Origin of the sequence: Paraburkholderia sartisoli (genome assembly GCF_900107685.1) — a bacterium.
Lineage (GTDB): Bacteria > Pseudomonadota > Gammaproteobacteria > Burkholderiales > Burkholderiaceae > Paraburkholderia > Paraburkholderia sartisoli.
The window spans coordinates 113,654-169,952 of record NZ_FNRQ01000009.1 but is presented as its reverse complement, the minus strand read 5'-3'; the positions used below and the strand labels follow the sequence as shown (position 1 = coordinate 169,952).

Below are 56,299 nucleotides of genomic sequence, written 5' to 3'. Positions count from 1 at the left end.
GCCACTTCTGCGAGATCGTGTTCATCGTGCCGTTCTTGCGTGCCTTTGCGATCGCTTCGTCGACCTTTTGCAGCAGGCGCGGCTCGTTCTTGTTGAGGCCGACGTGATCCGGCGAGCTGAAGAGCGCGAATTTCTGCTCCGGATCGATCGCGGGGTGACGGGCGAGAATCGTCGCGCCCACGTCGTTGCCGACCACCATCAACTGTACCTGACCAGAAAGAAATGCAGAAATGGCGCCGTTCGGGTCGTCGAACCGTTTGATCGTGGCGCTCGGCGGCGCGATTTTGGTGACGCTCAGGTCTTCCAGCGTGCCACGCGCCACCGAAATCGACTTGCCGGCGAGGTCGTTCGCGTTCTTGACGGCCAGCGATTTCGGACCGAACACGGCAAGGTAGTACGGCGCGTACGGCTTCGAGAAATCGATGACCTTTTCGCGCTCCGGCGTCTGGCCGACGGAGAGCAGCATGTCGGCCTTGTGGTCGGCGAGGTACGCCATCCGGTTGTCGCCCGTCACGGCGACCAGTTCGACCTTCGCGTTGAGCGTCTTGCCGATCAGGTTGGCGACGTCGATGTCATAACCCATCGGCTTCATGTCGGGGCCGATCGAACCGAACGGCGGGTAGTCCATGAAAACGCCGACGCGCACCACGCCGGTCTTCGCGATCGTGTCGATGGCATCGGCGTGCGCGGCCGGTGCATACGCGCCGAGCGTCGCGGCGCCGGTCAGGGCAAGCGTGGCGGCCGTCGCCTTGAGCATGCGGCGCGCGCGTGCGTTAAAGGAGTGAAGGGTGGTCATGAGTCGTTCCTCTGTCGAAAACGTGGGTACGGGAAGCATCAATGCGTGGTACGGGCTGCGATCAGCTTGCACGCGTGCGCGGGCAGTTCGGCAAGCACCGGCATGCCGGTCGCGAGGCCCGGTGTTTCGCGCGGCGTGGTCGCGGCGGTGAGCGTGAAACCCGCGCAGTCGATGGTCGCCTCGAGCGTCGCGCCCACGTCGCGAATGAACGTGACGGTGCCGGCCAGATGGTTGCCGTGTCTTTCACCGGAAGCCGGTTTGACGCAGACGTCCTCGGGACGAATGAGAAGGCGTATCTCATCGCTGGCCGCGGCGGCGACGCGCGCCGGATTCGCCACGACGATCTGCTGCCCGCCTGGCAGGCTGACGCCGCCGCGGCCGTCGTGCGTAACCGGCAGGATGTTGCCAAGGCCGATGAAGTCGGCGACGAATTCGCTCACCGGATCGCGATAGATATCGAGCGGCCTGCCGACCTGCGCGATGCGGCCTTTTTCCATCACGACGATTTCGTCGGCCATGGTCATGGCTTCGCGCTGGTCGTGCGTGACCATGATCGTCGTGATGCCGAGGCGTTGTTGCAGCAGCCGGATTTCGACCTGCATCGCTTCGCGCAGCTTCGCGTCGAGCGCGGAAAGCGGTTCGTCGAGCAGCAGCAGTTTCGGCGACGAAGCGATCGCCCGCGCGATCGCGACACGTTGACGCTGGCCGCCCGAGAGCTGCGTCACCGGTCTGTTCGCCATGTGCGGCAACTGGATCAGCTCGAGCAGTTCGGCGATTCGACGCGACTGCGCGGCCTTGTCGGTCTTGCGCAGGCGCAGCGGATACGCGATGTTCTCCGCGACGCTCATATGGGGAAACAGCGCGAGCGACTGGAACACCATGCCGAAATCGCGCCGGTTCGCGGGCACATGCGTGAGGTCGTTGCCGGCGAACACGACGCTGCCCGACGTCGGCGTTTCGAGCCCGGCGATGATCCGCAACAGCGTGGTCTTGCCGCAGCCCGACGGGCCGAGAAAGCAGACGAGCTTGCCGTCGGGCACGTTGAGGTCGACGCTGTCGACAGCGGTCGAGCCGTTGAAGCGCTTCGTCACGGATTGCAAGGTCAGATGCGTCATGGTAATTCCTCGAGCCTGCGCAGGTTAGAGCGCGACGCCTTCGTCGCCGACCAGTTTTTCGAGCACCCAGATCAACGCGAAATCGATCGCGACGATGAACACCGCGAATGAAAACACGGTGGGGTCGAGCGACGACACGGTGCGGCTGTAGAGCCACACCGGCAGCGTCATCGTGTTGATGCCGTAGAGAAAAAACGTCACGGTGAATTCGTTGAACGAGATGATGAACGCGAACAGCATGCCGGCGAGAATGCCTGGCTTCATCAACGGCAGCACGACGTCGATCAGCGCGCGGCGCGGGCTCGCGCCGAGTACGCAGGCGGCCTCCTCGAATTCCAGGCCGATCGTCGCCACCGATGCCGCGCAGTTCTTCACCGTGAACGGCAGCGCCAGAATCACGTGCGCGATGATGAGCCTGAAGACGCCGAGTTCGACCGGCAGCGCGTTGAACACCAGCAGCAGCGAAAGCCCGAGCATCACGAGCGGATAGACGAGCGGCAACGCGACCAGCTGCTCGACCGCCGGCTTGCCGCGAAAGCGGTAACGTGACAGTGCGTAGGCAGCGGGCACGGACACCAGCGTCGCGATGACCATGGTCGCGATCGCGACGATCAGGCTCGTGGAGAGCGCGCTGCCCATCGAAAGCACGTCGCTTGCATCGGGCGAGACGAACGTGTGCCAGGCCGCGCGATACCACTGCAGGCTGTAGGCGTGCGGCGGAAAATCGAGCGTGTCCGACGCGCTGAACGACATGGTGATCATCGTGAGGATCGGCAGCGCGGCGAGAAACAGCACGATCGTGGCGAGCAGGCCCGACACCTTGCCGAGACGGCCGGGCATCGTCGAGGGCAGGTGGAACGCGCGCGAACGGGCGATGGTGCTCATGCTTTCAGCTCCTCTTCGAGACGTTGCGTGCGGTGTACGAGCCGCTGCGAGATCGCCATCACGGCGAGCGTCGCGACCATCAGCACGATGCCCGACGCAGAGGCCGCCGGCCAGTTCAGGAGCGGCGCGACCTCGTCGTGAACGAGCACGGCGAGCATCGGCACGCGGCGGCCGCCAAGCAGCAACGGCACGGCGAACGCGCTCGCGTTGTAGGCGAACACGAGCAGCGCGCCCGACACGAGGCCGGGCATCGCGAGCGGCAACATCACGTGACGCAGCGTTTGCATGCGTGTCGCGCCGAGCGTCGCGGCGGCTTCCTCGTACGAGCGCGACACCGCGCGCATCGCGCTCGAAAGCGGCAGCACGGCGAGCGGAAACGCGGTCTGGATCAGCCCGAGCAGCACGCCGTGTTCGCGATAGAGCCACTGCACGGGGCGATCGATGAGACCGCCCGCCATCAACGCGTGATTGAGCAGGCCAGCCGGCCCGAGGATCACGAGCCAGCCATATCCCTGCAACAACAGGTTCACGAGCAGCGGCAGCAGCACGCCCGCCAGCAGCAGGCGGCGCGCGAGCCGCGATCCGGTGCGCGCCATCGCCAGCGCGACCGGGATCGCCAGCAGCACGGCGCACACCATGCTCTGGAACGCGAGCCGCAAGGTCAGCCACAACGATTTCATGAAGTAGCTGTCGGCGAGGTCCGCGTAGTTCTGCAGCGTGAAGCCGTGCCATTCGTTGCCGGAGGTGCCGAAGCTCATCCGCAGCACGACGAGCGCCGCGGCCGCCAGCACCGCGAGAAACGCGAGGATCGGCGCGAGCAGGATCCACGGACGGACCCGCGCGAGCAGACCGTCCGACGCGCCGGCTCCCGGTTGATCCGGTGCGCCGGAGCTCGCGCGCGGCGATGAAAGCGCGGGCATCGTGGTCATGCCGCGAAGATTTCGGTGTAGCGCTTGATCCACGCCGGCTGCACGCCGGCGAGCGCCTTGTCGTCGTGCAGAACCGCTTTTTCGGCGATCTGCTGCGGGCTCGGCACGAACGCGCGGCTCTCCGCGGGAATCTGCGCCTTCGAATTCACCGGGCCGTTCAGCACGTCGGCCGCCATGCGACCTTGCACGCCGGCGTCGATCGAATGGTTGATGAACGCGTGGATCAGATCGATGTTGCCCGGGTGCGCCTTCGGAATCACCGTGAACATCAGCTGCGTCGCGAAGCCTTCCTTCATGCCGTACGTGACGCCCATCTTGTACTCGGGCTTGCGAATCTGCGCCGGGAAAAAAGCCGGCGAATAGATGCCGCCGATGTCGAGCGAACCGGTGCGGAACAGGTCGGCCACCTGGTTCGGATTTTCGCCGAGCGTCATCACGCGGTCTTTCAGCAGCGCGAGCTTTTTGAAGCCCGGCTCGATGTTCTGCTGCGAGCCGCCCGCGAGCTTCGCCGAGATGATCGCGAGATCGACCGCTTCGGCCCATTCCGGCGGCGGCAGGAAAAGGCGGCCGGCGTACTTCGGGTCCCACAGCGCTTCGTACGATGACGGCGGCGTCTTGACGGTCGCGGTGTTGTAGATCAGGCCGTCGGACCACAGCAGATAGCCGACGCCGAAGCCGTTCGCGCCGGTGCGGTACTGCTCGGGCACGTCCTTGAGATTGGGCAGCTTGTTGAGATCGGGCTTGACGAGCAGGCCCGCGTCGCCGAGACCCGAAGCGCCGACGCCTGCCAGCGTGATCACGTCATAGGTCGGACGCTCGCCCGCGGCCTTCGTTTTGGCGACCATGCCGGAGGTGCCGTCGGCGCGGTCGGCGATGACCTTCGCGCCGGTCTTTTCGGTGAACGTGGCCGCGATGTTGCGCATCGCGGCGGCGCCCGTGTCGTCGGACCAGGTCAGGAGGCGCAGCGTCTGGCCGGCGAACCTGCGTTCCTGCGCATTCACGTTGATGAACGGCATCGGCAGCGTGGAAGCCGCGACTGCCGCACCGATCGTCTTGATTACCTGTCGTCTTTTGATGTCATGCATGGCCGTCTCTCCCGTAGTGAACGTTGCAACCCGGCGCAGCCGATGGTGTGGCGCGTTGATGCACTCTAGGTTTGCCAAAATCACGCAACAAACGAAATCTCTGCATGGAAGCCATGACGTATGCTCATGCGATCCGGGCCTAAGCACGCCAGATGGCGGCCCGTGACGATCGCGCGAAGGCTTGGGGCAGCGCTGTGTGCGGGTTTACGTCCAGCGTGACCGGGTCAGTCGCGCGGACGGGCGGTATGAGGAAAGATCAGTCATGGTGCGGAAAAACACGCGCCCGGCACTAAAGCGGTGCGCGGGTCGCATCGCGAACGGCTTTCCTGCGTGACCCGATGCTGTTTTTACGAGGCGCAGCCAGTTGAGGATCGGCGCGTCCATGAGCCGAACGCATGCGTGCGCGGGCAAACGCCAGTCGTGCCGGCATTTTGAATGACGTATCCTGCAGGCGTGGCACGCATATCCGCATACCCGTGCGTCGGGCCGATACGCGGGCTGCAATGCATTTTCCTGATAGCCAGGCGCTCCCATCATGCGACGACTTCCACCTCTTAACGCGCTGCAGATTTTCGAAACGGTCGCGCGGCACCGCAGCTTCACGCGCGCCGCGGATCATCTGTGCCTCACGCAAGGCGCGGTCAGCCGCCAGATTCTCGCGCTGGAAGACTATTACGGCTTTCCTCTCTTCAAGCGCCACGCAAAGGGCCTTACGCTGACCGCCGAAGGCGAGTCGCTCTTGCCGGTCGTCAAGGAGAGCTTCGCGCGGATCGAGGAAATCTCGCTGCGCCTGACGCGTCAGCGCACGGATCTGGCGTTGAAGGTGCCGACCTGCGTGATGCGCTGGATGTTGCCGAAGATCATGCAGTTTCAGGCGGAATATCCCGACCTGCACGTGCAGGTCACCACCACGTGGCAGCACGACGTCGATTTCCAGGTCGAGCCGTTCGACGCCGCGATCATCTACGGTTCGTCGCCGGGTGCGGACGTGCAGTCGGTGGCATTGTTCGAGGAACGCCTGACGCCCGTGTGTGCGCCCGAACTCCTCGACGACAGGCCGCTTGGCAGCGTCGCCGATCTCGCGCGGCACACGTTGCTGCATCCCACGCGCGATCATCGCGACTGGAAGATGTGGCTCGATCACGTCGAGGCCCGCGACATCGACGCGAATCACGGCCCGAGCTTCGACACGCTCGATCTCGCGACGAACGCCGCGCTACAGGGTTTTGGCGTCGCGATCAGCGACCTCGCGCTGATCGACGAAGACGTCGCGGCGAAGCGGCTCGTGCGGCCGTTCGATGCCGTGCTGACCACGGGCGCACGCTATTACTTCGTGTACCCGGACAGCGTCGCGCATCAGCAGAAACTCAATCTGTTCCGCGAATGGATCGCGGAACACTGGACCGAAGCGCTCGTCTGATTTTCGTTGCACGAGGCCCTGAAACGCGGCGCGTGCGCAAGGCCCGTGTCTTCAGGGTGCGATCGACAGGAACAGCCATGCGGCGAACAGCGACAGATGCACCGCGCCTTGCAGGATCGTGGTGCGGCCGGTGCCGAGCGTCAGCGTGCCGACCACGAGCGTGAGGAACAGCAGCACCATCTCCTTGCCGTCGATCCCGAGTTGCAGCGGCTGACCGATATAGAGAAACACGACCGCGACGGTGGGAATCGTCAGGCCGATACTCGCGAGCGCCGAACCGAGCGCGAGATTGAGGCTGGTTTGCAGACGGTCCGCGCGTGCGGCGCGCACTGCGGCGACCCCTTCCGGCAGCAGCACGAGCGCCGCGATCACGATCCCGACTACCGCGTTTGGCAGCCCCGCATTGGCGACCGCCGTTTCCACCACCGGCGAGAGCACCTTCGCCAGCAGCACGACCGCGACGAGACACACCACCAGCAGACCGGCACTGACGAGGGTCACGCGCACGCTGGGCGGCGCGACATGGACGTTTTCATCGGAGACGTCGGCCAGAAAGTAATCGCGATGCCGCACGGTCTGCACGAACACGAACACGCCATACAGCACGAGCGACGACACGCCCGCGAACGCCAGTTGCGAAGGCGTGAGCACGGGCCCGGCGGCGCTGGTGAAATTCGGCATCACCAGTGTCAGCACCGAAAGCGAAGCCAGCACCGCGAGCGCGGCGCTGGCGCCGCGAATCTGGAAGTCCTGCTCACGATGGCGAATGCCGCCTGCAAGCAGGCACATCCCCACAATCCCGTTACTGACGATCATCACCGCGGCAAACACCGTGTCGCGCGCAAGACCCGCCTTCTCGGGACCCGAGCTCAGCATCACGGAGACGACCAGCGCCACTTCGATCACCGTCACGGCGACGGCGAGCACCAGCGTGCCGAATGGCTCGCCCACGCGATGCGCGACGACTTCCGCATGGTGGACGCCCGCGAAGACCGCGCCCGCGAGCGCGGCGCCGACGAGCGCGAGCAGCACGGCATTGCCCGGCAGCAGCGCGGCGGCCGCGAGCACGAGCCAGCCGGCAATCGGCACCCACAGTGTCCAGCGCGGCAGCAGTGTCGATGATGTAGTCATGCGGGGCGTCCCTGTTCGGTGGGGGTGTCGGCCGGCGGCGGCAGAAGCGGCCAGCCCGTACATTAAAATAGTGAAATTATCGAAGCACGATGAAACTGCATTCTTGAGGAGACTCCGTGATCCGCAGTCAGGAAACCTTGAACATGCTGCTCGACAGCATCAGCCGCTTTGTTCGTGAGCGCCTCGTACCCAGCGAGGAAATCGTCGCGGAAACCGACCAGATTCCGGCTGGCCTGCTGGAGGAAATGAAAGATCTCGGTCTCTTTGGCCTTTGCCTGCCCGAAGAATACGGCGGCCTCGGTCTCACGATGGAAGAGGAAGTGCTTGCCGCGATGGAGCTTGGCAAGACCTCGCCTACGTTTCGCTCGGCGATCGGCAGCAACAACGGTATCGGCTCGACTGGCATTGTGATCGACGGAACGCCTGCGCAAAAGGAAAAGTATCTGCCGCGCCTCGCGTCGGGCGAACTGATCGGCTCGTTCTGCCTCACTGAACCGGAAGCGGGCTCGGATGCCGCGTCGCTGCGGACCACCGCCGTGCGCGACGGTGGTCATTATGTGCTGAACGGCACCAAGCGCTTCATCACGAATGCACCCGAAGCCGGGCTCTTTACCGTGATGGCGCGCACGGACCCGGCGGGTAAGGGGGCGGGCGCGATCTCGGCGTTCGTTGTCGAAGCCGGTACGGCGGGGCTGTCGCTTGGCAGGATCGATCGCAAGATGGGCCAGAAGGGCGCTCACACGTGCGACGTGATCTTCGAGAACTGTCGCGTGCCGGTGGAAAACCTCATCGGCGAAAAAGAAGGCGTCGGTTTCAAGACCGCGATGAAGGTGCTCGACAAGGGGCGCCTGCATATCGCGGCCGTCGCGACAGGCGCCGCCGAACGCATGCTGGCCGACGCGCTGCGCTATGCGATGGAGCGCAGGCAGTTCGGCAAGGCGATCGTGGAGTTCGAGCTGATCCAGGCGATGCTCGCCGACAGCAAGGCGGAAATCTACGCGTCGCGCTGCATGATCGTCGACGCCGCGCGCCGGCGCGACGCGGGCGAGAAGGTAACGGCCGAATCGTCGTGCGCGAAGATGTTCGCCACGGAAATGTGCGGACGGGTGGCCGATCGCGCCGTGCAGATTTTCGGCGGCGCGGGTTATATGAGCGAATATGGTATCGAGCGGTTCTATCGCGACGTGCGCCTTTTCCGCATTTATGAAGGCACCACGCAGATTCAGCAAATCGTCATTGCCCGTGAAATGCAGCGAAGCTTTGAAAGGTAAATGACGGCTTTAATCTTTGTTCAACAGCGCGTTGTTTAACAGCGCCGCTTATAAACCGGGTCTGAAAGCGCGTGATAAAGACGCGAGGACCATGAGAAAAAAACGCCGCCTCTTTCGAGAGCGGCGTTTGACCGTAATGAACCGGCCCGCTGTATTACGTGCCTTCCGGACGAACCGACAGCGCGTTTTTCACGGACGTCACGCCCGCCACGCCCTTGGCGACTTCTGTTGCCTTGTCGCTTTGAGCCTGTTCCGGCACCGTGCCTTGCAGCGTGACGGCGCCGTCGCGTGCGCGAACGGTGATGTTGGCGACGCTTACGCCCTTGGCCTTCGACAGCGCTGCACGCACCTTTTTCTGGAGCGCGCGGTTAGCTGCCTTGGTCGCCTTGTATTGCTGCTTGGCGCCAGCTGTCGTCGACGTATCGGGAGCCGTTGCGTCGCTCGCCTGAGCATAGGCACTGATCGATGCCACGACGAGAAGCGCGCTACCTGCCAGTTTGATTGCGTGGATTGCCTTCATGCATTTTCTCCTGTTGTCACAATTTTGCGCGGGTCCCGGGCGGAACCGTTGCACTACACCACCAAGGTACTTCTGGACTGAGTCGCGATGGAACGGTGTTCGGGTATTGCGTTGTATATGGCGATAATGCGGACAGAAGCGCTAAAAGACCTGCGAGTATGTTTGTTCAGTTGTGCCGGAAGGTAAAGATACCTCAAATGGTGCCATAGTGACTGCCACGCGACCACGAAATGAGGCTTTGACGCAACGCATCACGCCGCACCCCCCGCGGATCGTGCCGCTCAGGCGCGACGAGCTGCCCGTCGACACGATAGAACTCGCGCGTTTCATGCTCGGCAAATATCTCGTTCACGATATGCCGGAAGGGCGTATCAGCGGGCGGATCGTCGAAATGGAAGCCTATCCGCTGGGCGACTCGACAAGCCATGCCTTTCAGGGGCGTCGCCCCTATAACGGGTCGATGTTTCTCGAGCGCGGCCATGCGTATGTGCGACTGACATACGGCACAGCGTACATGCTCAATATGTCGAGCGAAACCGCCGGCATCGGCGCGGGCGTTTTGCTTCGCGCCGTCGAGCCTGTCGATGGCATCGCGCTCATGGAAGCGAGGCGGCCGCGCGTGCCGCCGCGCGACCTCGCACGTGGGCCCGGGCGGCTGACGATGGCGTTCGGCATCGGCCAGTCGTTCGACGGCCGCGATCTGTGTACCGGACACGACTTGTGGATCGGCAAGGGCGAAGGCGAGGCGGACCCCATCGTCGCGGCGACAAAACGGATTGGCCTTTCACGCGAAATGCATCGGCCGTTGCGTTTTTATCTGCCCGCCAGCGTGTATGTCAGCGGCCCGCGCCGACTTCTTTTAGCGCCCTCGTCGGACGTATCCGGCGTCTGAAACCAGGATTCCCTTCAATCGTTTACGATCCCTGCGATTATTACGGCAAATAACGACTGACGAGGCTTTCAACAAGCTCACATGCCAGCATTCTTGCGAATCTCGCAAGTGTTTATGCCTGAAATAAGGGTTTCCCCTCTGTTTGATGGTGCCTACACTGAACAGACGCGCTCAACACATCGTGTGTTTTGCGCAGGCAACAAGAAAGTTCTGGAGGTGAGTCATGAAATCTCTGATCAAAGCTGTTGTCGTTGCTTCAATCCTTGCTGCTCCGGTTGTTTCGTTTGCCCAGACGAACCAGCCCGTCACCCGCGCTGAGGTGCGTCAGCAACTGATCCAGCTGGAACAGGCGGGTTACGACCCGGCGCGTAGCGATCCGCAATATCCGGCCGATATCCAGGCCGCCGAGCAGCGGGTGAATGCACAGAACATGGCGCAGGCGCCGGTCGCCGATACGAGCGGTTACGGTGCGGGCACGCACGGCTCGTCGCAAGCGGGCGCTGCGGATATGACGCCGCAACAGCGGAACGTCTACTTCGGCAATTAGGCGCTCGCTGTCAGCCGTTGCGTTAGCTGACGGCTAACGCCTGGCATGGTGCCCGTCTGCCAGGTGCCGCAAGCCGGCTTTCGCCCCGGGCGTGCAGATGCCCGTCGGTGAAAGCCGGCGCAATTTGTTTCAGGAAACCTCCGCCGCCATACAGGTGGCTTCGCCCATTCCTCGCGGTCTGGGCGCTTTTTCGTTGTCGCGCGCCGCGTGATGCGCGGCGACTGCAACGCGGATGCCGCTACGCGGGCCGCTCTCCCGTGATGTACAGCTCCAGTTGCTGGATCGTGAACTGCTGCTCCGCGATGATGTTCTTCACCAGATCGCCGATCGACACCATGCCGACGAGTTTTTCCCTGTCGATGACGGGCAGATGACGCATGCGGAAGTCGGTCATGATCGCCATGCAGTCGTCGGTGGTCTGTTCGGGCCGCACGAATCGCACCGCGCGGCTCATGATGTCGCGCACGGGCGTCGCCTTCGATGCGCGATCCATCAGCACGACCTTTCTCGCGTAGTCGCGTTCGGTGATGATGCCGGCGATGCTGTCGCCGTCCACGACGACCAGTGCGCCGATCTGTTTGTCTGCCATCAGTTTGATCGCGTCGTAGACGGAATCCCCGGTCGTGACCGTGTAGACGGTGTTGTCCGGTTTCATTTTGAGTACTTGCGCAACGCTTGTCATGGAGCGGCTCCGTATCGCAATGCAGCACGTCGGTGGGTGGCGCGCTGTCGTGTGGACAGGCGATTCCAGTATAGGCGTGCGCGGCCGTTGCGTGGCACGTGGCGGCGTGCGGTGTGCCACGTGCGGCGTGCGGTGCGTGACGCAGAGGCATGGCGTTCCGTGGGCTGAATCGGTGCATGATGCCGATTAGCGGTAAACTCCAGTCCAGTCTTGATCCGGCCTTAACGCCGGAATCGATCTCCGGGTTTTCATCCCGGCCATGCACCAGATTTGTCCGCACTCTTGTCTAACGCCATGTCCACGCCTCACGTACCGTCCACGAACTGCGCATCCGACGACAGCGAATGCGTCGTGCTCGACGCCACCGCCACGCTCCCCACCCGTTATGGCACGTTCACGTCATACGTCTTTCGCGTCGTCGAAAACGGCGCGGAACATCTCGCGCTGGTGATGGGCGACATCACGACCGGCAAGTCCGTGCTGACGCGTCTGCATTCGGAATGTCTGACGGGCGACGTGCTGGGTTCGTATCGGTGCGATTGCGGCGAGCAGCTCGATCAGGCGTTGCGCTATATCGCCGCGGAAGGCTGTGGCGTGCTGCTGTATCTGCGCGGTCACGAAGGACGCGGCATTGGCCTTAGCAACAAGATCCGCGCCTACGCGCTGCAGGAGCAGGGGCGCGACACCGTCGAAGCGAACCTCGATCTGGGCCTGCCCGACGACGCACGCGAATACGACTCGGCGGCCGCGATCCTGCGTCTGCTGAAAGTCACCTCCGTGCGCCTGATGAGCAACAACCCCAAGAAGTTCGACACGCTCACGAAGCACGGTATTCCGGTGTGCGAACGCGTGGCGCTCGCCATTCCGGTGCGCGAGGAAAACGAGCGTTATATCCGCACGAAGCAGGTCAAGTTCGGACACTACTTCGAAGAAAACGAGTGATGGAAATTCACGCGTCTCAGGGATGCTTTGGCCGCGGGTCAACACTTGACCTTTGACGGCTTTCCTGGGCTTCGCCTGAAGGCGGGCCGGACGTCGTCGTTCGTGGATCTACCGCTACAAGTCGCCTGTCGACGATCGCATGCGTCAGGTGAAGCCTGGCGAATGACCCGCCATGGGATTTCCCGTGGCCATAGCGGAGTGGGAGCTGAAGCGACCGGCGAGAGACAACGGGCCCGATCCAGCCGCCGAAAAGCGGGTGAAGCGCCAGTCCCTGGTGGTGTCGCGTGCGCTTGACGCTTATACGGTCAAGCAGATTTGCATGGGTTACATGGGCGGATATCTCGAACCCAATCGCAAACAGAAGGGTGTGCTCGAGGTGCGGCGCATGTTCAAGTCGATGTTGTGCTGATACCGGCTGGCAGCTTGCCGGCGGCTTCGATCACGCACACGCAGTCGTTTGTGTCGGCACTGAACGCGTTGGTTCGCGCTTGTCAACGACACCGTGACACCCGTTGCTGGTCCTGCGAGCGGATGCACACCAGTCGAATTCCGTCCGGCCGACAAAGTGGCCTGGGCGATGGCGGTCTAATCCTGGTCGTCCTCGTGACGATGATGTTTCCAGCCTTTATGCCAGCCGTTGTCGTGCCAGTACGGGCGCTCCCGGTATTCCCCCTCATACGGATAACCATAAACAGCAGGTGCTGGCGCGTAAATCACTGGAGGTGCCTGATATACGACGGGCGGTGGCGCTTCGATGACTGGCCCGGGAAAGCCGAAAAAAACGCCGACGTCAACGTGAGCGGACGCCCCTGTCGACACGCAGACAGTGGCCAGTCCAACGGCGCACAGCGTCATGGTTCGCTTGAACATATTTGCCTCTGATTTGCCGTCGTTCCGGACGTGCTTTCCCTGTTACCGGTTAAATGATATAGGGTGGCAAAACGAGCAGTGAAACCTCATTGTCGCTTGTGTAACAACAGGTAACGGATGAACATGTCGGCGCCCGGTGAGCCTCGCGACGGCAACGACTGACGTATCGCAAAGCCGGGTTACCCGTTTCGCAGGCCAATCACAAACTGGAAGTCGGACCGCTCAGGCATCCGTCCCGGGCGGTCCGCTACTTCGTCCACCAGCGCTTGCGCAAACTACGGTGCAGCGAATACGTCCGTCCGATTGGCGGTGTTCCCCGAGTTCGTCTGCATGAAAAATGGCAGGAACGCGGCACCTCTCGCGTCCAGCCCCGCATAGTCCCCGATGAAGAAGCCTTCCGCATTCGGCGCGGTCTTCATGTCGAAGGGGCCGGCAAGATGCAGTTCACTGCCGAAGCTTTTTGCGCCATCGACCGACGTGGTGCGCCAGTAGTTCGTCGGTAGTATTGTGGTGTCACCGGGCGCCAGGTCGCGGAAATCGTAGTAGGTGACCGCAACGGTCCCCGCGGAATTGACACGAACCGACGGATTGAACGCCGGCCTTCCCCTGGGTGTGTTGACGCGGAGCGGCGCGCTCCAGGTCTGGCCGCCGTCGGTGGATGTCGACAGCGCGATTTCATCGAACAGGCCGCCACTAAAGCGCGAATCCTGCCAGACGACGTAGAGCTGCCCGGTGGCCGGATCGATCGCGGGCTCAGGAATGATATCGCCTGTGCGCACCGGCTCCCCGGTGTTCGGATCGACGACGGAGACGGTCTCCAGCCCGGCGATGATCCGGGGTTTCGTCCAGGTTGCGCCATCGTCGGTCGACTTGATGAAGGCGACCTTGCCGGCCGCTTTACTGAACGGCGGAGTGATGAGGTTGAAGAAGTCGTAGAGCGTGCCGTTCTGCGAGTTGACCACGATCTGGTTGCCGATGGTCTGCTGCCGCGACGGTACGTTCACGATGACTGACGGCGAACTCCAGGTCAGACCGCCGTCGACTGTCTTCGCAAAGAACGTCGGTCCCCGGAAAGCGGCCGTATGCAGATTGGCGTACGGATTGCCGTTTGGCAGTTCGAGCCGGTCCCATACTGCGTAAGCGACACCGGCTTTGACAGGATTGGCCGTCACCGACTCCTTGTCATTGAAGAACTGCACGGTGGGCTCGTTGTTCGCGATGATGACGCTCAGATTGCTCCAGGTCAGGCCGCCGTCCTTCGACACAGCGGCCGCGACCGCGTTGTTGTTGTTCGACTGGTTGAACGAGATCGACACGGAGTAGGCCGTGCCGTCGGGTCCAATGGAGACCCACGGGTCGGAGGCACGTTCGTATCCGAGCCCGCCCGCGCATGCGCTGAACGGCTGGGCGACCGGTTTCGTCCACGTCAGGCCACCATCGAACGAAGATGCAGCAGCGAGACCGTGTGCGCCACCGTTTGACCAGCGGTCCTGCTGCCACACACCGATGATGTTCGACGGGTTCGCCGGGTTCACCGCGACCCACGGTTCGACCTCGGCGTTCAGGTAATTCGTGCCGGGGCCGCCGATCACGCAGGTGGCAAACGGGTTGGAACTGGACACGAGGACCGGCGCTGCCCAGGCCGGCGTGCCGGCCGCTATCGCAAAGACAAGGGGAAGTCCGATCAGACGTGCGTCAGGCTTGTTGCGTCGCATGGAAGACTCCTGATTCATATGCGGCCCACGACAGCCAGATCGATAGTTTTCTGGTAGCGACAAGGCATCGGGCGCGGCATGGCGTCTGCTCGCCCAGGGTCTCAACGATGGTATCGTCGGCGCGCCTTGTTCCCGGCATTCTTTGCTCGCCACACTCACTACCGCTTCAACTGCCACAGGCCGCGAGCGCTGGTTACCGTCAGCGCGTCGGCCACGACTTCATCACGGATGGTCAGCCTGTTCCCCGGCCATCGGCACCTGTACCGCCAACGAAACGTGACCAACGCTACTGCGCCGACGTCCATTACCAGGATGATTGCAATGGACTTTAGGTCGTCAGTAGCCGGCCTTGCATGAAATTTTTGTAACAGAAACGGGACCTGTCCAATGCGGAAAGCGGCAAGGGCCTGAGACACGGAAGAGAGGCCCGTGACGCCTGCTGCACAAAGGCGTGCTGGTGTTTGTCGTATTCCGGAGTAAGAGCATTCATATGAACTGAAGTCGTGACGTTCGTCCGGTGTGTCCGCGCACGAGCCCATCGATGTCGCTACGGATCGATATCGTGTCCGGACTGCCGCGCGAGATGCGCGCGCCGTTGGGGCCTTGCACGCGCGCACTCCTTGAAGCGTTGGGCGATCTGCGTCGGCGCGATCGGCTGCGGGCGGTAAGTCGCGCATCCCGTCGCATGACGCTGGCGAGGCGCATCGGTTGGTGTATAGCGACATCGACGATGTCTGCTGGCCGTCGTCGAGATGGCGACGGACATGGATGCTATGCAGGGGGCTGTGGAGCACTCGCCAAGAAGGCGTCAGGTTTTTGTGAAGTCAGCCTGCCTTTGGCGAATTAACCGATCCAGCGCTTTCGTAGCCAGTGGTCGACAGACCAGCTTCCGGCACCACGGCATAGCAGCACCAGCAGCATGGCAGCCCACTGGATATGGGTGGGCCAGGCCTGCGGATAGACGAATATCTCGATGACGGTTGTCATGCCCAGAAGTACGAACGCCGCAGGCCGGGTTGCGAGGCCAGATATCAGCAGGACCGGCGTTGTCAATTCGATCGACACGGCCATGTACGCTGCAAGCTCGGGCGGCAGGAGCGGCAATCTGTATTCGTCGCGGAACAGGTCAAGGGCGGTCTCCCAGTTCGCCAGTTTGGTCATCGCGGAGTTCCAGAAGATCGTGGCAACCGCAATACGTAACGGAATGGCGAGGAGCGCATACGGTACACGCTCGAGCCATCCGGCAAGACGCATGATTCGACCGCTATTGAGCGGCGACAGGGTGACGGGTTGATGAGGGCGTGTCATGTGCGGGTCCTCCGGATCTCGCCTGCAACTGCCTCGGGAACCACGTTGACTTCCGCAAGGCATCCACTGGCCAGAAGCGTGGCGAGCACGCTGTGCGCATCGTCGCATCGTGTCCCTTCCAGTGCCGCGGACAACGGCTTTCCCGAAAACAGGTCCGCTGCAAGGCGCCATTCGCACTCGCCCAGACGTATTACGTCGATACGGTTCTGCGTTCGATGAACGAGCAGCCAGACAGGGCCTTCCGCGAGATCGACCGCGGTCATGGCCCGTTCATCGCGCTCCAGTACCGCGCGCCAGATGTTGTCGGCCGGAAATTCACATCGCAGCAGGCGTACCGCAGGGTGAGGCTCGAAACGCAATTGCGCGGACCCTGCCTCGCTCAGTGCTGTCAGGCGCGCGATATCGAGCGGCTGGACGTCGGGTGCATGCAGGACAAGGTTGACATGCCATTCCAGGCGCGCCACGTCGGCGAGGTAAGGGACTGGGGCTGCCTGCGGTAACCGGCCCAGAAAGTCCGGAAATTCCGCGCCGTACTCATCCAGCCAGGCACTTCGCGGCGGAGCCTGCGCAACGAACAATCCCGCGGCCCCCTCGAAAAACTCCGGACCGACGAGGCGCTGCACGGCCGGGAAGGCCAGGCGAAGAGCCGTGACGAGCACGCTGGCGCAGGTGTTCCGGTAAATGCCGAGCCGTGCGCCGGCGTCCAGGCCGTCCGCGATCACCCAGGCAGACGCTTCGCCGTCAGTGGGTTCGAGCAGGCTGCGCTGTATCGCCTGCTGCAGTTCAAGCAGCGTTGGCGCGGATGCGTTCATGGCATTGCCTCTCCAGTTCCGTCCCGGCGAGGGCGGCCTCTTCGATCAGGGTTTCGATCGGCGGCACATCGGTGTCCCATTCGATCAATGTCGGAACCGGCCCGAAGCGCTCGAGTGCCTCGCGATAGAGCGCCCAGACTTCCGGTGCGACGCGTGAACCGTGGTCGTCGATGCGTAATGTCTTCCCGTGATCGAGTTGCCGGACGCTGTGCCCGGCGAGGTGAATTTCGCCGACCGCGGCCGGAGGCAAGGCATCGAGGTAGGTCGTCGCATTCCAGCCGTGATTGCAGGCGCTGACGTAGATGTTGTTGACGTCGCACAGGATGCCGCAACCGGTGTGTTGCGCGACCTGAGCGAGGAATTCCCACTCTGGAATCGTCGAGTGACTGAAACGCAGACAGGTCGACGGGTTCTCCACCAGGATGCGTCGCCTGAGGCAAGTCTGCACTTCATCCACGTGAAGGCAAACGACGCTCAACGCTTCTTCGGTCATCGGCAGTGGCAACAGGTCGGCCAGATACGTGCCGCCGGTGACGCTCCATGCCAGATGTTCTGAAACGAGGCCGGGTTCGAACCGTTCGACCGCACTGCGCACCCGCGCCAGATGCACGGCATCGAGCCCGTCGGCACTCCCGATGGACAGCCCCACGCCATGCAGCGACACCGGATAGTCGCGGCGAATCGTATCCAGGTATTGAGGTGCGCTACCGCCGCCCATGTAGTTCTCGGTATGCACCTCGAACCAGGCGAGCGCGGGTCGCGTGTCGAGCACAGGCTGGTGATGGCGAAAGCGAAGTCCGATGCCGGCCTTCACCGGGATCGGGCTGGACGCTTCCTGCACGTGAAGCACGGTAACGCTCATCAGCGGGTATCGGTTCAGCTTGCCTTAAGCTTGCCACCCTGGATCTTGGAGCAGTCACCCGCCGGCAGCAGCACGAACGACTTCGGATCGCGTGCCTGGGTGGCCTGGCCTGCACACGAATGGGCGCCCTCGGCACAGTCGTTCTTCGCGACCGAATTGACGCCGTAACATTTTTCCAGCTTGTTCTTCTGCATTCGCATCATGTTGTCCTGAACAACCTGCGGCATCTTGCTCATGTCCTTCATCTCCTGCGCCTGTCCCGGCAACGCCTGCATCGCAAGCGCGAGACCGATCGCGGCGGACAGGGTCGAAGCGGCCAGTAGCGGCTTACCCAGTTGCGTACTCATTTTGCATCCTCCTGAGGTTGGGGTCGCAGAATCGCAACCTGCAGGAAGATTCGTCGGACGACGGTTAAAGGTTACGCTGCGCGCAAAATTTATTTTTTACGAAAGCGTCCGCCCGACGTGCAGAATTCATACATGTCCTCCAGAACGCACCGCCGTGGCCCAACGCTGAGCGTCGTACCGGATGCTCACAATGCGGCCGGGGCCGATCACCCGCCTGAAACATCGGAGACGCGCCCCGATGGCACGCTCGACTGGTCGATCCTGATGGCTCGCGCGCAAGCGGGCGACCGGGACGCGTACCGGCGTCTGCTCGAAGCGATCACGCCGTATTTGCGGGCGCTCGCGTCCCGCCAGACTCGCAACCGGAGCGACGTCGAAGATACCGTTCAGGACATTCTGCTGACCGTCCACACGGTGCGTCAGACGTACGACCCGGCCCTTGCGTTTGGCCCGTGGCTGATCACCATCGCCAACCGGCGCATCGTCGACAGGTTGCGACGTCAGGGGCGCCTCGGCGCACACGAAGCACCGTTCGATCCGGAACATGAAACCTTTCGGGCTGCTGAAACGAATCTGCAGGAAGAGGCGGTGGATGCCCGTATGCTGCGTGACGCTATTGAGCACCTGCCGGCCAGACAACGGGACGCCATACGCATGCTGAAACTCGAAGAGATGTCGCTAAAGGAAGCCGCTGCCGCGAGCGGCATGTCTGTGGCTGCACTGAAAGTGGCCACGCATCGGGCACTGAAGAGTCTGCGCGGGTTGATCGAAAAGCGGGGTGGCCGGTCATGACATCAACGTCCGATCTGATCGATTCGCTGGTCGCAGACGCAAAGCCGGTGAGGCGCCTGCGACCGCCTGTGACGCGGGCCCTGTGCTGGCTGCTGTTTGCGGCGCTGATGCTGACGCTCGTCGCGATTGTGCATGGCGTTCGCCCCGACCTGATGCTCAAGCTGCGTCAGCCTGCCTTTGTCGTCGGCGTGGCGGCCGCCCTGATCACCGCCGTGCTCGCCTCGACGGCGTCGTTCATTGCGAGCGTGCCGGGCCGGTCGCGACGGTGGCTATGGTTACCTGCGCCCGCCGTGGTGGTGTGGATATCCACCATTGGCTATGGCTGTCTGACACACTGGGTGAGCATCGGGCCGGACGGGATGTCGCCGGGGGAAACCGCGCGCTGCTTTGCGACGCTCGCGATCACCGGTATCCCGCTGTCGCTGGTGATGCTCATCATGCTGCGGTACGTGGCGCGCCTCGCTCCAGCGCCTGTTGTGATGACGGGAAGCCTGGCCGTTGCCGCGATGACCGCGACCGCTCTGTCGCTGTTCCATCCACTCGATGCGACGATCATGATCCTGATGTGGAACTTCGGCGTGGCGACGCTGCTCATCGCCCTCAGCGGCTTGTATGGACGCCGGTTGTTCGGCTGGATGACGCCGCAGGGATGAGTCAGTCTGACAGCGACGGTCGGTGATGGTGCGCCTGTGGACGAGATACTGAACGTTCGCGCTACTACGGTATATGGAGGCGCGCGGGCAAGCTGCCTGGATGAAATGGACATGACATCGCTCACCGGAAAGGGCTCACTGATCGCCGGCGTACTGGCCGCCCCCGGTGCGTCGGTGTGCTGTGTCGCACCGCGCATGGCGCTGGCCGCCGCGCCGAAAACTATCACGCTTGACGTGAAGAACATGACATGCGAATGCTGTCCGGTCACGGTGCGGAAGTCGCCTGAAAAAGTACCCGGCGTGAGCGCCGTGAAAGTCGGTTTCGACAGGAAAACGGCGACGATCACCTGTGACCCCGGCAAGGCGCAGCCCGAGGCGCTGACCAGGGCGGCCACGAATGCGGGCTATCTCTCGACTCTACAGAAGTGAGGCCGCGATGGATGCGATCGTTCTGGAATCCGTGCTGACCTGTCCGCACTGTGGCTTTGCCCGACAGGAAACCATGCCCACGGATGCCTGCCAGTTCTTTTACGAGTGCAGCCACTGCAAGGTCCTGCTGCGAGCCAGGCCGGGCGACTGTTGCGTATTCTGCTCGTTCGGTTCCGTGAAGTGCCCGTCGATGCAACAGCAGCGCGGTTGCTGCGGGGAGGGGGAAGCCCGCTAGATGATTTTCAACCTGGAGGTATATGACGGCCCGGGGCTGGATCGTGGCGGTAGCACCTTCGAACCTGTGAACCACGAGCCGAAGACCCGGGCAACTGCGCGTTGAGTTGCAGGTGGACATCCGGATGCCCACCTGCCGGCTTCACGATCGATCAATCCCGCAATCAGTCGTCGTCCTTCATGGCCATCTTCTGCGGGTTACCCTTGATCCGCGGGTAAGGCTTGCCGCTCATCATGCCCTTCCACAGCACGCGGTTGAACTGATCCGCTGGTACTTCGTCGGCGTCGTCGAAATTGAACTTCGCCGTCACCCTGGCCCAGTACGTCGCATCGTGCTTCGGCGCGACGTCCGCGCCGGCCGCAAACTTCGTACCGGCTTCCTCTGTCATCTGGGCCAGCTGGGTCGTCTTCAGTACCGTCGAGGCGACGGCCGTGTAATTCCACGAGGCCGAACCGTGCACGTCGAACACGTCGGCCATCGGACGCTGGTAAGCGGTGTTGAGGTTCATGTGCTGCGTGCCGAGTACGTCTTCGATCGTGCGCAGCGCATTGACCTGGCTGTAACCCGTCCGGATCACCGCACCCTGCTTCACGTAGGGGCCGACGATATACGCCGGGCCACGATGCGAGTCCACATGGTCGGGACCATCCTGCACATCGTCTTCGGTCACGACGATCAGCGTGTCGTTCGCGTACGGGCTCTTCGCGACCGCTTCAACCAGGCGGCCGACGGCGAGGTCGTTGTCGGCCTGCTGCGTCTCCGGTGTGTTCACGCCCGCAAAGGCAGTGCCGAACGAACCCATGTGATCATGGGACAGGCGCACCAGTGACAGAGTCGGCAGATTGCCGCCCGCGACATACTGGTCGAATTCGCGCTTCCACTCGTTGAAACGCCACTGATCCGGATAGTTCTGGTCGAAGCCGCGGAAGTAGGTGTCAGTCAGCGACGCGAGTTTCGGATCGAGCGGTGCGACCTGGACGATGCCCGCTGCACGGGGATCCGTCACGGGACTGGCTGCGGTGCCGATGCTGCCGATATTGTTCACGAGGAATCCGTAATTGCGGACCGTGCCGCCGGCCGCGAGTACCGCGTCGAAGATGTAGCCCTGCTGGTGGCCGAACGGTGCGTCAGATGACGCATGGTTGCCCGTGCCCGTCAGCACGTTGTCCGTGCCACCCGTGACGCTGGCCGTGTTGTTGCTGTAGTTCGTGGTGCCGCTGGGACCGGCTGCCGCGTCGCGCTGCTGGACCGTCGCCCAGTTGACGGGCACGTTGCGGTTCGAGCCCTCGCTGTCATATGACAGGCCGCGATTGACCGCCGCATAGTTCATCTGCTGCGTGAGCGTCTCGGTATTGGTGACCCGGCCCTGCAGCGCCCACGACCAGCCGTCCATGCTGCCGTCGCCGGGGTTCATGAAGTTGTCGAGCGTCACGAACTGGCTCGCCAGACGATGGAAGTTCGGCGTGATGGTCCGGCCAAACTGGCTCAGTCGCGGATCGCCGTTGCCGCCGTTGCCGAGATCACCAAGGATCTGGTCGTACGTACGGTTTTCCTTGACGATGTAGATCACGTGCTTGATGTGATTGTGCAGGAAGCCCATCACCTCGTTGTCCTGGTCATTGGATTCCGGGCGATAGAAGTTGTTGCGCGCGACCTGCTGCGTGAGCCGCGGCAGGTCGTTATCTGCTGGCACGGGCGCACTGACCAGCGATGCGCGCTCGAGCTGGAACTGGTATTCGTTCGACGCACGCGCGGCGGCCGCCTGTGCCGCGGTGCCGCCCGACAGGTGGTCCGGGTTCGGACCGGTCACACTCTTGCCGTTCACGACATACATCCACGAACCGTCTGCGCTGAACGTCACGTCATGCGGTTCGAACGCAGTTGGGATCAGGCCGGTCACATGGAATGCGCGCGGGCCGCGCAGCGGAATCACCGCGATCTCGTTGGCGCCGGCATTCGTCGCGTACAGTGTGCCGCCGTCGCGCGACAGCGTCACCGAGTAGGTGCCCGCGCCAGTATGTTCCTGACGATGGTCGAGCACGCCGGCCGGCGCGCGCGCATCGATTCTGGCCACCACGGCATTCGCGCTGGTATTGATCACCGCGACCTGGTCTGCATTGTCCTGTGCGACGTACAGCAGCGACTGCGATGCGTCCAGCGTCATGCCGAGCGCGTTGCCGTCGAGCTTGATGCGCTTGACCAGGCGGCCGTGTGACGGCGACGAGATATCGATTGCGACGATTTCGCGATCGCGGTCCGACGAGACATAAGCCGTGTTGTTGCCCTTCACGACCACCGCGAACGGATAGGTGCCGCCGACACCGCCCGGCGTGCCCTCGTTGCCGGAGAAGAACGGGCGCAGATCGTGCTCGTAACGCACCGAACTGGAGGCGGTATCGATCACGCTGATCGAATCGTTGTAGTTATTGGCCACCACGAGCGTCTTGCCGTCGGCCGACAGCGCGAGACCCCCCGCGTTCGGCTGCACGCCGATCCCCACACCCTTGCCGCCATGGCCGAGCGCGATCGTGGCCGACTGCACCCATGCGCCGCCGTGCTGGGCGTAAACCTGGACGATGTCATCCTTGCCGCCCGTCGCATACAGCGTATTGCCGTCGTGCGAGAACACGAGGCCCACGAACGCGTTCGTCTGGTGGATCACCTGCCTGAGCTGCGGCCGGGTCTTGTTCGCGCCCGACACGTCGTACAGGAAGATGTACTGCGTCGAGTTGGCCGTGTCGACCGAACCGTCCGCGTTGTACAGCGAGTTCTGGCCCGCGGTGATGATCGCGAGCGTCTTGCCGTCCGGGCTCAACTGCGAACGCACGGCTTCGCCGGCCACGAAATTCGGATGGGCCGGCAGGCCCGGATTCAGATATTGCTGAACCGCGCCGCGCATGACCAGCGGCGTGATCGACTGACCGCTCGGCACGCGTGCGGTGTCGACAGCGTTGAGGTTGTCAGCGTGAGACTGCGCTGCGAGCAGCACGGCCGACATGATGACGCCGAGCCTGAGCCCAGTCACGATATTGCGGGTTTTCATTTTCATAGGATTCCTCATTGCGCAATGGGCATGCCGGACCAGCGACAGGTCAGGCATGACAGGCATGGCCCGGCGCCGCTGCACGCCGTGGAGATGTGCCGGAATGTAATTTCTGGATATGTCGAACTGGACCTGTCGAGCGAACCTCTCATCGGCCAGTGGGGCTTGGCCGACAAAGCGATATTAGGTCACCGACGAATGTCAACAGGATGACGTGTTCCAGGCGAGATTCGACGATTACAGATTGTTACAGAGACGATAGTCATATGACACACGGGTGGTCGCTCTCGGTCATTACGCAACGGGCCGCTCATGGCTATGGCGTTGTCGTGCAGCGAGGGCACCCATGTGGCTCAGTCAATCTTCGATCACGGCATCCAGCGCCTCCAGCGTCGGCATGCTTTCCAACGCCGATAAGTGCCTGACACGCTCTGGAAGGATGCAGGCCGGAAAGAATGAACAAATCCAGAGCGCCCACACTCTCCGCGAGACACTTCCCCACCATGCGTTTTCTGCATGCTCGCCTCGACAATTAATCGTTTGTGACGCCTTGCCGCGCACGGGATACTGCCCCCATCCCTCGACGTGGCGACAAATCGGCATCCCATCATGCGATCAGATTACAACTTCATTAACGGGCAGTTTCTTGAAGCGGACGCGCAGCGCATCGCCGTCTACAACCCGGCGAACGCCGAGCTGATCGGCCATGTGAGCGCCGCGAGCGCCGCCGACGTCGTCCGCGCGGTCGAGGCCGCGAAAGAGGCGCAGCGCGCCTGGCGCCGTCTGCCCGCCGCCGGGCGCGGTGCGATCCTGACCCGTTTCGCCGACGCCATCGACGCACGCTCGCCGGTCATCGGTGCGGCGCTGGCCGCCGAGTCCGGCAAGAGCATCGCGGATGCCACTTCCGAAGCCCACTACGCCGCCGAAATCCTGCGCTACCACGCGCAATGGGCGCGCCGTATCGAGGGCGAGGTGATTCAGAGCGACAGCACCAACGAAAACCTGGTCCTGATGCGCGAGCCCATTGGCGTGGCCGCGTGCCTGATTCCGTTCAATTTCCCGATCTACACGCTGCTGCGCAAGATCGCGCCGGCGCTCATCACGGGCAACACCGTGGTCGCGCGCCCGAGCAACAACACGCCGTGCTCGGCGTTCGAAGTGGCGCGCGCGGCCCAGGACGCGAACCTGCCGCCGGGCATCTTCAACGTGCTGGCCATGGACCACGACACCGCCGCCGTGCTATGCACGCATCCGGCCGTCGGCATGATCACGCTCACGGGCAGCGTCGCGGCGGGCCGCAAGGTGCTCGACTACTGCAAGGAAAACATCGCCAGGCCTTCGCTCGAGCTGGGCGGCAAGACCCCGGCGATCGTCGAGGCCGATGCCGATCTCGAAGCCGCCGCCACGGGCATCGTGCGCTCCAGGACAACGCATTGCGGGCAGCTCTGCACGGCCATCGAGCGCGTCTACGTGCAGGCGTCCGTGCATGCGCGCTTCATCGCGTTGCTGCGCGAGAAGATGAGCGCCGTGACCTTCGGCGACCGTTCGGTTGAGGCCTCGCACATGGGGCCGCTCGTCAGCGCGCAGGCGCGTGCCTCGATCCATGCGATGGTCGAGCGCGCCGTGGCCGATGGCGCCGTGATCGAAACCGGTGGCTACGTGCCGGAAGGCGCGGGCCACTTCTACCCGCCCACGCTGCTGAGCCACTGCCGTCAGGACATGGAGATCGTGCAGGAAGAGGTCTTCGGCCCGGTGCTGCCGGTGCTCCCGTACGACACGCTCGACGACGCGCTGCGAATGGCCAACGATCACCAGTTCGGTCTTTCCTCGGTGCTCTATACGGAGCACTATCGCCCGGCCATGCGCGTCGCGAACGAGATCGAGTCGGGCGAGCTCTACGTGAACCGTACGCCGGCCGACCCGTACCAGGGCTACCATGCCGGCTGGAAGCGCTCGGGCCTCGGCGGCGACGACGGCAAGCACGGCATGCTCGAATTCACGCAGACCCGCCTCGTCGTCATGCCGTTCTGATTCTTTGCTTTCCTGATTGATTGTGTTGAAGGGCGTTCACTGCAACGGGCGCTCATTTGAAGAAACGCCAGCCGCTACCTGGGAGTCCGAACGCCGGTCGACCATGCAGGCGAGCTGGCGGTATGGAGACAGTCTTGCAGAAGTCCATCGCGAAGCCCAATGCGCCGGCCGGCTCGCCGCGCGTCGATGATCCATCGCTCACGTCCGCCGCTTCAGGCACGGCGCAGCGCTACGTCCAGTTGCTGCTGCTCGTGCTGGCCGCTGGCGGAATCTATCCTCTGCTCTATCTGCGCCAGGTCTATCAGACCACGATGCTCGATGTCCTGCACATCGACAACGCGCAGCTGGGCTACCTCTATTCGGTGCTCGGCATCGTATTTTTTCTCTCGTACCTGCCGAGTGGCTGGCTCGCCGACCGCGTCGCCCCGCGCCTCCTGATCTGCTTCTCGCTGATCGGCACCGGTGCGCTGGGCCTCGGGTATTCGACCGCGCCGTCGTTCCATGCGCTGCTCGTGATCTTCTGCTGCTGGGGCCTCACCACGGGCCTCACGTTCTGGGCTTCGGTGCTCAAGCGCGTGCGCATGATTGCGGCGCCGAACGAGCAAGGCCGCTTCTTTGGGCTGCTCGACGGCGGGCGAGGGCTGGTCGAGGCGCTGCTCGCGACCGCGGCGCTCGCGCTCTTCGCGGCCGCCACCGGCTCGGGCCGTGGCGAGGCTGTGGGCCTGCGTCACGTGATCTATCTGTATTCCTTCACCTGTATCGCGCTCGGCGCGGTAATGAGTTTTTTCAGGGATCCAGCGCCGGCTCAGGACAATGTCGCCAGCAAGTCGGCCGATGCGGCCGAAGCAGGCGCGCACAGTTCCCTGTGGCGCGACCTCAGGACGCTCGCGTCCATCCCGCAGCTCTGGCTCATGGCAGCCATCGTGTTCTGCGGCTATCAGATCTTCTGGGCGACTTACAGTTTCTCCGCGTATCTCCAGCAGGGCGAGATGCATATGAGCGTAGTGGCCGCGGGTATGGTGACCACGGCAAAGCTCTGGATGCGGCCGATAGGCGGCATCGGCGGCGGCTTTCTCGGCGACCGCTTCTCGAACCTGCGCGTGCTGATCGTCGCGATGTTCCTCGCTGTCGCGGGTCTCGTCGGCCTGATCGTGCTGCCCGCGCTGCGCAATGTCGCGCTGCTCGGCGCGGTCGTGCTGTTCATCGGCCTCATGACCTACGCGATCCGCGGCCTCTACTGGACGCTGCTCGACTATTGCGCGGTCCCGACGCGCATCACGGGCCTCGCGATCGGCCTGGTCTCGCTGATCGGTTACTCGTCGGATATTTTCCTGCCGCTCGTGAATGGCTATTTCACGGAGCACTACGCCGGTATGCCCGGCTATCAGTTCTATTTCGCATACATAGCGGGCATCGGCATGCTCGGCGGCATCGCCGCGCTCGTGCTCAAGCACATGTCTCATGCCTCTCCCGTTTCCCACACTGCCTGAATCTGCCCGAACCATGAAAGTCGTCGCAATGCAAACGCACGTCGTCGCGGTGCCTCCCCCGCACCTCGGCGGTATGTACTGGATCTTCGTCACGCTGCAGACCGATAGCGGCATCGAAGGCGTGGGTGAAATCTACGCCGCCACGTTCCATCCGGACGTGATGGTGCCCGCGATCGAAGACGTCTTCACGCGCTATCTGCTCGATCACGATCCACACCATGTCGAGCGGCTGTTCCGCGAGACGTATTCGAGCGGCTTCACGCAGCGCCCCGACCTTACGATGATGGGCATCGTGAGCGGCCTGGAAATGGCCTGCTGGGACATCGTCGGCAAGGCAGCGGGCAAGCCGGTCTATGAGCTGCTCGGCGGCATGGTGAACGAGCGTCTTCGTTCGTATACCTATCTTTATCCGAAGAACGCGAAGGGCGAGTACGATTACGACGACCCCGATCTCGCCGCCGAATGCGCGGCGGAGAACGTGAAGCGCGGTTTCACCGCGGTCAAGTTCGATCCGGCGGGCCCGTATACGGCCTACTCGGGACATCAGCTCTCGCTCGAAGTGCTCGATCGTTGCGAAACGTTCTGCCGCAAGGTACGCGAAGCCGTGGGCAACAAGGCTGACCTGCTGTTCGGCACGCACGGCCAGATGGTGCCATCCTCGGCGATCCGCCTCGCGAAGCGCCTCGAGAAGTACGATCCGCTCTGGTTCGAGGAGCCCGTGCCCCCGGGGCAGGAAGAGGCCATCGCCAGTGTGGCGAGGCACACGTCGATTCCAGTCGCGACCGGCGAGCGTTTGACCACCAAGTACGAATTCCACAAGCTGCTTCAGGCGGGCGGGGCGTCGATCCTGCAGTTGAACGTCGCGCGCGTGGGTGGCCTGCTCGAGGCGAAGAAAATTGCGACCCTCGCCGAAGTGCACTACGCGCAGATCGCGCCGCATCTCTACAACGGGCCCGTTGGCGCGGCGGCGAGCATCCAGCTTGCGGCCTGCACGCCGAACTTCCTGATTCAGGAAAGCATCGGCACGTGGGACGGCTTCCATGCGGAAGTCCTCAAGCAACCGATCCAGTGGGAAGACGGCTACATCATTCCGTCGAAAGCGCCGGGTCTCGGCATCGAGCTCGACATGGACGTCGTGCGCGCGCACTCGCCCTATACCGGCAAGCGTCTGCATCTGCAGATGGCGAGCGTTCCCGCCGACGTTCGCGATACCTCGCCCGCACGCGGCTAATCCCGGGAGCTAGTACATGAACTACGATTACATCATCGTTGGCGCGGGTTCGGCGGGCTGTATTCTCGCCGCACGGCTCTCGGCCTCGGGCCGCCATTCGGTGCTGCTGCTCGAAGCAGGCGGTCCCGACGACTCGTTCTGGTTCAAAATACCCATCGGCTTCGCCAAGCTGTACTACAACAAGCAGCACAACTGGATGTACTACAGCGAGCCGGAGCCGGAACTGGGCGGGCGTCGGATCTACGCGCCGCGCGGCAAGGTGCAGGGCGGCTCGGGTTCGATCAACGCGATGATCTACGTGCGCGGCGCCCGGCGCGATTACGACGACTGGGCCGCGGCCGGCAATCCGGGCTGGTCGTACGAAGATGTGTTGCCGTATTTCCGCAAGCTCGAATCGCATCCGCTGGGCGACACGACCTGGCACGGCGCGAACGGCCCGGTGCGCATCACGCCGATGAAGGACGGTGCGCATCCGGTTTGCCGGACCTTCGTCGAAGGCTGTACGCAGCTCGGCTATGCGCTCAACGACGACTTCAACGGCGCGCGCCTCGAAGGCGTGGGCATTTACGATGTCAATACGCGCGACGGTAAGCGCGATTCGAGCAGCTTCGCGTATCTGCATCGCGCGGGGCATCGTCCGAATCTCAAGATCGAGCATCATGCCCACGCGACGCGCGTGCTGTTCGACGCCGGTGCCGGCGCGGGTCAACCGCGTGCGACCGGCGTGGAGATCGTGCAGCACGGCGTGAAGCGCACGTTCCATGCGAACCGTGAAGTGATCGTCGCGGCTGGCGCGGTCGATTCGCCGAAGGTGCTCCAGCTCTCGGGCGTGGGTCCGCGCGCGCTGCTCGAGAAGCACGGCATCGACGTGGTGCACGAGCTGCCGGCGGTGGGGCAGAACCTGCAGGACCATCTGTGCGTGAGCTTCTACTACCGCGCGCGCGTGAAGACGCTCAACGACGCGTTTAGAAGCTGGACCGGCAGGCTCAAATTTGGCCTGCAGTATCTGCTGAAGCGTAAGGGACCGTTCTCGATGAGCGTGAACCAGTCGGGCGGTTTCTTCCGCACGAACCCGGACCACGCGCACCCGGACATGCAGGTGTACTTCAATCCGCTTTCGTACCGGATTCCTGATTCGAACCGCGCGCGGCTCACGCCGGAGCCGTACTCGGGATTTCTCGTCTGCTTCAATCCGTGCCGGCCCACGAGTCGCGGCTCGATCGAGATCGCGTCGGCGAACGTGGAAGACGCGCCGAAGATCCATGGCAACTATCTTTCGACGCAAAAGGACCGCGACGAAGCGGTCGCGGGCAGCCGTCTCGTGCGCAAGCTGATGACGGCGCGCGCGCTGCGGGACATCACCGTGGAAGAGGTGACGCCCGCGGGCGAGGTGACCGACGACGCGAGCATGCTCAGGTTCTTCCGCGAGCAGAGCGGCTCGATCTATCACCTGTGCGGCTCCTGCGCGATGGGCCCCGACCCGCGCACGGCGGTGGTGGATGCGCGCCTGCGCGTGCATGGCATCGAGGGCCTGCGCGTGGTGGACGCGTCGATTTTCCCGAACATCACGTCCGGCAATACCAATGCGGCGACGATGATGGTCGCGGAGAAGGGTGCGCAGATGATCATCGAAGACGCCGCGGCTCAAAGCCAGGCCGCCAACGTTCAGCGCGTCGCCGCGATCTCTTCCTGAAGCCACTGCCTGAAAAGCTGGAGCGGTCTGGATGTTTTCTGTTCGGGCCGCACCACGAACCAGTATGACTGGCGTCCGTCCACGTGGACGTCGCGCACCGGCGCGAGCAACCCCTCGGCCAGTTCGCGCCCGATCATGTTGCGGTCCGCCATGGTCACGCCGAGCCCTTCGATGGCGGCGCGGATCGCATGATCGAGCAGGTCGAATTCATAGCCGCCCGAGGTATCCACGTCTTCCATGCGGGCGGCGTCCAGCCAGTGCCGCCACGTGAGATAGCGCTGGTTCCCGGCGGCCAGCACGTGTAGCAGCGTCTGCTGCGTGAGGTCGAGCGGACCGTTCGCGAGCAGCGCGGGCGCGCAGACCGCGATGTGCGATTCGTGCATCAGGAGCGAGCTTTCCAGTCCTTCCCATTCACCGTCGCCGAAACGGATCGCGCAGTCGAGCGCGGTGGAGTCGGCGAGGCTGTCGTGCAGTTGCGTCGTGAGGCTCAGTTCGAGCGAAGGGTGGCGCGCGTGCAGCTTCGTCAGGCGCGGCACGAGCCAGCGCGCCGCGAAGGTGGGCGGCACGTTCACGCGCAGGCGGTTCAGGTCGCTCTTCTGCTGGATCGTGCGCACGGTCAGCTCGATGCGGTCGAACGACTGCTGCAGCGTGCGCAGGAGCGTGCGCCCGGCCTCGGTGAGTTCGAGCCGGTGATGATGGCGCTCGAGCAGCGTCTCGCCTAGCTGCTCCTCGAGCTGGCGCACCTGGCGGCTCACGGCGCTCTGCGTCACGTTCAGCTGCCCGGCGGCGCGGGTAAAGCTGCCGCTCGTGCCTGCCGCCTCGAACGCCTTCAGGGCGTTCAGCGCCGGCATTTTTCGCTTCAAGGTCGTCTCCTCGCGGGCCGCGCCATCGTGAAATGGCGCGGCTCCAAAACGACGGAGTATACCGGCCCGCGAGGCGCCGCGGCGGGTCGTCGCCATTCAGCGGCGCGCGCGAGAGAGCGCCGCGAGCCCGAGCGTCACGGCCAGCGCGAAGACGTAGAGGCCGCCCGGGCCGATCAGGCGCATGAAGAGCGACGCGAGCGTCGGCCCGGCCGCGCCTCCGAGCGAGAAGACGAGCAGCAGCGTGGCGCTTGTTTGCACGCGGCGCGCCTGATCGACATGGTCGTTCACGTCGGAGACGATCACGCCGTAGAGCGTGAAGGTGAGCGCGACGTAGAGGAACAGCAGGGCGTCGACTAAAAGCGGCGCGCGCACGATGGTCAACGCCGCCGCCGCGACTGCGGCGACGAGCGAGACCACGCCGAGCGTGGCGTGCCGCCCAAGATGATCGGAGAGGCGTCCCACGGGCCACTGCGAGAGCAGCGCGCCGATCAGCACGATGCCCATGGCGCGCGAAATGTCGCCGGCCGGAAAGCCGATGCGCGCGAGGTAGACCGGCGTGAGCGCATAGAACGCGCTGGAAAGCAGCCCCGCGCCGATGCAGGCGGGCACGCTGCGCGGCGCGACGCGGTGCAGCTCGCGCAGGCCGTCGAGCAGCAGCGTGGGGCGTTTGGGCGTGGCGAGGGGCGAGGCGCTCACCGTGGCGGCCAGGGGCAGCGGCGCGGTGTGCTGCCAGTCGCCGATCAGCGCCACGGGAATCAGCGCGGCGACAAAGAGGCCGTTCACGAGCGCATGCGCGACGTTGCTGCCGGGCGCGGTCACGCCGAGCAGGAACTGGCCGATGCTCACGCCGAGGTAGGTGAGCACGAGATAGAACGCGAATGCGCGCCCGCGCTGCCCGTTCGGCACGGCGCTGTTGACGCCGCTCTCGATCGAGGTGAACACGCCGACCATGCAGAAACCCGTCACGAGCCGCAGCGCGGCCCAGATGTCGGGTGCGTCAAAGGAAAGATAGCCGAGCGCCGCGAGCGCGGTGAGCGCGCCGAAGCCGATAAACGCGCGCTGCGACCCGATGCGCGCGACGAGCGGACCGAGGCCGAGCGCGCCCGCGATGAAGCCGACGTAGTAGCACGACTGCACGAGGCCGACTTCGAGGGCGGTGTGCCCGGCCTGCAGCATCCGCAGCGAAATCAGCGTGGTGAGCAGGCTGTTGCCGCAGATGAGTATCGTGTAGCCGCCCAGCAGGCCGACGAGCGCCCGCATGCGCGGCGCTTAGTGCGTCGCGCCGCTGCGGCGTTCCACGAAGCGGCGCACGTAGTCGTCGGCGGGGCGGTGCAGGATGTCGTCGGGCGTGCCGCACTGGATCAGGCGGCCGTCGCGCAGAATCGCGATCTGGTTGCCGATGCGCAGCGCCTCGTCGAGGTCGTGCGTGATGAACACGATCGTCTTCTTGAGCGACTGCTGGAGTTCGAGCAGTTGATCCTGCATTTCCGCGCGGATGAGCGGATCGAGCGCCGAGAACGCTTCGTCCATCAGGATCACGTCGGTATTCGCGGCCAGCGCCCGCGCGAGACCCACGCGCTGGCGCATGCCGCCCGAGAGCTCGTCGGGGTAATGGTCGGCGTAGCCCGCGAGGCCCACCTTCTCGAGCCATTCGCGCGCGCTCGCATGCGCGGCGGCCTTTTTCTCGCCGCGCGTGACGAGCGCGTAGGCAGTATTGTTGAGCACCGTCTGGTGCGGCAAGAGGCCGAAGCTCTGGAACACCATGCTCACGCCGTAGCGCCGCAGATTGCGCAGGCCGCCGCCGGAGAGCTTGAGCACGTCGTTGCCGTCGATCAGTATCTCGCCTACCGTCGGCTCGATCAGCCTGTTGAAGTGGCGCACGAGCGTGGATTTGCCCGAGCCCGAGAGCCCCATGATGACGAAGATCTGGCCCGAGCCGATCGACAGGCTCACGTCGTTCAGGCCGACGTTGCAGCGCGTCTTTTCGAGGACCTCGGCCTTGCTCGCGCCGCCGCGCAGCAGCGCCAGCGCGCGCTGGCCCGCGTCGCGCGCGCCGAAAATCTTGTACACGTGTTTGACTTCGATGCCGCTCATGTTCGTTACCTCATTGCGTTTCGGGTTGCGCCGGTTTTTCCTGGTGTTGTCCCGGTCAGTGCCGGCGCTAATGTATCCGCTTTGCGTTCTTCGTGTCGGGCGTGTCCCTTACTTGGCCGGATGGCTGCTCAGGTCGCCCGGCGTGGCCGCGTCAGCGTCATCGTTTTCCTGATCGCGGCCGCGGCGAAACGGAATCCGCGAGGGCTGCTTCTGCCTGCGTGCAAGACCGCGCGTGCGGCGTCCCTGGCCGTAGCCCTGGCTGATGCGATCGATCACGATGGCGAGGATCACGATGGCGATGCCCGCCTGCATGCCCTTGCCGACGTCGAGCGTCTGAATGCCGGCAAGCACGTCTTCACCGAGGCCGCGCGAGCCGATCATCGAGGCGATCACGACCATCGAGAGTGCCATCATCGTGGTCTGGTTGATACCGGCCATGATGCTCGGACGCGCGAGCGGCAGTTGCACGCCGAACAGCAATTGCATGCGCGTGGTGCCGAACGCGCGCGCGGCCTCGACGATCTCGGCGTCCACGTGACGGATGCCGAGATCGGTCAGGCGGATGAGCGGCGGCAGCGCGTACACGACGGTCGCGAGAATCGCGGGCACCTTCCCGAGGCCGAACAGCATCAGCACTGGAATCAGGTAGACGAAGCTCGGCAGCGTCTGCATTACGTCGAGCACAGGCAGGAGCACGCGGCGCAGCGTGCTGCTCGACGCCGCGAGGATGCCGATGGGCACGCCGAGCACCACCGAGATGAGCGTGGCGACCACCATCAGCGCGAAGGTCTGCATGAGCTTGTCCCACAGCCCGAAGCAACCGATCAGCCAGAGCAGGCCGATGAACAGCACAGCCACGCCGATGCGGCGCGATGCGTGCCAGGACAGGAGGCCTACGGCGGCGAGTATGACCAGCGGCGGCGTCGCGCGCAGCAGACCCTCGAGCGGTACCAGCAAATCGCGCAGCATCAGGACGCTGAAGTTGTGGAACGCGTCGCCGTACTGCTGCACGAACGCGGTGACCTGATTGTTGATCCCGTCTGCGATCGACAGGTGAAGAAAGGGAGATGCCATGGTGAGCCTCATTCTGCGAGTGACAGGTAATGCGTGTTGCCTTGCTGCATGAATCGCCGCATGAGTTGCCGCATGCTTGCGATGCGGGCATGCCGTTCAGGTGCCGAGGCTTGCCTGCACGCGCGCGGCGACGTCCGGCGTGACCCATTGCTTCCAGATTTCGGGGTGCTGCTCGAAGAAGCTGTGCGCGACCCTGGAGGCGTCGAGCTTTTTGTCGTGCATCTGCTGGACCATCTGCTCGTCCAGCGAGAGCGGCAGGCTCACTTTCTCGAAGAAAGCCATGGCGCCGGGTTCGGTGTCGTAGAACGGCGTCGACACCGCGATCTTCAGATGCGAGACCTTGAACGCCGAGGCGCACGGGGTGTCCTTCGGGTCGGCGACGGTGTTCCAGCAGGCGTCCGAGTACGGCGCGCCCTGCAGTTGCACGAAGTGGTACTTCGCCATCAGGCCGGCGGGCTGCCAGTAGTAGAAGAGGATAGGCTTGCCGCGCTCGTAGGCCGACGCGATGGCCGCGTCGAGCGCGCCGCCGGTGCCGGGGCGGAAGTTCGTGTAGTCGTCGCCGAGCTTGTAGGCTTTCAGCAACTGGTTGTTGAAGCGCTCGCAGTCCCAGCCGGCGGGGCAGTTGTAGAAGCGGCCCTTGCCGGGCTCCTCGTCGTCGGCGAAGAGGTCCTTGTATTGCGGCAGTTGCGAGATGGAGCGCAGCTGCGGCGCGATGGGCTTGATGCCGCGCTTCGCGTCGCCGTTGATGACGTAATCGGGTACGTACCAGCCCTCCTTGTCGCCGCCGGGGATCAGTTCACCCACGAGCTTCACGTTGCCGTCCTTGAGCGCGCGCGCGACGATCGGGCTGCGGCCCGTCCAGTGCTCGGCCCACACCTGCAGGTCGTTGCTCGCGAGCGCGGTCTCGGTGGCGGCCGTGGCGCCGGGAATGACCTCGGTCTTGCAACCGTAGCCCTTCTCGAGCACCGTGCGGACCATTTCGGTCATCAGCGCGCCGCTTTCCCAGGTGATCTGCGCGAGCTTCACGGTTTTGCCCGACCCGCACCAGCCAGGCGCGGCGAAGCTGCTCGTGGCGGCGCACGTCAGCGCGAGCGCGGCGGCGAAGTGTGTACCCAGGCGCACGCCGGAACGCGTGATACGTTTCATGTCGTCTCCTCCGTTCAGGATGGTCTGCGTGGTCCCTTGCGCCAGGGCGTGGGCCGCGCTTTTCGAATCGATGCGAACAGAGTCTAGCGGCAGAACTTTGGGTTGCGAAGCAACGAATAGTCATCGAAGCATTACCTGATCTCATGGCAATGATTCCGCGTCATGCCCCCATGAGATTTCATAGCTTTTGGACGCCTCTTGCATGTGCTGCAATTCGTCTCGACGCGCAGGCCGCATTGACAAAACATGCTGCGCTGCGCCGCACAACGAGACCGGCACTACAGGAGACGGAGTCAGATATGAAAGCCTTGGAAGTCTATATCGGTGAAGGTTTTGCGGGACCAGGCGTAAACGCTGCCCACATCAACATCATGATCGGCCCGCGCAGCGGCCCGGTGGGGCAGGCGTTCACGAACAGCCTTTCTTCGCCTTCGCAGGGCCACGTGCCTTTCATGGTCGTGGCGCAGCCCAACGTGCCGGTCAAGCCCGCCACGCTCTACGTGAACAAGGCGGATATCGGCGGCGACCTGCACGGCAACGCCACCTGGGGCGCCTCGCAGGCGGCCATCGCGAAGGCAGTGACCGAGGCGATGATCGACGGCACGCTGCCGCCCGAGGCCGCGAACGAGTGGTGCATCGTCACCGCGAACTGGGTGAACTGGTCGTGCGACGACCTCGACGCCGTCTACGAGAACAACTACGTGGCCTGCAAGACCGCGATCCACGCCGCGATGAACGGGCTGCCCAGGCTCGACGACGTCGCGAAGGTCAAGGATCAGATCAGCAATCCGTTCTACACGCCCAAGGCCCAGGCGGCCTGAGCCGTGACTACCGTTATCAGGTGACTACGATGCAATACGTACAACTCGGCCGCTCGGGCCTGAAAGTGTCACGCCTGTGCCTCGGCACGATGAACATGGGCACGCCCGACTGGAAGCCGTGGATCTACAACGAAGAACAGAGCGAGCCGATCGTGCGCCGCGCACTCGAAGCGGGCGTGAACTTCATCGACCTCGCGGACTTCTACTCGACTGGCGTGGGCGAGGAAGTGGTCGGCCGCATTGTGCGCCGCCTCGCGAGGCGCGACGAGCTCGTGCTCACGACCAAGGTGGGCTATCCGGTCGGCAATGGCGTCAATAACCAGGGCCATTCGCGCAAGCACATCATGGACGGCATCGACGGCTCGCTGCGCCGCCTGCAGACCGATTACGTCGATGTCTACATGCTCCACTACTTCGACGTGAACACGCCCGTCGAGGAAACCATGGACGCGCTCAACGACATCGTGCGCGCGGGCAAGGCGCGCTATATCGGCGTCTCGACCATGTTCACGTGGCAGTTCGCGAAGATCCTGCAGGCGTGCGAGCGCTATAACTTCGCGCGCCCGATCAACATGCAGCTCCAGCTCAACTGCGCGTACCGCGAGGAAGAGCGCGAGATGATTCCATTCTGCCGGGATCAGGGCGTTGGCGTCTCGGTGTTCAGCCCGCTCGCACGCGGCCTGCTCTCCGGTGACGCGAAGTCGGTGCGCAACCAGACCGACTTCTTCACCGTGCAGATGTACGACGACGAAGCCTCGCACAACATCGCGCGCTCGGTGGCTGAAGTCGCGGATGCGCGCGGCGTCTCGTGCGCGCAGATCGCGCAGGCGTGGGTGCTGAGCCGCCCGGGCGTGGCGTCGATGCTGGTGGGCGCCGACACCGTCGCGCAGTTCGAAAGCGCGCTTGCGGCGCTCGACACGCAGCTCGACGCCGACGAGCTTTACGAGCTCGACCGCAACTACACGCCGTGCGACTTGATCAACGACTACGTGACGACGCGCATTCCGCGCGTGTCGCGCGCGGCGCGCCGTCTGGAGATCGCAGCATGATCGACGCTCTTGCCGAAACGCGCCTCTGGCGCACGTCGAGCTTCATCGACGGCGAATGGGTCGCGAACGACGCGACCTACACGGTGTTCGATCCCGCCAGTGGCGCGGCGCTGGCGGAAGTCTCGCGCGCCGGCGCGCGCGAGACGCTGCAGGCCGTGGCTGCGGCGACGCAGGCGTTCCCCGCATGGCGCGACGCCACGGCGGCCGAGCGCGGCGTCAAGGTGCGCCGCTGGGGCGAGCTGATGCTCGCGCATCGCGAGGACCTCGCGCGCATCATGACCGCGGAGCAGGGCAAGCCGTATGCCGAGTCGCTGGGCGAGGTGGCCTATGCGGCGAGCTTTCTCACCTGGTTTGCGGAAGAGGCACGGCGCGCTTACGGCGACGTGATCCCCGCGCCGAAGAAGGGTTCGCGCATCGTCGTGACGAAGGAGCCGGTGGGCGTGGTCGGCGCGATCACGCCGTGGAATTTCCCGCTCGCGATGGTCACGCGCAAGGCGGGACCGGCGCTGGCGGCGGGCTGCACGATGGTGCTCAAGCCTTCCGAGGAAACGCCGCTTTCGGCATTCGCGCTCGCTGTGCTGGCCGCGGAGGCGGGCATTCCGCGCGGCGTGTTCAACGTGGTCTCGGGCGACGCGCCGGCGATCGGCGACACGCTGATGGCATCGAAGGCCGTGCGCAAGATCTCGTTCACGGGATCGACGCGCGTGGGCAAGCTGCTCATGCGCGCCGCCGCGGACAGCGTCAAGAAGGTCTCGCTCGAGCTGGGCGGCAATGCGCCGTTCATCGTGTTCGACGACGCCGATCTCGACGCAGCCGTGGAAGGCGCGATGGCCTCGAAGTTCCGCAACACGGGGCAGACCTGCGTGTGCGTGAACCGCTTTTACGTGCAGTCGGGCGTGCATGATGCGTTCGTCGGGAAGCTTGCGGCGGCGGTGCGCGCGCTGCGCGTGGCGAACGGCATGGAGCCGGGCGCGACGCAAGGGCCGCTCATCAACAACGCCGCGCTGCGCAAGGTCGAAGCGCACGTGAGCGATGCCAGGGAGAAGGGTGGCGCGATCGTGTGCGGCGGCCAGAGGCACGCGCTTGGCGGCACGTTCTATGAGCCGACCATCATCACCGGCGCGCACGGCGGCATGATGCTCGCTCACGAGGAAACCTTCGGGCCGGTGGCCGCGGTGTTCCGCTTCGATACCGAGCAGGAAGCCATTCAGGCGGCGAACGACACCGAGTTCGGCCTTTCCGCGTACTTCTACGCGCGCGATATCGGTCGCGTGTGGCGCGTCGCGGGTGCGCTGGAAAGCGGTATGGTCGGCATCAACGAAGGCATCATCTCGACGGAAGTCGCGCCGTTCGGCGGCGTGAAGGAGTCGGGGCTCGGGCGCGAAGGGTCGAAGTACGGGCTCGACGAGTACCTCGAGACGAAGTACATGATGATGGGTGGGCTGGGTTGATCTGTCTGAGCCGCTCGCGGCGTTTGCCACGCATGCGAGCGGATATCAGATAGCGGCGGCTACGGCATGGGCATCGTCGGGGTCGGGCCGATGGACTCTGTCGAGAAGCTGGATCAGTTTCGCGGTTTTAAATCGAAATCGTCGAAACAGCGAATCCTTGAGCCCTGGCTTACCGGGCGGGCGAAACGGGAGCGGAGTGACCTTTCCCGTCTGAAGCACCCACCGCATGATGCTCGACCAGCCAGTCACTAAAATTGCGCACACGCACTGTCTCCTGGACTTCGGGCCGCACGTCGAGCCAATAGCCCGCGGGCCCATCCACTTCGACCTCGCTCAACTGCACGAGCATGCCGCTCGCCAGTTCCTGCTCGATCATGTGCCGGTCCGCGACCGCGATGCCTAGTCCGGCCACGGCCGCGTGAATGACCTGATCGAGCGTGCTGAACTCCAGCTCGCCGCGCGGCGCCATCTCCACGTCGAGCCGGGCGGCTTCGAGCCACGCCTCCCACACCAGCAACCGGCGGTCGATATCGAGGATATAGAGCCACCGGTGCTGCGCCAGAATCGCACGCAGCGCGTCTTCATCCGCGGGTGGACCGTCGAACTCGCGCGCCGAGCCCACGAGCACATGGCGCTCGCGCATCAGAAACGTGCTCTGTCCGCCCGGCAGCGGCTCCATGCCGAAGCGGAGCTGGCAGTCCTCGTTACGCTCGCTGCCGTGCAGCGGGCCGTATTCGTTCGTGATGGAGATGCGCAGGTCCGGATGGCGCGCCTGGAAATCGCGCAGGCGCGGCGTGAGCCAGCGCGTGGCGAGCGTCGGCGCGGCGTTGAGGGTGAGGAGGCTGTTCGACGGATCGGCGCGGATCGTGTCGAGCGTATGGGCGATGCTGTCGAACGCGGCCTGCAGCGTGGGCAGCAGGCGCTTGCCCGCCGGGGTGATTTCGAGCCGGTGATGGTGCCGCATGAAAAGCGGCGTGCCGAGATAGTCTTCAAGGAGCCGGATCTGGCGGCTGATCGCGCCTTGCGTGACGTGCAGATTCTGCGCCGCTTTCGTGAAGCTGAGGGTTCGGCTGGCTTCTTCGAAAGAGCGCAGGGCCGAAAGGGAAGGGAGGCGGCGCATGCTGGAACCTCTTGACGCGAAAAGGACGCCGGCCTGCGCCGGCGCCCAGACAGTACGACAGCGAGCGTACGACAGTGAGTTAGAACACGTGCGTGATGCCCACGCGGCTGACGACCTGATTCGGCGTGCTCGACGGGTTGAAGCCCGTGATCTGCGCATTTTCAGCCGAACCCGCCGCGTGCTGGTACGAACCCATCGCGTAGACGGAGGTGCGCTTCGAGAGCGCGTACTGCGCGATCAGGTTGACCTGATGATACTTCGGCGCCTGGTCGGTTGCGTGATCGAGGCCGTCCGTGAAGGTATAGCCGGCGCCCACGGTGACCGCTGGCGTGACCGCGTAGGTACCCGAAAGCTCGTAGTTCTGGAAGTGCAGGTCGTGACTGCCGTTGCCCGACGAGAAGTCCACGTTCGTGTAGTTGAACATCATCTTCAGGCTGCCGAGCGCCCAGGACCCTCCCGCGGACAGAATGCCCTGATAGCGCGCGTTGGCGAGCGCATTCCCGTAAATGACGTTGACGAAGCCGCCGCCGCTGCCGTAACCGGCGACCGCCGCGACCGGATCGTTCACGCGCAGGTAGCCCACGCCCGCGCTGAACGATCCGAGCGTCCAGGCGGCCGCCGCGCTGTACGAGGCGTTGTTCGAGAACTGGCCGGCCTGGCCGCCGGGCGAGTAGTGGCCTTCGAACTGGAAGCCCGCAATGGTCGGGCTGATGTACTTGACGGCGTTGTTGACCGAGAACCCGTTGTCCATGTTGTCCATGTCGTTCGGGTGCGAGAAGTACCAGCCGCCGAAGTTGCCGTTGAGCGAGTACGGTTCGATCAGGTCGACGGTGGCATCCCACTGCTTGCCGAACGTGACCTGGCCGTACTGCCCTGACTTGAGGCCCACGTAGGCGTTGCGCGAGAAGCCGCTGCCCGTGCCTGTCGCCGCGTTGAAGCCGCTTTCGAGGCGGAAGATCGTCGAAAGGCCGCCGCCCAGGTCTTCGGAGCCGCGCAGGCCCCAGCGGCTGCCCGCCGGCACGCCGCTCTGCATCTGGAAGAGGTGTCCGCCGCTGCCCGGCACGAGGTTGCCGTTGGCGCCGTTCACCACGTTGCTGGCGTAGTCGATCCCCAGGTCGACGATACCGTACAGCGTCACGCTGCCTTGTGCGTGGGCACCCGCCATGGCGAGCGCGAGCGGCAGCGCCGCAATGATTTTCTTCTTCACTTCGAGTCTCCTAACTTGTGTGGGGGCCGCAAGTCGCGGCCCAGCTTTCTGGTTTGCAGGTTTGTCAGTGTGTCAGCCAGAGATCCTGATCACGCGCCGAGCGACTTCTGCACCTTCGCCGCGACGTCCGCCGGCACCCATGTCTTCCACATCTCCGGGTGCGCCTTGAGGAACTTGAGCGCTTCGGACTGCGCGTCGACCTTGTGTTCGGTCATGTCGAGGATCGTCGTGTTCAGGAAGTCGATCGGGAAGTTCACCTTCGAGAAGAACGCCATCACGTCGGGCTCGGCCTGATAGAAGGGCGTGGAGACACCGATCTTCAGATGCGAGACGAGGTAGGACGACGCGCACTGGTTCGTGCTGTTCTCTTCGCGCAGCGTCTTCCAGCAGGCTTCGTTGAACGGCGGCATCTTCAGCTGGACGAACTTGTACTTCGCCATCAGGGCTGCCGGCTCCCAGTAGTACGTGAGAATCGGCTTGCCGCGCTCATACGCCGACGAGATCGCCGCGTCGAGCGCCGCGCCCGTGCCGGGGCGGAAGTTCGTATAGGTGTCGTCGAGCTTGAGCAGCTTCAGGAGGCGCGAGTTCACGCGCTCGCAGTCCCAACCCGACGGGCAGTTCAGGAAGCGGCCGCGATCCGGTTCCTCGTCGTCGGTGAAGAGCGCCTTGTACCTGGGCAGGTCGCTCACCGATTGCAGGTCCGGCGCCATCGGCTTGATGCCGCGTTTCGGGTCGCCGTGCACCACGTAGTCGGGCACGTACCAGCCTTCCTTCGTGCCGCCCGGCAGCGTGTCGCCCACCAGCTTCACCGAGCCCGCCTTCACCGCGCCCGCGATGATCTCCGAGCGGCCCGTCCATTGCTCGGACCAGATCTGCAGGTCGTTGCGCGAGAGCGCCGTTTCCGTGGCCGCCGTGCTGCCGGGGACGGTGTCGGTCTGGCAGCCATAGCCGTTCTTGACGATGTAGCGCAGCACTTCGGCCGTAAAGTTGCCGCTTTCCCATGTCACGCCCGCGAAGCGCACCGGCTTGCCCTGGCTGCACCAGGTGCCGGCGGCGTGCGCGGGAAGCGCGGCTACCGCAAGCGGCGCGGCGAGGCAGGCCGCGCGAATCAGGGAGGTAATCCGTTTCATTGCATGTCTCCTTGTATTTGTAATGCATTCGGAATGCTTCGTTATGGTCCGGTCATGCCGTGCTGTGGCACTGCCGGTGTGGGGCCGTCCGCGCATGCGCTGACGTGTGCGGCGACCCGGGATGATCCGGTCTGCCTGTGTTTTCCTCAGTCGTAGCGGCTGTCGGTTGCGCGCGTCGCGGCGAGCACGGCTTCGTCCAGTTCGATGCCGAGGCCTGGCGCGTTGCCGAGCTCGATCCAGCCCTGGGCGTCGGTCTCGATCGTGCGCGTGAGCGGGAAGTCGCGCCGCGCCGTCGTCCATTCGGGCGGATCGTATGGAAACTCGACGAACGGCGCGTGCGCCGCGCCTGCCACCATATGCAGATTCGCCGCGAGGCCGATGCCGTTGCCCCACGTGTGCGGCGTGAACACCTTGCCGTTCGCCTCGATCTGCGCCGCGAGACGCCGCGTGCCTTCCATGCCGAGCGTGCAGACGACGTCGGGTTGATATACGTCGAAACATTCGTGCGCGAGCAGCGTTGCGAACTCGTGGGCTTCGCGCGTCATTTCGCCGCCCGCGATGAGCACACCGGTCTGTTTGCGCAGCCACGCGAGGCCCGTGTAGTCGCCGCGATGCAGCGGCTCCTCCACCCAGTACACGCGATAGCGCTCGATCTGACGGATCACGGCGAGCGCCTCTTCGGCGCGCCACGGCGCCTGGGTGTCCCAGGGCATGCGCCAGCCCTGGTTGCAGTCCACCATCAGCTCGATCCCGTCGCCGGCCGCTTCGCGCACGGCAGCGAGCGCGGCGAGATCGTCGGCGAGGCTGGCGCGGCCAAAGCGCACCTTGAGCGCCGGAAAGCCGCGCGCGACCGCATGCCCGGCCCAGCGCGCCATGCCGTCCAGCGTGCGGTGCATGCCCGACGATGCATACGCCCGCACGCGGCTCGAACGTCCACCTGCCATCTGCCAGCACGGCTGGCCGAGGATCTTGCCGGCCAGGTCCCAGAGCGCGACGTCGAGCGGCCAGAGGCGGCCCGCGTGGAAGCTCAGGTTGTCGAGGATGGCGGAGTGGCGGGCGAGGTCGAGCGGATCGGTGCCGATGAAGAGATCGCGGTAGTCGTCGAGACCGTACATGGCGTCGCCGGAGCCGATGCCGACGCGTCCTTCGGTGTCCTCGACACGCACGATCGTTGCGGGAAAGGCGCGGCGAGGCCGGCTGTCCCAGGATGCCGGAAAGGGCGGGTCGAGCGGCAGGCGGTGCTGGCTGACCGTGATGCGTGCAATGCGGTTTGTCATGGCGCGTGGTGCGCCGCCGGATGCGCAAAAAAACGGGCGCGGGCGGCGATTGTCTCCTTGGCCTGTGCAGGCGTTACGGCATCCTAGAGGGCCAATTCATGGCACTCAATGAAGTCAATTGAAGTAAATGACAGCCTTCATTTCCGCGAATTGGGCGCGATAATGACGCAGCCTGCCGCGCAGGAATGCGGCACGCGTCGACCCTCGGGAAAACACCATGAACGGCTGGCTGCCCACCTTGCCTCGTAGCAACGAACCGAAATACCGCGCGATTGCCTACGCGTACGCGCAGGCCATCAATGGCGGCCAGATGCTGCCTGGCGAGAAGCTGCCCGCGCATCGGCTGCTCGCGAAGAAACTCAACGTGACGACCGGGACCATCAGCCGCGCCTATGCGGAGCTGGAGCGCTGCGGCATGGTGGTGGCGCGCGTGGGCGACGGCACCTATGTGGCGGAGCCGGACGCCGACGGCGCGCGCCTGCCCACGCGCACCCGGCAGGCGCCGGAGCTGACCGAGCCGGTGGCGACGATGATGGGCGCTCCGGCGGCATCCGCCACGGCGCCCACGTTCGATCTCGGCCAGAACGTGCCGATGCAGACCGACGAAGCGCCGCTGCTCACGCAGACGCTGCGCGAGCTGGCCGCCGATGAGCGTCTGGCCGGCGAACTCCTGCTCTATCAGCCGGAGGGCGGTCGCCGCTCGCATCGCGAGGCGGGCGCGCGCTGGCTCGCGCGCATGGGATGCGCGGTGCCTGCGGAGCGCGTGCTGGTCACCCAGGGCGCGCAGCACGGGCTCGCTTGTGTGTTGCGCGCGGTGCTGCGCCCGGGTGACACGCTCTTTGCGGAGGCGCTGAGCTACCCGGGCATCGTCGCGCTTGCGCGGCAGCTGCGGCTCAATCTCGTGGGCATCGAAATCGACGAGGAGGGCATCGTGCCCGCCGCGCTCGAGCGCGCGTGCGGGCTGCTCGCGCCGCGCGCGCTCTTCTGCGTGCCGACGCTGCACAATCCGACCACGGCGACCTTGTCCGACGCGCGGCGCGCGGAGATTGCCGCGATTGCGGTGCGTCATCACCTCGTCGTGATTGAAGACCTCGTACCTGCGGCGCTGCTCGATGCGCCACCCACGCCGCTGGCTGCGCGGCTGCCCGAGCACGGCATTGCCATCAGCAGTCTTTCGAAGGCGGTCGCGCCCGGGTTGCGCATTGGCTACGTGCAGGCGCCGCAGGACTGGGTCGGCAAGATCCTCGCGGTGATTCGCAACGACTGCTGGATGACCTCGCCACTCTGTGCGGAGATTGCGGCGCGCTGGATCGTGAACGGCGATATCGACCGGCTGGTCGCGCAGCAGCGCGCGCAGGTGGACGTGCGTCACGCGATTGCCGCCGAGGTGCTGGCGGGCTGGACGTATCGCACGGATCCCGCGAGCCCGCATCTGTGGCTGCCGCTCGCGGAGCCGTGGCGCGCCGCGGAGTTCGCCGCGGCGCTGCGGCAGGCGGGCGTGCTGCTGAAAACGGCGGACAGTTTCGTGATCGGGCGCGGCTCCGCGCCACATGCGGTGCGTCTGAGTCTGGGTGGCGCGCGCAGTCACGAGGCGTTGCGCGAGGCGCTGGAGTTGCTCGCGCGCACGCTGCGAAATGGGCCGGAGGGGCCTTATTCGGCGTGAACTGTCGGCAGGAGTGGCGACCGGCGGAAGTGCGGGATGCGATTGTCGACAGTGCGCTACAACTCGGAGCAGACCCAAAGGTTTTGCTGGATCTGCAGATGCATGCGCGTGCAGTGCTCGCCGACACCCCGGTGATCTATGTTCGGCGGGCGGAGCGGGACCCGTCGGGTTTCGCGTTGCAACGCGTCTTGATTGCCAGACGATCACCCCGGATTGTCGACGATGGCCGACTTCATTTGCCGCCAGCCCGAAACGGGGAAGATCGAGGCGGTGCAGGTTTCAGGAAGAAGACCTGGCAGGCAAAGTCAGGTCACGACATCGAGGAAAACGAGGGATGTAAGTTTCGGCCTTGTCGGGGTCGCCTGCGCGCATCCCAGGCACGTGACGCATTGCGTCAGTCCAGCTCATGCTGCCTAGGGGCGATCTGCGCCGCGTCTGCTGACGGATTAACGTACGGCACGGGTGAAAATCTCAAATGGCTTCCTTCACTGCCCGCAAGAACTGCTGCGTCCGTTCATGCTGGGGCGAGGCGAAGAACTGTTGCGGCGGACCCTGCTCAATGATCTTGCCCTCGGAGAAAAAGCACACACGGTCCGCGAATTCACGCGCGAAGCCCATCTGGTGCGTGACCATCAGCATCGTCAGATCGTGCTCGCTGCCGAGGCGCCGGATCACGTTCAGCACTTCGCCGCATAGTTCAGGATCGAGCGCCGACGTCACTTCGTCGAATAGCATCACCTTCGGCCGCATCGCCAGTGCGCGTGCAATGGCCACGCGCTGTTGCTGGCCGCCGGATAGCTGCGACGGATAGTGATTGCATTTGTCCTCGAGGCCGACCAGCGCGAGCAGTTCGCGCGCGCGTTCGGTGGCTTCCTTGCGCGAGAGCCCCAGCACCTGAATCGGCGCTTCGATCGTGTTGGCGAGCGCGGTCATGTGCGGAAACAGGTTGAAGCTCTGAAACACCATGCCGATCTTGCTGCGCACGCGCCGCAGATGCCTGAGCGAAGCCGGTACCAGCACGCCGTTCTTATGCATGTGCATGAGCGGTTCGCCGTCCACTTCGATCATGCCGTCGGTCAGCGGATCGAGGGTCATCAGCACGCGCAACAGGGTCGACTTGCCCGAACCGCTCGGGCCGATGATCGCCACTTTCTCACCGCGGCCAATTTCCAGGTCGAGTTCGTCGAGTACCGTCAGCGCGCCGTAGCGCTTCGTCACGCCGGAAAAGCGCACCATCGGTGCTTCGCCTGCCGTGCCGGCCCGCGGCCCCAGCATGGTGGCGGGATCGCCTCGTTTCATCTGTTTCTCCACGGACAGGTCCCGCTGTGAAGGGATAGGGGCAAGGGTGTTGAGGTCGGTCTTCGTTGTCACGGCAACCTCAACCCGGTTTCGAGCCGGCGCACGAGGTGCGCGAAGGTCACGCTGATCAGCAGGAAGAAGATGCCCGCCAGCGTGATCGGTTCGAGATAGCGAAACGTTTCGGAACCGATGTTCTTGGCCTGCTGCATCAGTTCGACCACGGTGATCGCGGATAGCACCGGCGTGTCCTTGAACATCGCCACCAGATAATTGCCGAGCGCCGGAATCACCTGGCGAATCGCCTGCGGCAGGATCACGCCGCTATACGTGCGCCACGGCGAGAGCGACAGCGCGCACGCCGCTTCCCACTGGCCGCGCGCCACGCCGTTCAGGCCGGCGCGATACACCTCGGAGGTGTAGCACGCATAGTGCAGCGCGATACCGACCGTGCCCGCCGTCAGCGCGGACATCGTGATGCCGTACACGGGCAGCACGTAGAACAGCACGTAGACCTGGATGAGCAGCGGCGTGCTGCGGATGAACTCGACGACAAAACCCGTCGTGCGCGAAACCGCCTTGACCGGGCTGCGCCGCAGCACCGCGAGCACGAGTCCGAGCACCAGCGCGATGGCAAAGCCGATCAACGTGATGAGGATCGTGTACATCGACGCGCGCAGCAGGGCGGGCAGAATCCGCGCCGCGTAATGAAGGTCGAAGAAGCCGTTCATCGCACGGCCCTCTGATTGATCCCATGACTCACGCGACGCTCGAAATGCCGCATCAACGCGACGAGAATCTGCGCGAGCACGAAGTAGATGACCAGCGTGAGGGCGAAAATCTGTGCGGTCTTGAAGGTGGCCTCGTCGAGTTGCCGGGCGCGAAACGTCAGGTCCGACAGCGTGATCAGCGATACCAGCGAGGTGCCCTTGAGCAGTTCGATCATCAGATTGGTGGCGGGCGGCAACGCGTTGATCATGGCTTGCGGCAGGATGATGCGGCGCATCCGGGTGAGCGGCGACAGATTGAGCGCGAGCGCCGCCTCGAACTGGGCGCCCGGCACCGAGCGCAGCGCGCCGCGCAGGATTTCCGAGCCGTACGCACCATAGTGCAAACCCAGCCCGACGATCGCGACGGTAAACGGCGTCATCTCGATCCGGAACGGCGGCAGGGGCAGCACGAAGAAAAACCAGAACAGTTGCACGAGCAACGAGGTGCCGCGAAAGATCTCGACATAGGCGTTGCCGAGCCAGCGCAGCGGCGCCCACGGTGCAAGCTTCGCGGCCGTGGCGACGAACGCCATGACGACGGCGGGAACGGTGCTGCACGCGGCGATCCCGATCGTGACGAGCGTGCCCTGGAGCAGCAGGGGAAACAGTTCGCGCATGGCGGTTCCTCGCTTGCATGACGGCGCGCGGCTGCGCGTGCCTTAAGCTTCATGACCGGTTCACCACAGGCGTGCGCCGGCCTTCGATACGACTTTGCCGGCCACTACTTGCCGCAGATGTCTGCGGCGCTCCGCGTCGTCAGATTCGTTTTGTCGAAACCGAACGGGGCGACCGTTTGCAGATGGTCGGTCGTGCCCAGCCACGCGTGCAGCTGTTTGTCGACCGCGTCGCGCAGATCGGTATCCTCCGGGCGGAACGCGAGCGCACCGTAGCCGGTGTGCCTTGGATCGTCCGTGAACTTCGCGACCGCTTCGACCTGGTCGGCGTCCTTGGCGGCGAGACCTTTCATCGTCAACGTCGTGCCGGCGGCCGCATCGGCGCGGCGCGCGCGCACGGCCTGCAGTTCCGCGGTGGTGTCGGGCACCTGCAGCAGCTGGGCGTCTTTCACACCCGCGTCGCGCGAATTGGCGAGCTCGACGGCGCCGGCCATCACGGCCAGCTTCACATCGGGCTGCTTGCCGATATCGCCGAAGCTGTGCAGATTCTTCGGATTGCCTTTCAGCACGAGCAGCGTGTCCTGGATCTGATACTGCGGGTCGGCGAACGCCACCTGCTTGCAGCGTTCCGGCGTGATGTACATGCCGGCGGCGATGACGTCGAAGCGGCCCGCGCGCAGGCCGGGAATCAGCGAACCCCATTCGGTCAGCACGCCGTCCACTTTTTTCACGCCCATTCTGGCGAAAATCTTGCGGGCGATTTCCGGCGATTCGCCGGTGACCTTGCCGTCGGGAGTCGTGTACGCAAACGGCGCTTCGTTTGCATAGCCGATGCGCACCTCACCGGTGCGCTGGATGCGCTGCAACGTTGTTTCCGCCGATGCGGCCGGTGCCTGCATCGTCAGCGCCGCGACGGCGACGCAGAGGGCTCCCGGCAATCCTGAAGTGCGCTTCGCTTTCATATCGATCCCGTTCCGTGGCGTGTTGAATGTCGCGGTGCATCATGCGCCGTGGCAGGCAAAGGTTGGCGTTGCTGCGGATTGCCCGCCCGGCGCTGCATCCGTGAACGCAGCATACAAAGCCATATTTTTGTTTGCTAATGCTCTAGGACAATAATTTTCATGCGCTGTTTGGCGGCACTATTGGCAGGGAGCGCACCCATGCGCGACCGGACAACAGGGAACAACAGGGGATGGCCGTGGCGATCGAGCAGTGGCGGGATGCCGTGCGTGCGGTGCATGGCGTGGAATCGAAATACAAGCGGCTGGTCAAGGCAATCGCGGGCGACATCGAAAACGCGTCGCTGCCGGCCGGCGCGCGGTTGCCGCCGCAGCGCGACGTCGCCGCGGAACTGGCAATCAGCGTGCAAACGGTGACCAATGCCTATAAGGAACTGGAGCGGCAAGGGCTGATCCGTTGCGAGGTGGGGCGTGGCAGTTTCGTGGCGGCGCGCGTCACCGAAACCATGTCGAGCTATATGCTCGACACAGCCGAGCGCTCGGTGGTCGACTTTTCGATCGCGCGCATCATCCATACACCGGAACACGACGCCATGTGGCGCAAGGTGTGCGCGACGCTTTCGACGCTCGACGACCAGCCCTGGATTCGCGCGTTCCGCCCCATTGCGGGCTTCGAGCATCATCGCCAGGCGGGGGTCGCGTGGCTCGCGTCGTTGGGCATGCCGGCTTCGGCGGATACGCTGCTGGTCACGAACGGCGCCGCCCACGGCATTTTTCTGGCGCTGGCTTCGCTGGTCGGGCCGGGCGACACGGTGCTGTGCGAAAGCCTCACGGATCATGGCGTGATCGGCTCGGCGAACGTACTGGGCTTTACGCTGAAAGGCCTCGAAATCGACGAGCACGGCATTCACCCCGAACATTTCGAGGAGATGTGCGACAGCGAGCGCATCACGGCGCTCGTCTGCACGCCTACGCTGAACAATCCCACGGTCGCGCTGATGCCCGACTCGCGGCGCCGCGCGATTGCGAAAATCGCCGACCGCTACGGCGTTTATGTGATCGAGGACGATGTCTACGGCCCTTTGCCCGCCAAAGCCTCCACGCCAATCTCGAGTCTGATCCCCGACCTGTCGTTCTATTGCACGAGCATGACCAAGTCGGTGATGGCCGGCTTGCGGATCGGCTACCTCGCCACGCCACGGCGGCTCGCGCTGCGTGCGGAAAGCGTGCTGCGCGTGAGCAGCTGGATGGCGACGCCGCCAATGGCCGAGGTGACGACGCGCTGGATCGTCGATGGGACGGCCGCGCGGCTCGTCGAAATACAACGCGAACTGTTAGGGCGGCGTCAGGCGCAATTGCAGAAAACGCTGGGCAGCTATGTACTCGGCGCGCATCCGCAGGCGCTGTCCGCCTGGCTGCGCGTGCCCGATCACTGGCGCACCGACCGTCTGGTGAGGGAGCTGCGCAACCGCGACATCGCCGTGACGTCGCCTGATCCATTTCTGGTGCGCGACGCGGACCGGCCGAATGCAGTGCGCGTTTGCGTCGGCGCCGAGGTCGGCGAAGAGACCTACAAAGGCGCGCTGGAAACGATGCGCGACGTGTTCGAACAGTTCCCGCAGGTACACGATTTCACCTGACTTTTTCGAGCGGATTTCGCGCTGCGCGCACGAAATGAACTAGGACAATGGAAATCGTTTTATAGAACATTAGACTGGGCTGCATGAGAACGATGCGGCCGCAAATCAGCGTGACAACGCAGGCGCGAGCGCATCGGAACTGAACTCATTCGTGCAGGGCGTTCATGTCTGTTCTGTCGTTAGCCGATGTTTACCGCGCGCGTTGCCGTATCGAGGGGCGCGTTTGTCGTACGCCGCTCGTCGAATCGCAGAGTTTGTCGGCGAGAGCGGGCACGCCGGTGTTTCTGAAACTCGAAACCGTGCAGCCGACCGGCAGTTTCAAGCTGCGCGGTGCCACCAACGCACTCGCCCGACTCGCCGGACAGGGCTGCCAGAAAGTCGTGACCGCTTCGACGGGCAATCATGGTCGCGCGGTTGCACATGCGGCCCGCGCGCTCGGTATCGGCGCGACGGTCTGCATGTCGACGCTCGTGCCGGGCAATAAAGTCGAAGCCGTGCGCGCACTCGGCGCCCACGCGCGGATTATCGGCAAAAGCCAGGACGAGGCCGAACATGAAGCGTTGCGACTGGTACGCGAAGAAGGCTTTGCCTACGTCCCGCCGTTCGATGATTTACATGTAATCGCCGGGCAGGCGACGATCGGACTCGAAATCGTCGAGGCGTTGCCGGATGTGGCGAACATCGTCGTGCCGCTGTCCGGTGGCGGCCTGTTCGCGGGTATTGCGTTCGCCGCGAAAAGCGCGAATCGCGCGATTGACCTGACCGGCGTGACGATGGCGCGCGGCGCCGCGATGCATGCGAGTCTCGTGGCCGGCCAGCCGGTGCGGGTCGAAGAAGTCGAGACGCTCGCCGATTCGCTCGGTGGCGGCATCGGACTTGAAAACCGCTATACGTATGCACTCACGCGCGATCTGATCGACGAAACCGTGTTGCTCGACGAGGCGTCGATCGCACGCGGCATCGCCCATGCGTACCGGCATGAACGGCTCGTCGTGGAAGGTGCGGCGGCTGTCGGCATCGCCGCTTTGCTCGATGGCGTGTTGCCCTTCGGGCGCATCAAACGTGGCCCGCTCGTGCTCGTCGTGACGGGCGCCAACATCGACATGGACCAGCATCGCCGCATCGTCGATGCGGCGTCGACCCAACCTGCCTCGCACACTGCCTCATGACATCTATCACGCTCCTCGGCGAAGCCCAGCTTCGGGAACTCGTGCCGCTCGACCTTGCCGCCATCGACCAGGTGGAGGACGCCTTTCTCGCACTCGCGACCGAAGCCGTCGCGATGCCGCCGGTCTTGCGTCTCGATTTGCCCGGACACAACGGCGAAGTCGACGTCAAGACAGCCTGGCTGCCGCGCCTCGACAGCTTCGCGATCAAGGTGAGTCCTGGCTTTTTCAACAACCCGTCGCTCGGTTTGCCGAGTCTGAACGGGCTGATGCTGGTGTTGTCGGCAAAGACGGGGCTGACTGAAGCGGTGCTGCTTGACAACGGTTATCTGACGGCCGTGCGCACGGCCGCCGCCGGCGCGGTCGCGGCTCGCTGGCTTGCGAAGCAGCACACGCCGCAAGTCGCGGTGCTTGGCGCCGGCGAGCAGGCACGTTTGCAATTGAGGGCGTTGATGCTCGTGCGTCGCGTCGAACACGTGCGCGTATGGGCGCGTGATCCGGCCAGTGCGCAGTGTTTCGCCGCGGAGATGACCGCCGCGCTCGGCCTGCCATGCGATGTTGCACGCGACGTCCATCATGCGCTCGCCGAAGCGGACATCGCGATCACCACCACGCCAAGCCGGATACCGCTGATCGAAGCCGCGGACCTGCATCCAGGTTTGCACATCACGGCGATGGGTTCGGACGCGGAGCACAAAAATGAAATCGCGCCGGCAGCGCTCGCGGCGGCACGCTATGTGTGCGACCGCGCGCAGCAAACGCGTGTGCTGGGCGAATTGCATCACGCGCTGAATGCCGGCTTGATGCGCGCCGACGCCGCGATAGCGGAACTGGGTCAGGTGATTGCCGGACAGGCCGTGGGCCGCGCCAATGAAGCCGACGTGACGATCTGCGATTTGACCGGCACCGGTGCGCAGGACACCGCGATTGCCTCGCTCGCGTTGAAGCGCGCGCGTGCTGCGGGCGCGGGGATGATTTTCCGCAATGACACAAAGCACTGAGAGGGGACGATGTCTGAAACAACACAACGGGAACGGAACGCGGGCGCAGGTGCGCAAGCTGTCCGAGAGGGCGTCATGCCTATGCGTGCATCGCCTGTTCAGCCGACGGTCGATTTCGACGCCGACGGCGAACAACACGGCTTTCTGAAGCTGCCCCATTCGCACGATACGTCCGCATGGGGCGCGGAGATGATTCCGGTCACGGTAATCCGCAATGGCGAGGGGCCGACGGCGCTTCTCACCGGCGGCAATCACGGCGACGAATACGAAGGCCCCATCGCATTGTCGAAGCTGGCCGCGACGTTGAAAGCCAAAGACGTGCAAGGGCGCGTGATCATCGTGCCGTTCATGAATTTTCCGGCATTCCGCGCGGGCAGCCGCACGTCGCCGATCGACGGCGGCAATCTGAATCGCAGCTTCCCCGGCAGACCGGACGGCACGGTCACCGAGAAGATCGCCGATTACTTTCAACGCTATTTGCTGCCGCTCGCCGATTACGTGCTCGATCTGCACGCCGGCGGCCGCACGCTCGACTTCGTGCCGTTCGCCGCGATTCACCTGCTGCCGGATGCCGGCCAGCAGGCCCGCTGTGAAGCGGCGATGAGCGCCTTCGGCGCGCCGTATTCGATGCGGATGCTCGAACTCGATAGCGTCGGCCTGTACGACACCGCGGTTGAGGAAGCGGGCAAGGTGTTCGTGTCGACCGAACTCGGCGGCGGCGGTACGGCGACGGTGCAAAGCGTGGCGGTGGCGGAGCGCGGCGTGCGGGGTTTCCTGCAGCATGCGGGCATTCTCAGGCAGGACGAAGCCGCGTGTCAGGCCCCGCGCGGCACGACGCTGCTCGACATGCCCGACGGCACCTGCTTTACGACGAGCGAACACGACGGTCTGCTGGAGTTGTGCAAGGATCTCGGCGAGACGGTCGAAAAGGGCGAAGTCATCGCGCGAATTCACGATGCTTCGCGCACCGGCGTGGCGCCCGTCGAATATCGCTCGCGCCGCGGCGGCATGCTCGCGGCCCGGCATTTTCCGGGGCTCGTGCGCACGGGCGACACGGTGGCGGTGGTGGCCGATGTCGTCGAGCGCGGCATGCCGGTGACGGTCTGATCGCACGATGAAACTCGACCGCTACGATCTGGCGATTTTGCGCATCCTCGCGAACGACGGACGCATCACCAAGTCGCGTCTGGCCGAGGAGATCAACCTGTCGATTTCGCCGGCGTGGGAGCGCGTCAGGCGTCTTGAGGAGGGCGGCGTGATTCGCGGTTATCGCGCCGATATCGACTGGGTGCGCGCCTTCAAGGGCAGCCGCGTGGTGGTCGAGGTCACGCTGGCACGCCACACCGCGCAGGACATGCGGCGTTTCGAGGAGCGGATCGCCGCCGCGCCGGAGGTCGTGCAATGCCACGCGACGGGCGGCGGTGTCGACTACGTGATGCATGTGATGTCGCGCGACATCGACCACTATCAGCGGTTCATCGATTCGCTGCTCACCGACGAACTGGGCATCGAAAAGTACTTTACGTACATCGTCACGAAGGTGGTGAAGAGCTGCGCGGAAGGTTTGCCGGACTGGGCGGAACAATCCATCGGCGAGGGCAGTTGAAGCGCGCGGCGAGCGCGCCCGAAAATCGCCACACGTCGCGACGAATTCCAGAAAAAACACGGGCTTTGCGGCACCACAACCAGAAAAACCGCACCGTCGCCGGACGTACAGTAACGGACATACATTGCACACGGGAGGTCGTCATGTTGCTGGGTCATCCGGTCCTGTTCAAATCGCTGTGCTACGTCGACGGACGCTGGGTACACAGCGCAAGCGCCGCGAGTGTCGCCGTGCAGAATCCGGCGAATCAGGAGGTGCTCGGCCACGTGCCGATGCTCGACGCGTCGCAAATCACCGCAGCCGTCGACGCGGCGCAGCGTGCCTTCCCGACATGGCGCTGGCTGCCGGTTGCCAGACGCTCGACACTGCTGCTGCGCTGGCATGAGCTGATCCTGCGCCATCAGCATGATCTGGCTGCGATTCTGTCGCTCGAACAGGGCAAGCCGCTCGCCGAGGCACGCGGCGAAATCGCCTATGGCGCGAGTTTCGTCGAATGGTTCGCGCACGAAGTGCGACGCCTGAACGGACGCACGATTCCGACGCATATCGACGGCGCGCAGCTGGGCACGGTGATCGAACCGGTCGGTGTGGCCGCGCTGATCACGCCGTGGAATTTCCCCTGCGCGATGATTACCCGCAAGGCCGCTGCCGCGCTCGCCGCCGGTTGTACCGTGGTGGTGAAGCCCGCGCATGAAACGCCATTTTCGGCACTCGCGCTCGCACAGCTTGCGGAAGAGGCCGGCTTTCCTGCTGGCGTATTCAATGTCGTGCTTGGCGAACCGCAAATGGCGATGGAAACGCTGGTGCGCGACACCCGGGTGCGTTCGGTGAGCTTCACCGGTTCGACGCGAGTCGGTGCGCTGGTCATGCAAACGGCGGCCCAGTCCTGCATCAGGAAGACGGCACTCGAACTCGGTGGTAACGCGCCCTTTATCGTGACTGAAGATGCCGACCTCGATCAGGCCGTGCGCGTGGCGGTCGCGGCGAAGTTTCAGACGTCCGGCCAGGACTGCTGCGCGGCCAATCGCATCTTTGTCGCGCGGCCGCTGTATGAAGCGTTCGTTACGCAATATAGCGAGGCCGTCAAAGCGCTGAGGGTCGGCTCCGCATTCGAAGCAGACGTGGATGTCGGTCCGCTGATGCATCAAGCCGCATTCGACACCACGGCGCAGCGCGTCGCCGACGCCAGGGCGAAGGGCGCGCGCATTACGGCCGGCGGCGCGGCCCACGAACGCGGCGGCTGGTTCTTCGAACCGACCGTGGTCGCGGACGCCGCGCCCGGCATGCGCATCTACGACGAAGAAAACTTCGCGCCCATCTCGGCGGTCTCGCCATTCGACTCGCTCGACGAAGTCATCGAACGCGCGAACGACACCGAATACGGGCTCGCCGCCTATGTCTGCGCGAAAGACCTCAACACGGTGTTTCAACTGATTCGCCGTCTCGACTTCGCGATGGTATCCGTGAACGGCGCGAAATTCACCGGCGCGCCGATTCCGTTCGGCGGCATCAAGTCATCCGGACTCGGTCGCGAGGGCGGAGCCGAAGGTTTCGAGCCGTTTGTCGAAACCCGCTATTTCTGCCTCGGCCAACTTGGCTTGCCGGTCACCGACAGTCTTCCCGCTCATCGCATCGCCGCCGCGACCACGGCCGTGGCCACTACCACCACGGCCTGAGCCAACGCATTCCATTCATCGATTACACGAAGGAGCTCCCAATGACCCAACTCGACACACTCTTCGACGCCGACCGCGCGCACTTCATGCATCCCTCGACGCACGCTCACGACCATGCGAGCGGGGCGCTACCCGGGCGCATCGTGACCGGCGCGAAAGGCATTTGCATCGAAGACCATCAGGGCAAGTCGTATATCGATGCTTTCGCGGGTCTGTATTGCGTGAATATCGGCTATGGCCGCACCGAAGTTGCCGAAGCGATCTACGAGCAGGCGAAGAAGCTCGCCTACTACCACACGTATGTCGGTCACTCGACGGATACGATCATCGAACTGTCGTCGCGCATCATCGACTGGTCGCCGCAGGGCATGAAGAAGGTCTACTACGGCATGTCCGGTTCGGACGCGAACGAAACACAGATCAAGCTCGTCTGGTATTACAACAACGTGAAGGGCCGTCCGGGCAAGAAGAAGATCATCTCCCGCCAGCGCGGATATCACGGTTCGGGAATCGTCACCGGCAGTCTCACCGGCTTGCCGAGCTTCCATCAGTTTTTCGATTTGCCGGTCGAGCGCGTCAAACATACGGTGTGTCCGCACTGGTACCGGCAGGCGCCGGCCGGCATGAACGAGGTGCAATTCGTTGCGTACTGCGTGGAAGAACTGGAAAAACTGATTGCACAGGAAGGCGCGGATACGATTGCTACCTTCATCGCGGAACCGGCGATGGGCACGGGCGGTATCCTGCCGCCGCCGGCCGGTTACTGGGCGGCGATCCAGCAGGTGCTGAAGAAGCACGACATTCTGCTGATCTGCGACGAAGTGGTCTGCGGTTTCGGTCGCCTCGGCTCGAAGATGGGCGCGCAACACTATGGCATCACGCCGGATCTGATTACCGTGGCGAAGGGCCTGACGAGCGCGTATGCACCGCTGTCGGGCGTGATCGTCAGC

At 64.2% G+C, this 56,299-nt stretch carries 52 protein-coding genes (2 of these 52 cut by a window edge); 25 read left to right on the top strand and 27 right to left on the bottom strand.

Features of this window, described 5'->3' with window-relative positions; translation table 11 throughout:
• The 5 genes in view from BLV45_RS23555 to BLV45_RS23535 are tightly spaced (at most 38 nt apart) and all read right to left on the bottom strand, a layout consistent with a single transcriptional unit that may run on beyond the window.
• Positions 1-796 carry the 5' portion of a transporter substrate-binding domain-containing protein gene (locus BLV45_RS23555; RefSeq protein WP_176954236.1) on the bottom strand. Its footprint begins 29 nt before the window's first position, so only the first 796 of its 825 coding nucleotides appear in the window; the start codon lies at positions 794-796; its stop codon lies beyond the left edge, outside the window.
• 38 nt (positions 797-834) lie between these two features.
• Complete coding sequence (locus BLV45_RS23550) at positions 835-1,911, bottom strand: ABC transporter ATP-binding protein (RefSeq protein WP_090537117.1); 1,077 nt, start codon at positions 1,909-1,911, stop codon at positions 835-837.
• Positions 1,912-1,935: 24 nt separating this feature from the next.
• Complete coding sequence (locus BLV45_RS23545; protein ID WP_090537115.1) at positions 1,936-2,796, bottom strand: ABC transporter permease; 861 nt, start codon at positions 2,794-2,796, stop codon at positions 1,936-1,938.
• Complete coding sequence (locus BLV45_RS23540; protein ID WP_090537113.1) at positions 2,793-3,725, bottom strand: ABC transporter permease; 933 nt, start codon at positions 3,723-3,725, stop codon at positions 2,793-2,795. Before BLV45_RS23540 ends, BLV45_RS23545 begins: the two co-directional genes overlap by 4 nt.
• Positions 3,722-4,810 (bottom strand): ABC transporter substrate-binding protein, encoded by a 1,089-nt coding sequence (locus BLV45_RS23535; protein ID WP_090537111.1) that lies wholly within the window; start codon positions 4,808-4,810, stop codon positions 3,722-3,724. Before BLV45_RS23535 ends, BLV45_RS23540 begins: the two co-directional genes overlap by 4 nt.
• Before the next feature lie 535 nt (positions 4,811-5,345).
• Between BLV45_RS23535 and BLV45_RS23530 the strand changes: the two genes are divergently transcribed.
• Positions 5,346-6,230, top strand: a complete 885-nt coding sequence (locus BLV45_RS23530; RefSeq protein WP_090537109.1) for a LysR substrate-binding domain-containing protein — start codon at positions 5,346-5,348, stop codon at positions 6,228-6,230.
• A 51-nt stretch (positions 6,231-6,281) separates the two neighbouring features.
• Here the strand turns inward: BLV45_RS23530 and BLV45_RS23525 are convergent, their stop codons facing one another.
• The gene (locus BLV45_RS23525) at positions 6,282-7,361 is read right to left on the bottom strand and encodes a calcium:proton antiporter (RefSeq protein WP_090537107.1); all 1,080 of its coding nucleotides are present in this window, start codon (positions 7,359-7,361) and stop codon (positions 6,282-6,284) included.
• Positions 7,362-7,477: 116 nt separating this feature from the next.
• On the opposite strand from BLV45_RS23525, the gene BLV45_RS23520 reads away from it, so the two are divergent.
• Positions 7,478-8,632 (top strand): acyl-CoA dehydrogenase family protein, encoded by a 1,155-nt coding sequence (locus BLV45_RS23520; RefSeq protein ID WP_090537105.1) that lies wholly within the window; start codon positions 7,478-7,480, stop codon positions 8,630-8,632.
• A 154-nt stretch (positions 8,633-8,786) separates the two neighbouring features.
• On the opposite strand, the gene BLV45_RS23515 is transcribed toward BLV45_RS23520, so the two are convergent.
• A complete protein-coding gene (locus tag BLV45_RS23515; RefSeq protein ID WP_090537103.1) occupies positions 8,787-9,152 on the bottom strand; it encodes a BON domain-containing protein in 366 nt (121 codons plus the stop codon).
• A 238-nt stretch (positions 9,153-9,390) separates the two neighbouring features.
• On the opposite strand from BLV45_RS23515, the gene BLV45_RS23510 reads away from it, so the two are divergent.
• Both BLV45_RS23510 and BLV45_RS23505 read left to right on the top strand, forming a co-directional pair.
• Positions 9,391-10,044 (top strand): DNA-3-methyladenine glycosylase, encoded by a 654-nt coding sequence (locus BLV45_RS23510; RefSeq protein WP_245753498.1) that lies wholly within the window; start codon positions 9,391-9,393, stop codon positions 10,042-10,044.
• 223 nt (positions 10,045-10,267) lie between these two features.
• Entirely contained in the window at positions 10,268-10,591 is a 324-nt protein-coding gene (locus BLV45_RS23505) for a DUF4148 domain-containing protein (RefSeq protein ID WP_090537098.1), read from the top strand.
• A gap of 238 nt (positions 10,592-10,829) precedes the next feature.
• Here the strand turns inward: BLV45_RS23505 and BLV45_RS23500 are convergent, their stop codons facing one another.
• The gene (locus tag BLV45_RS23500) at positions 10,830-11,273 is read right to left on the bottom strand and encodes a CBS domain-containing protein (protein ID WP_090537096.1); all 444 of its coding nucleotides are present in this window, start codon (positions 11,271-11,273) and stop codon (positions 10,830-10,832) included.
• 294 nt (positions 11,274-11,567) lie between these two features.
• Between BLV45_RS23500 and ribA the strand changes: the two genes are divergently transcribed.
• Positions 11,568-12,215: a GTP cyclohydrolase II gene (ribA, locus tag BLV45_RS23495; RefSeq protein ID WP_090537094.1), complete on the top strand. Its 648-nt coding sequence runs from the start codon at positions 11,568-11,570 to the stop codon at positions 12,213-12,215.
• 256 nt (positions 12,216-12,471) lie between these two features.
• Complete coding sequence (locus tag BLV45_RS28010) at positions 12,472-12,624, top strand: hypothetical protein (RefSeq protein WP_245753495.1); 153 nt, start codon at positions 12,472-12,474, stop codon at positions 12,622-12,624.
• Between the two features lie 736 nt (positions 12,625-13,360).
• Here the strand turns inward: BLV45_RS28010 and BLV45_RS23480 are convergent.
• The 5 genes from BLV45_RS23480 to BLV45_RS23455 all read right to left on the bottom strand — a co-directional run bounded on the left by BLV45_RS23480 (position 13,361) and on the right by BLV45_RS23455 (position 18,129).
• A complete protein-coding gene (locus BLV45_RS23480) occupies positions 13,361-14,800 on the bottom strand; it encodes a sialidase family protein (RefSeq protein WP_090537090.1) in 1,440 nt (479 codons plus the stop codon).
• An 843-nt stretch (positions 14,801-15,643) separates the two neighbouring features.
• Positions 15,644-16,054, bottom strand: a complete 411-nt coding sequence (locus BLV45_RS23470) for a DoxX family protein (protein WP_407671054.1) — start codon at positions 16,052-16,054, stop codon at positions 15,644-15,646.
• A 50-nt stretch (positions 16,055-16,104) separates the two neighbouring features.
• The gene (locus BLV45_RS23465) at positions 16,105-16,920 is read right to left on the bottom strand and encodes an HvfC/BufC N-terminal domain-containing protein (RefSeq protein WP_090537085.1); all 816 of its coding nucleotides are present in this window, start codon (positions 16,918-16,920) and stop codon (positions 16,105-16,107) included.
• Positions 16,892-17,782: an MNIO family bufferin maturase gene (gene bufB / locus BLV45_RS23460; protein ID WP_090537083.1), complete on the bottom strand. Its 891-nt coding sequence runs from the start codon at positions 17,780-17,782 to the stop codon at positions 16,892-16,894. Before bufB ends, BLV45_RS23465 begins: the two co-directional genes overlap by 29 nt.
• 14 nt (positions 17,783-17,796) lie before the next feature.
• Positions 17,797-18,129 carry a BufA1 family periplasmic bufferin-type metallophore gene (locus BLV45_RS23455; RefSeq protein ID WP_090537081.1) on the bottom strand — a complete coding sequence of 111 codons (333 nt, stop codon included), beginning with the start codon at positions 18,127-18,129 and terminating at the stop codon, positions 17,797-17,799.
• Positions 18,130-18,261: 132 nt separating this feature from the next.
• Between BLV45_RS23455 and BLV45_RS23450 the strand changes: the two genes are divergently transcribed.
• The 4 genes from BLV45_RS23450 to BLV45_RS28000 are packed head-to-tail and all read left to right on the top strand — an operon-like array spanning position 18,262 to position 20,238.
• A complete protein-coding gene (locus tag BLV45_RS23450; protein WP_090537079.1) occupies positions 18,262-18,921 on the top strand; it encodes a sigma-70 family RNA polymerase sigma factor in 660 nt (219 codons plus the stop codon).
• Positions 18,918-19,574, top strand: coding sequence for an NrsF family protein (locus BLV45_RS23445; RefSeq protein ID WP_090537077.1), 657 nt, complete (start codon positions 18,918-18,920; stop codon positions 19,572-19,574). Before BLV45_RS23450 ends, BLV45_RS23445 begins: the two co-directional genes overlap by 4 nt.
• A 36-nt stretch (positions 19,575-19,610) precedes the next feature.
• Complete coding sequence (locus BLV45_RS28335; protein ID WP_456152343.1) at positions 19,611-20,003, top strand: cation transporter; 393 nt, start codon at positions 19,611-19,613, stop codon at positions 20,001-20,003.
• A gap of 7 nt (positions 20,004-20,010) precedes the next feature.
• Entirely contained in the window at positions 20,011-20,238 is a 228-nt protein-coding gene (locus tag BLV45_RS28000) for a GDCCVxC domain-containing (seleno)protein (RefSeq protein ID WP_090537075.1), read from the top strand.
• Between the two features lie 163 nt (positions 20,239-20,401).
• Here the strand turns inward: BLV45_RS28000 and BLV45_RS23430 are convergent, their stop codons facing one another.
• A complete protein-coding gene (locus BLV45_RS23430; RefSeq protein ID WP_090537170.1) occupies positions 20,402-23,281 on the bottom strand; it encodes a bifunctional YncE family protein/alkaline phosphatase family protein in 2,880 nt (959 codons plus the stop codon).
• A gap of 609 nt (positions 23,282-23,890) precedes the next feature.
• Here BLV45_RS23430 and aldA point away from each other — a divergent pair.
• From aldA to BLV45_RS23410, 4 genes are all read left to right on the top strand, one after another.
• Positions 23,891-25,312 carry an aldehyde dehydrogenase gene (gene aldA / locus BLV45_RS23425; protein ID WP_090537073.1) on the top strand — a complete coding sequence of 474 codons (1,422 nt, stop codon included), beginning with the start codon at positions 23,891-23,893 and terminating at the stop codon, positions 25,310-25,312.
• 134 nt (positions 25,313-25,446) lie between these two features.
• Positions 25,447-26,802, top strand: a complete 1,356-nt coding sequence (locus BLV45_RS23420; protein ID WP_245753492.1) for an MFS transporter — start codon at positions 25,447-25,449, stop codon at positions 26,800-26,802.
• Between the two features lie 13 nt (positions 26,803-26,815).
• Positions 26,816-28,033 (top strand): mandelate racemase/muconate lactonizing enzyme family protein, encoded by a 1,218-nt coding sequence (locus tag BLV45_RS23415; protein ID WP_090537069.1) that lies wholly within the window; start codon positions 26,816-26,818, stop codon positions 28,031-28,033.
• A 16-nt stretch (positions 28,034-28,049) separates the two neighbouring features.
• Positions 28,050-29,726, top strand: coding sequence for a GMC family oxidoreductase (locus tag BLV45_RS23410; protein WP_090537067.1), 1,677 nt, complete (start codon positions 28,050-28,052; stop codon positions 29,724-29,726).
• Here the strand turns inward: BLV45_RS23410 and BLV45_RS23405 are convergent.
• From BLV45_RS23405 to BLV45_RS23385, 5 genes are all read right to left on the bottom strand, one after another.
• Entirely contained in the window at positions 29,699-30,577 is an 879-nt protein-coding gene (locus BLV45_RS23405; RefSeq protein ID WP_090537065.1) for a LysR substrate-binding domain-containing protein, read from the bottom strand. The two genes, BLV45_RS23410 and BLV45_RS23405, sit on opposite strands and share 28 nt — an antisense overlap.
• A 108-nt stretch (positions 30,578-30,685) precedes the next feature.
• Complete coding sequence (locus BLV45_RS23400) at positions 30,686-31,849, bottom strand: MFS transporter (RefSeq protein ID WP_090537063.1); 1,164 nt, start codon at positions 31,847-31,849, stop codon at positions 30,686-30,688.
• Positions 31,850-31,858: 9 nt separating this feature from the next.
• Positions 31,859-32,683: a quaternary amine ABC transporter ATP-binding protein gene (locus BLV45_RS23395; protein WP_090537061.1), complete on the bottom strand. Its 825-nt coding sequence runs from the start codon at positions 32,681-32,683 to the stop codon at positions 31,859-31,861.
• Between the two features lie 108 nt (positions 32,684-32,791).
• Positions 32,792-33,757, bottom strand: a complete 966-nt coding sequence (locus BLV45_RS23390; RefSeq protein WP_090537059.1) for an ABC transporter permease — start codon at positions 33,755-33,757, stop codon at positions 32,792-32,794.
• Positions 33,758-33,853: 96 nt separating this feature from the next.
• The gene (locus tag BLV45_RS23385) at positions 33,854-34,903 is read right to left on the bottom strand and encodes an ABC transporter substrate-binding protein (protein WP_090537057.1); all 1,050 of its coding nucleotides are present in this window, start codon (positions 34,901-34,903) and stop codon (positions 33,854-33,856) included.
• A gap of 299 nt (positions 34,904-35,202) precedes the next feature.
• Between BLV45_RS23385 and fae the strand changes: the two genes are divergently transcribed.
• From fae to BLV45_RS23370, 3 genes are read left to right on the top strand one after another with little or no spacing between them, the layout of a single operon-like run.
• Positions 35,203-35,724, top strand: coding sequence for a formaldehyde-activating enzyme (fae, locus tag BLV45_RS23380; protein WP_090537055.1), 522 nt, complete (start codon positions 35,203-35,205; stop codon positions 35,722-35,724).
• A 29-nt stretch (positions 35,725-35,753) separates the two neighbouring features.
• Positions 35,754-36,773, top strand: a complete 1,020-nt coding sequence (locus tag BLV45_RS23375; RefSeq protein ID WP_090537053.1) for an aldo/keto reductase — start codon at positions 35,754-35,756, stop codon at positions 36,771-36,773.
• A complete protein-coding gene (locus tag BLV45_RS23370) occupies positions 36,770-38,224 on the top strand; it encodes an NAD-dependent succinate-semialdehyde dehydrogenase (protein ID WP_090537051.1) in 1,455 nt (484 codons plus the stop codon). Before BLV45_RS23375 ends, BLV45_RS23370 begins: the two co-directional genes overlap by 4 nt.
• A gap of 169 nt (positions 38,225-38,393) precedes the next feature.
• Here the strand turns inward: BLV45_RS23370 and BLV45_RS23365 are convergent, their stop codons facing one another.
• The 4 genes from BLV45_RS23365 to BLV45_RS23350 all read right to left on the bottom strand — a co-directional run bounded on the left by BLV45_RS23365 (position 38,394) and on the right by BLV45_RS23350 (position 42,958).
• Positions 38,394-39,344, bottom strand: a complete 951-nt coding sequence (locus BLV45_RS23365) for a LysR substrate-binding domain-containing protein (protein ID WP_090537049.1) — start codon at positions 39,342-39,344, stop codon at positions 38,394-38,396.
• A 79-nt stretch (positions 39,345-39,423) separates the two neighbouring features.
• Positions 39,424-40,509 (bottom strand): porin, encoded by a 1,086-nt coding sequence (locus BLV45_RS23360; RefSeq protein WP_090537168.1) that lies wholly within the window; start codon positions 40,507-40,509, stop codon positions 39,424-39,426.
• A 131-nt stretch (positions 40,510-40,640) separates the two neighbouring features.
• Positions 40,641-41,681 (bottom strand): ABC transporter substrate-binding protein, encoded by a 1,041-nt coding sequence (locus BLV45_RS23355; RefSeq protein ID WP_090537047.1) that lies wholly within the window; start codon positions 41,679-41,681, stop codon positions 40,641-40,643.
• A 146-nt stretch (positions 41,682-41,827) separates the two neighbouring features.
• Positions 41,828-42,958 (bottom strand): mandelate racemase/muconate lactonizing enzyme family protein, encoded by a 1,131-nt coding sequence (locus BLV45_RS23350; RefSeq protein ID WP_090537045.1) that lies wholly within the window; start codon positions 42,956-42,958, stop codon positions 41,828-41,830.
• 217 nt (positions 42,959-43,175) lie between these two features.
• Here BLV45_RS23350 and ehuR (BLV45_RS23345) point away from each other — a divergent pair, with 217 nt between their 5' ends.
• Positions 43,176-44,621, top strand: a complete 1,446-nt coding sequence (gene ehuR / locus BLV45_RS23345; protein WP_090537043.1) for a MocR-like ectoine utilization transcription factor EhuR — start codon at positions 43,176-43,178, stop codon at positions 44,619-44,621.
• Positions 44,622-45,092: 471 nt separating this feature from the next.
• On the opposite strand, the gene ehuA is transcribed toward ehuR (BLV45_RS23345), so the two are convergent.
• The 4 genes from ehuA to ehuB all read right to left on the bottom strand — a co-directional run bounded on the left by ehuA (position 45,093) and on the right by ehuB (position 48,263).
• Positions 45,093-45,920 carry an ectoine/hydroxyectoine ABC transporter ATP-binding protein EhuA gene (gene ehuA, locus BLV45_RS23340; protein WP_090537041.1) on the bottom strand — a complete coding sequence of 276 codons (828 nt, stop codon included), beginning with the start codon at positions 45,918-45,920 and terminating at the stop codon, positions 45,093-45,095.
• A gap of 68 nt (positions 45,921-45,988) precedes the next feature.
• Positions 45,989-46,648 carry an ectoine/hydroxyectoine ABC transporter permease subunit EhuD gene (gene ehuD, locus BLV45_RS23335; protein ID WP_090537039.1) on the bottom strand — a complete coding sequence of 220 codons (660 nt, stop codon included), beginning with the start codon at positions 46,646-46,648 and terminating at the stop codon, positions 45,989-45,991.
• Entirely contained in the window at positions 46,645-47,304 is a 660-nt protein-coding gene (gene ehuC, locus BLV45_RS23330; RefSeq protein WP_090537037.1) for an ectoine/hydroxyectoine ABC transporter permease subunit EhuC, read from the bottom strand. Before ehuC ends, ehuD begins: the two co-directional genes overlap by 4 nt.
• A gap of 104 nt (positions 47,305-47,408) precedes the next feature.
• Entirely contained in the window at positions 47,409-48,263 is an 855-nt protein-coding gene (gene ehuB, locus BLV45_RS23325; protein ID WP_090537036.1) for an ectoine/hydroxyectoine ABC transporter substrate-binding protein EhuB, read from the bottom strand.
• Between the two features lie 230 nt (positions 48,264-48,493).
• Between ehuB and ehuR (BLV45_RS23320) the strand changes: the two genes are divergently transcribed.
• The 7 genes from ehuR (BLV45_RS23320) to BLV45_RS23290 all read left to right on the top strand — a co-directional run.
• The gene (gene ehuR / locus BLV45_RS23320) at positions 48,494-49,900 is read left to right on the top strand and encodes a MocR-like ectoine utilization transcription factor EhuR (RefSeq protein ID WP_090537034.1); all 1,407 of its coding nucleotides are present in this window, start codon (positions 48,494-48,496) and stop codon (positions 49,898-49,900) included.
• 164 nt (positions 49,901-50,064) lie between these two features.
• Positions 50,065-51,069, top strand: a complete 1,005-nt coding sequence (gene eutB / locus BLV45_RS23315; protein ID WP_090537032.1) for a hydroxyectoine utilization dehydratase EutB — start codon at positions 50,065-50,067, stop codon at positions 51,067-51,069.
• Positions 51,066-52,067: a cyclodeaminase gene (locus BLV45_RS23310; RefSeq protein ID WP_090537030.1), complete on the top strand. Its 1,002-nt coding sequence runs from the start codon at positions 51,066-51,068 to the stop codon at positions 52,065-52,067. Before eutB ends, BLV45_RS23310 begins: the two co-directional genes overlap by 4 nt.
• Positions 52,068-52,148: 81 nt before the next feature.
• A complete protein-coding gene (doeB, locus tag BLV45_RS23305; RefSeq protein WP_090537028.1) occupies positions 52,149-53,174 on the top strand; it encodes a N(2)-acetyl-L-2,4-diaminobutanoate deacetylase DoeB in 1,026 nt (341 codons plus the stop codon).
• 7 nt (positions 53,175-53,181) lie between these two features.
• Positions 53,182-53,673, top strand: coding sequence for an Lrp/AsnC family transcriptional regulator (locus BLV45_RS23300; RefSeq protein ID WP_090537026.1), 492 nt, complete (start codon positions 53,182-53,184; stop codon positions 53,671-53,673).
• A gap of 143 nt (positions 53,674-53,816) precedes the next feature.
• On the top strand, positions 53,817-55,349 hold the full coding sequence (locus tag BLV45_RS23295) for an NAD-dependent succinate-semialdehyde dehydrogenase (protein ID WP_090537024.1): 1,533 nt from the start codon (positions 53,817-53,819) through the stop codon (positions 55,347-55,349).
• Between the two features lie 41 nt (positions 55,350-55,390).
• On the top strand, positions 55,391-56,299 hold the 5' portion of the coding sequence (locus BLV45_RS23290; protein WP_090537021.1) for an aspartate aminotransferase family protein. The gene runs 489 nt beyond the window's last position; only the first 909 of its 1,398 coding nucleotides appear in the window; it begins with the start codon at positions 55,391-55,393; its stop codon lies beyond the right edge, outside the window.

What these genes read in the sequence shown, in the direction of transcription:
- BLV45_RS23430 (WP_090537170.1), bottom strand. Translation starts at nt 23,281, where the DNA reads ATGAAAACCCGCAATATCGTGACTGGGCTCAGGCTCGGCGTCATCATG.
- BLV45_RS23445 (WP_090537077.1), top strand. Translation starts at nt 18,918, where the DNA reads ATGACATCAACGTCCGATCTGATCGATTCGCTGGTCGCAGACGCAAAG.
- ehuA (WP_090537041.1), bottom strand. Translation starts at nt 45,920, where the DNA reads ATGAAACGAGGCGATCCCGCCACCATGCTGGGGCCGCGGGCCGGCACG.
- BLV45_RS23410 (WP_090537067.1), top strand. Translation starts at nt 28,050, where the DNA reads ATGAACTACGATTACATCATCGTTGGCGCGGGTTCGGCGGGCTGTATT.
- BLV45_RS23455 (WP_090537081.1), bottom strand. Translation starts at nt 18,129, where the DNA reads ATGAGTACGCAACTGGGTAAGCCGCTACTGGCCGCTTCGACCCTGTCC.
- BLV45_RS23470 (WP_407671054.1), bottom strand. Translation starts at nt 16,054, where the DNA reads ATGCGTCTTGCCGGATGGCTCGAGCGTGTACCGTATGCGCTCCTCGCC.
- BLV45_RS23465 (WP_090537085.1), bottom strand. Translation starts at nt 16,920, where the DNA reads ATGAACGCATCCGCGCCAACGCTGCTTGAACTGCAGCAGGCGATACAG.
- BLV45_RS23400 (WP_090537063.1), bottom strand. Translation starts at nt 31,849, where the DNA reads ATGCGGGCGCTCGTCGGCCTGCTGGGCGGCTACACGATACTCATCTGC.
- BLV45_RS23515 (WP_090537103.1), bottom strand. Translation starts at nt 9,152, where the DNA reads ATGAAGGCAATCCACGCAATCAAACTGGCAGGTAGCGCGCTTCTCGTC.
- fae (WP_090537055.1), top strand. Translation starts at nt 35,203, where the DNA reads ATGAAAGCCTTGGAAGTCTATATCGGTGAAGGTTTTGCGGGACCAGGC.
- ribA (WP_090537094.1), top strand. Translation starts at nt 11,568, where the DNA reads ATGTCCACGCCTCACGTACCGTCCACGAACTGCGCATCCGACGACAGC.
- BLV45_RS23300 (WP_090537026.1), top strand. Translation starts at nt 53,182, where the DNA reads ATGAAACTCGACCGCTACGATCTGGCGATTTTGCGCATCCTCGCGAAC.
- BLV45_RS23535 (WP_090537111.1), bottom strand. Translation starts at nt 4,810, where the DNA reads ATGCATGACATCAAAAGACGACAGGTAATCAAGACGATCGGTGCGGCA.
- BLV45_RS23480 (WP_090537090.1), bottom strand. Translation starts at nt 14,800, where the DNA reads ATGCGACGCAACAAGCCTGACGCACGTCTGATCGGACTTCCCCTTGTC.
- BLV45_RS23415 (WP_090537069.1), top strand. Translation starts at nt 26,816, where the DNA reads ATGAAAGTCGTCGCAATGCAAACGCACGTCGTCGCGGTGCCTCCCCCG.
- BLV45_RS23545 (WP_090537115.1), bottom strand. Translation starts at nt 2,796, where the DNA reads ATGAGCACCATCGCCCGTTCGCGCGCGTTCCACCTGCCCTCGACGATG.
- BLV45_RS23390 (WP_090537059.1), bottom strand. Translation starts at nt 33,757, where the DNA reads ATGGCATCTCCCTTTCTTCACCTGTCGATCGCAGACGGGATCAACAAT.
- BLV45_RS23505 (WP_090537098.1), top strand. Translation starts at nt 10,268, where the DNA reads ATGAAATCTCTGATCAAAGCTGTTGTCGTTGCTTCAATCCTTGCTGCT.
- BLV45_RS23500 (WP_090537096.1), bottom strand. Translation starts at nt 11,273, where the DNA reads ATGACAAGCGTTGCGCAAGTACTCAAAATGAAACCGGACAACACCGTC.
- doeB (WP_090537028.1), top strand. Translation starts at nt 52,149, where the DNA reads ATGCGTGCATCGCCTGTTCAGCCGACGGTCGATTTCGACGCCGACGGC.
- eutB (WP_090537032.1), top strand. Translation starts at nt 50,065, where the DNA reads ATGTCTGTTCTGTCGTTAGCCGATGTTTACCGCGCGCGTTGCCGTATC.
- bufB (WP_090537083.1), bottom strand. Translation starts at nt 17,782, where the DNA reads ATGAGCGTTACCGTGCTTCACGTGCAGGAAGCGTCCAGCCCGATCCCG.
- ehuC (WP_090537037.1), bottom strand. Translation starts at nt 47,304, where the DNA reads ATGCGCGAACTGTTTCCCCTGCTGCTCCAGGGCACGCTCGTCACGATC.
- BLV45_RS23365 (WP_090537049.1), bottom strand. Translation starts at nt 39,344, where the DNA reads ATGCGCCGCCTCCCTTCCCTTTCGGCCCTGCGCTCTTTCGAAGAAGCC.
- ehuR (WP_090537034.1), top strand. Translation starts at nt 48,494, where the DNA reads ATGGCCGTGGCGATCGAGCAGTGGCGGGATGCCGTGCGTGCGGTGCAT.
- BLV45_RS23540 (WP_090537113.1), bottom strand. Translation starts at nt 3,725, where the DNA reads ATGACCACGATGCCCGCGCTTTCATCGCCGCGCGCGAGCTCCGGCGCA.
- BLV45_RS23295 (WP_090537024.1), top strand. Translation starts at nt 53,817, where the DNA reads ATGTTGCTGGGTCATCCGGTCCTGTTCAAATCGCTGTGCTACGTCGAC.
- BLV45_RS23375 (WP_090537053.1), top strand. Translation starts at nt 35,754, where the DNA reads ATGCAATACGTACAACTCGGCCGCTCGGGCCTGAAAGTGTCACGCCTG.
- BLV45_RS23530 (WP_090537109.1), top strand. Translation starts at nt 5,346, where the DNA reads ATGCGACGACTTCCACCTCTTAACGCGCTGCAGATTTTCGAAACGGTC.
- ehuR (WP_090537043.1), top strand. Translation starts at nt 43,176, where the DNA reads ATGAACGGCTGGCTGCCCACCTTGCCTCGTAGCAACGAACCGAAATAC.
- BLV45_RS23310 (WP_090537030.1), top strand. Translation starts at nt 51,066, where the DNA reads ATGACATCTATCACGCTCCTCGGCGAAGCCCAGCTTCGGGAACTCGTG.
- ehuD (WP_090537039.1), bottom strand. Translation starts at nt 46,648, where the DNA reads ATGAACGGCTTCTTCGACCTTCATTACGCGGCGCGGATTCTGCCCGCC.
- BLV45_RS23525 (WP_090537107.1), bottom strand. Translation starts at nt 7,361, where the DNA reads ATGACTACATCATCGACACTGCTGCCGCGCTGGACACTGTGGGTGCCG.
- BLV45_RS23385 (WP_090537057.1), bottom strand. Translation starts at nt 34,903, where the DNA reads ATGAAACGTATCACGCGTTCCGGCGTGCGCCTGGGTACACACTTCGCC.
- BLV45_RS23370 (WP_090537051.1), top strand. Translation starts at nt 36,770, where the DNA reads ATGATCGACGCTCTTGCCGAAACGCGCCTCTGGCGCACGTCGAGCTTC.
- ehuB (WP_090537036.1), bottom strand. Translation starts at nt 48,263, where the DNA reads ATGAAAGCGAAGCGCACTTCAGGATTGCCGGGAGCCCTCTGCGTCGCC.
- BLV45_RS28000 (WP_090537075.1), top strand. Translation starts at nt 20,011, where the DNA reads ATGGATGCGATCGTTCTGGAATCCGTGCTGACCTGTCCGCACTGTGGC.
- BLV45_RS23355 (WP_090537047.1), bottom strand. Translation starts at nt 41,681, where the DNA reads ATGAAACGGATTACCTCCCTGATTCGCGCGGCCTGCCTCGCCGCGCCG.
- BLV45_RS23550 (WP_090537117.1), bottom strand. Translation starts at nt 1,911, where the DNA reads ATGACGCATCTGACCTTGCAATCCGTGACGAAGCGCTTCAACGGCTCG.
- aldA (WP_090537073.1), top strand. Translation starts at nt 23,891, where the DNA reads ATGCGATCAGATTACAACTTCATTAACGGGCAGTTTCTTGAAGCGGAC.
- BLV45_RS23360 (WP_090537168.1), bottom strand. Translation starts at nt 40,509, where the DNA reads ATGGCGGGTGCCCACGCACAAGGCAGCGTGACGCTGTACGGTATCGTC.
- BLV45_RS23350 (WP_090537045.1), bottom strand. Translation starts at nt 42,958, where the DNA reads ATGACAAACCGCATTGCACGCATCACGGTCAGCCAGCACCGCCTGCCG.
- BLV45_RS23450 (WP_090537079.1), top strand. Translation starts at nt 18,262, where the DNA reads ATGTCCTCCAGAACGCACCGCCGTGGCCCAACGCTGAGCGTCGTACCG.
- BLV45_RS23395 (WP_090537061.1), bottom strand. Translation starts at nt 32,683, where the DNA reads ATGAGCGGCATCGAAGTCAAACACGTGTACAAGATTTTCGGCGCGCGC.
- BLV45_RS23405 (WP_090537065.1), bottom strand. Translation starts at nt 30,577, where the DNA reads ATGCCGGCGCTGAACGCCCTGAAGGCGTTCGAGGCGGCAGGCACGAGC.